The sequence below is a fragment of the Paenibacillus sp. MAH-35 genome, from assembly GCF_058135425.1.
In genome coordinates this window covers 1-57,197 of record NZ_JBYUPU010000021.1, presented here as the reverse complement: position 1 = coordinate 57,197, position 57,197 = coordinate 1, and the positions used below count along the sequence as shown (strand labels likewise).

The 57,197-nt window shown below is 57.0% G+C and carries 50 protein-coding genes and 1 rRNA gene (1 of these 51 running past the window's edge); 29 read left to right on the top strand and 22 right to left on the bottom strand.

Features of this window, described 5'->3' with window-relative positions:
* Positions 1-1,238: the 3' portion of a response regulator gene (locus tag AC3Y2E_RS20950; RefSeq protein WP_379213782.1), read on the top strand. The gene continues 400 nt to the left of window position 1, outside the view; 1,238 of the gene's 1,638 nt are visible here — the last part of the coding sequence; its start codon lies beyond the left edge, outside the window; it ends in the stop codon at positions 1,236-1,238.
* A gap of 76 nt (positions 1,239-1,314) precedes the next feature.
* Here the strand turns inward: AC3Y2E_RS20950 and AC3Y2E_RS20945 are convergent, their stop codons facing one another.
* Positions 1,315-2,205 (bottom strand): helix-turn-helix transcriptional regulator, encoded by an 891-nt coding sequence (locus AC3Y2E_RS20945; RefSeq protein WP_379213780.1) that lies wholly within the window; start codon positions 2,203-2,205, stop codon positions 1,315-1,317.
* Positions 2,206-2,301: 96 nt separating this feature from the next.
* Between AC3Y2E_RS20945 and AC3Y2E_RS20940 the strand changes: the two genes are divergently transcribed.
* The 6 genes from AC3Y2E_RS20940 (at position 2,302) to AC3Y2E_RS20915 (ending at position 10,770) form a co-directional block, all read left to right on the top strand.
* Complete coding sequence (locus tag AC3Y2E_RS20940; RefSeq protein ID WP_379213778.1) at positions 2,302-3,627, top strand: DUF455 family protein; 1,326 nt, start codon at positions 2,302-2,304, stop codon at positions 3,625-3,627.
* A gap of 101 nt (positions 3,628-3,728) precedes the next feature.
* Complete coding sequence (locus AC3Y2E_RS20935; protein ID WP_379213776.1) at positions 3,729-4,691, top strand: ABC transporter permease; 963 nt, start codon at positions 3,729-3,731, stop codon at positions 4,689-4,691.
* A 45-nt stretch (positions 4,692-4,736) separates the two neighbouring features.
* Positions 4,737-5,651 carry a carbohydrate ABC transporter permease gene (locus tag AC3Y2E_RS20930; RefSeq protein ID WP_379213774.1) on the top strand — a complete coding sequence of 305 codons (915 nt, stop codon included), beginning with the start codon at positions 4,737-4,739 and terminating at the stop codon, positions 5,649-5,651.
* A 50-nt stretch (positions 5,652-5,701) separates the two neighbouring features.
* On the top strand, positions 5,702-7,306 hold the full coding sequence (locus AC3Y2E_RS20925) for an extracellular solute-binding protein (protein ID WP_379213772.1): 1,605 nt from the start codon (positions 5,702-5,704) through the stop codon (positions 7,304-7,306).
* A 217-nt stretch (positions 7,307-7,523) separates the two neighbouring features.
* Positions 7,524-9,740 (top strand): hypothetical protein, encoded by a 2,217-nt coding sequence (locus AC3Y2E_RS20920; RefSeq protein ID WP_379213770.1) that lies wholly within the window; start codon positions 7,524-7,526, stop codon positions 9,738-9,740.
* Positions 9,741-9,762: 22 nt separating this feature from the next.
* Positions 9,763-10,770, top strand: a complete 1,008-nt coding sequence (locus AC3Y2E_RS20915) for an aldo/keto reductase (RefSeq protein WP_379213768.1) — start codon at positions 9,763-9,765, stop codon at positions 10,768-10,770.
* A 56-nt stretch (positions 10,771-10,826) separates the two neighbouring features.
* Here AC3Y2E_RS20915 and AC3Y2E_RS20910 read toward each other — a convergent pair whose 3' ends face one another.
* The 6 genes from AC3Y2E_RS20910 to AC3Y2E_RS20885 all read right to left on the bottom strand — a co-directional run bounded on the left by AC3Y2E_RS20910 (position 10,827) and on the right by AC3Y2E_RS20885 (position 14,503).
* Positions 10,827-11,171: a YrdB family protein gene (locus AC3Y2E_RS20910; RefSeq protein ID WP_379213766.1), complete on the bottom strand. Its 345-nt coding sequence runs from the start codon at positions 11,169-11,171 to the stop codon at positions 10,827-10,829.
* Between the two features lie 9 nt (positions 11,172-11,180).
* Positions 11,181-11,762, bottom strand: coding sequence for a TetR-like C-terminal domain-containing protein (locus tag AC3Y2E_RS20905; protein WP_379213763.1), 582 nt, complete (start codon positions 11,760-11,762; stop codon positions 11,181-11,183).
* A gap of 5 nt (positions 11,763-11,767) precedes the next feature.
* Positions 11,768-12,499: an MBL fold metallo-hydrolase gene (locus AC3Y2E_RS20900; protein WP_379213761.1), complete on the bottom strand. Its 732-nt coding sequence runs from the start codon at positions 12,497-12,499 to the stop codon at positions 11,768-11,770.
* A gap of 273 nt (positions 12,500-12,772) precedes the next feature.
* On the bottom strand, positions 12,773-13,285 hold the full coding sequence (locus AC3Y2E_RS20895; RefSeq protein WP_379213870.1) for an S-layer homology domain-containing protein: 513 nt from the start codon (positions 13,283-13,285) through the stop codon (positions 12,773-12,775).
* Entirely contained in the window at positions 13,260-13,547 is a 288-nt protein-coding gene (locus AC3Y2E_RS20890; protein WP_379213759.1) for a hypothetical protein, read from the bottom strand. Before AC3Y2E_RS20890 ends, AC3Y2E_RS20895 begins: the two co-directional genes overlap by 26 nt.
* Positions 13,548-14,116: 569 nt before the next feature.
* Positions 14,117-14,503 (bottom strand): DUF2188 domain-containing protein, encoded by a 387-nt coding sequence (locus AC3Y2E_RS20885; RefSeq protein ID WP_379213757.1) that lies wholly within the window; start codon positions 14,501-14,503, stop codon positions 14,117-14,119.
* Between the two features lie 270 nt (positions 14,504-14,773).
* On the opposite strand from AC3Y2E_RS20885, the gene AC3Y2E_RS20880 reads away from it, so the two are divergent.
* Genes AC3Y2E_RS20880 through AC3Y2E_RS20870 form a run of 3 tightly spaced genes read left to right on the top strand, consistent with a single transcriptional unit; the run spans position 14,774 to position 18,530 of the window.
* On the top strand, positions 14,774-15,859 hold the full coding sequence (locus AC3Y2E_RS20880; RefSeq protein ID WP_379213755.1) for an endospore germination permease: 1,086 nt from the start codon (positions 14,774-14,776) through the stop codon (positions 15,857-15,859).
* Positions 15,856-17,397: a spore germination protein gene (locus tag AC3Y2E_RS20875; RefSeq protein ID WP_379213752.1), complete on the top strand. Its 1,542-nt coding sequence runs from the start codon at positions 15,856-15,858 to the stop codon at positions 17,395-17,397. Before AC3Y2E_RS20880 ends, AC3Y2E_RS20875 begins: the two co-directional genes overlap by 4 nt.
* A complete protein-coding gene (locus AC3Y2E_RS20870; protein ID WP_379213750.1) occupies positions 17,394-18,530 on the top strand; it encodes a Ger(x)C family spore germination protein in 1,137 nt (378 codons plus the stop codon). Before AC3Y2E_RS20875 ends, AC3Y2E_RS20870 begins: the two co-directional genes overlap by 4 nt.
* Here AC3Y2E_RS20870 and AC3Y2E_RS20865 read toward each other — a convergent pair.
* Positions 18,517-19,080, bottom strand: coding sequence for a biotin transporter BioY (locus tag AC3Y2E_RS20865; protein ID WP_379213748.1), 564 nt, complete (start codon positions 19,078-19,080; stop codon positions 18,517-18,519). The two genes, AC3Y2E_RS20870 and AC3Y2E_RS20865, sit on opposite strands and share 14 nt — an antisense overlap.
* Before the next feature lie 108 nt (positions 19,081-19,188).
* Here AC3Y2E_RS20865 and AC3Y2E_RS20860 point away from each other — a divergent pair, with 108 nt between their 5' ends.
* Complete coding sequence (locus tag AC3Y2E_RS20860; protein WP_379213746.1) at positions 19,189-20,028, top strand: energy-coupling factor ABC transporter ATP-binding protein; 840 nt, start codon at positions 19,189-19,191, stop codon at positions 20,026-20,028.
* Positions 20,019-21,818: an ATP-binding cassette domain-containing protein gene (locus AC3Y2E_RS20855; RefSeq protein WP_379213744.1), complete on the top strand. Its 1,800-nt coding sequence runs from the start codon at positions 20,019-20,021 to the stop codon at positions 21,816-21,818. The genes AC3Y2E_RS20860 and AC3Y2E_RS20855 overlap by 10 nt, the downstream gene beginning before the upstream one ends.
* Before the next feature lie 31 nt (positions 21,819-21,849).
* On the opposite strand, the gene AC3Y2E_RS20850 is transcribed toward AC3Y2E_RS20855, so the two are convergent.
* From AC3Y2E_RS20850 to AC3Y2E_RS20840, 3 genes are all read right to left on the bottom strand, one after another.
* A complete protein-coding gene (locus AC3Y2E_RS20850; protein WP_379213742.1) occupies positions 21,850-23,295 on the bottom strand; it encodes a hypothetical protein in 1,446 nt (481 codons plus the stop codon).
* On the bottom strand, positions 23,292-23,870 hold the full coding sequence (locus tag AC3Y2E_RS20845; protein WP_379213740.1) for a sigma-70 family RNA polymerase sigma factor: 579 nt from the start codon (positions 23,868-23,870) through the stop codon (positions 23,292-23,294). The genes AC3Y2E_RS20850 and AC3Y2E_RS20845 overlap by 4 nt, the downstream gene beginning before the upstream one ends.
* A 321-nt stretch (positions 23,871-24,191) precedes the next feature.
* Positions 24,192-24,974, bottom strand: a complete 783-nt coding sequence (locus tag AC3Y2E_RS20840) for an ABC transporter ATP-binding protein (protein WP_379213738.1) — start codon at positions 24,972-24,974, stop codon at positions 24,192-24,194.
* Between the two features lie 229 nt (positions 24,975-25,203).
* Here AC3Y2E_RS20840 and AC3Y2E_RS20835 point away from each other — a divergent pair, with 229 nt between their 5' ends.
* Together AC3Y2E_RS20835 and AC3Y2E_RS20830 are read left to right on the top strand one after the other, a co-directional pair.
* Positions 25,204-25,854: a TetR/AcrR family transcriptional regulator gene (locus AC3Y2E_RS20835; protein ID WP_379213868.1), complete on the top strand. Its 651-nt coding sequence runs from the start codon at positions 25,204-25,206 to the stop codon at positions 25,852-25,854.
* Positions 25,855-25,942: 88 nt separating this feature from the next.
* The gene (locus tag AC3Y2E_RS20830; RefSeq protein WP_379213736.1) at positions 25,943-27,127 is read left to right on the top strand and encodes a hypothetical protein; all 1,185 of its coding nucleotides are present in this window, start codon (positions 25,943-25,945) and stop codon (positions 27,125-27,127) included.
* 174 nt (positions 27,128-27,301) lie between these two features.
* Here AC3Y2E_RS20830 and AC3Y2E_RS20825 read toward each other — a convergent pair whose 3' ends face one another.
* Together AC3Y2E_RS20825 and AC3Y2E_RS20820 are read right to left on the bottom strand one after the other, a co-directional pair.
* Positions 27,302-27,562, bottom strand: coding sequence for a YqkE family protein (locus AC3Y2E_RS20825; protein ID WP_379213866.1), 261 nt, complete (start codon positions 27,560-27,562; stop codon positions 27,302-27,304).
* Positions 27,563-27,627: 65 nt separating this feature from the next.
* Positions 27,628-28,065, bottom strand: coding sequence for a GNAT family N-acetyltransferase (locus AC3Y2E_RS20820; protein WP_190932036.1), 438 nt, complete (start codon positions 28,063-28,065; stop codon positions 27,628-27,630).
* Between the two features lie 252 nt (positions 28,066-28,317).
* On the opposite strand from AC3Y2E_RS20820, the gene AC3Y2E_RS20815 reads away from it, so the two are divergent.
* The 3 genes from AC3Y2E_RS20815 (at position 28,318) to AC3Y2E_RS20805 (ending at position 33,333) form a co-directional block, all read left to right on the top strand.
* The gene (locus AC3Y2E_RS20815) at positions 28,318-29,844 is read left to right on the top strand and encodes an extracellular solute-binding protein (RefSeq protein ID WP_379213733.1); all 1,527 of its coding nucleotides are present in this window, start codon (positions 28,318-28,320) and stop codon (positions 29,842-29,844) included.
* Between the two features lie 93 nt (positions 29,845-29,937).
* On the top strand, positions 29,938-31,716 hold the full coding sequence (locus AC3Y2E_RS20810) for a cache domain-containing sensor histidine kinase (RefSeq protein WP_379213731.1): 1,779 nt from the start codon (positions 29,938-29,940) through the stop codon (positions 31,714-31,716).
* 21 nt (positions 31,717-31,737) lie between these two features.
* Positions 31,738-33,333 (top strand): response regulator transcription factor, encoded by a 1,596-nt coding sequence (locus tag AC3Y2E_RS20805; protein ID WP_379213729.1) that lies wholly within the window; start codon positions 31,738-31,740, stop codon positions 33,331-33,333.
* A 119-nt stretch (positions 33,334-33,452) separates the two neighbouring features.
* On the opposite strand, the gene AC3Y2E_RS20800 is transcribed toward AC3Y2E_RS20805, so the two are convergent.
* Positions 33,453-34,622, bottom strand: a complete 1,170-nt coding sequence (locus AC3Y2E_RS20800) for an oxidoreductase family protein (RefSeq protein ID WP_379213727.1) — start codon at positions 34,620-34,622, stop codon at positions 33,453-33,455.
* A 378-nt stretch (positions 34,623-35,000) separates the two neighbouring features.
* Between AC3Y2E_RS20800 and AC3Y2E_RS20795 the strand changes: the two genes are divergently transcribed.
* The 4 genes from AC3Y2E_RS20795 to AC3Y2E_RS20780 all read left to right on the top strand — a co-directional run bounded on the left by AC3Y2E_RS20795 (position 35,001) and on the right by AC3Y2E_RS20780 (position 38,938).
* On the top strand, positions 35,001-35,957 hold the full coding sequence (locus AC3Y2E_RS20795; RefSeq protein WP_379213725.1) for an ABC transporter permease: 957 nt from the start codon (positions 35,001-35,003) through the stop codon (positions 35,955-35,957).
* A 23-nt stretch (positions 35,958-35,980) separates the two neighbouring features.
* Positions 35,981-36,919 carry a carbohydrate ABC transporter permease gene (locus AC3Y2E_RS20790; RefSeq protein WP_379213723.1) on the top strand — a complete coding sequence of 313 codons (939 nt, stop codon included), beginning with the start codon at positions 35,981-35,983 and terminating at the stop codon, positions 36,917-36,919.
* 124 nt (positions 36,920-37,043) lie between these two features.
* Positions 37,044-38,549: a type 2 periplasmic-binding domain-containing protein gene (locus tag AC3Y2E_RS20785; protein ID WP_379213721.1), complete on the top strand. Its 1,506-nt coding sequence runs from the start codon at positions 37,044-37,046 to the stop codon at positions 38,547-38,549.
* A 233-nt stretch (positions 38,550-38,782) separates the two neighbouring features.
* Positions 38,783-38,938 carry a DUF1540 domain-containing protein gene (locus tag AC3Y2E_RS20780; protein WP_110843519.1) on the top strand — a complete coding sequence of 52 codons (156 nt, stop codon included), beginning with the start codon at positions 38,783-38,785 and terminating at the stop codon, positions 38,936-38,938.
* Positions 38,939-39,073: 135 nt separating this feature from the next.
* Here AC3Y2E_RS20780 and AC3Y2E_RS20775 read toward each other — a convergent pair whose 3' ends face one another.
* Both AC3Y2E_RS20775 and AC3Y2E_RS20770 read right to left on the bottom strand, forming a co-directional pair.
* A complete protein-coding gene (locus tag AC3Y2E_RS20775) occupies positions 39,074-40,135 on the bottom strand; it encodes a Gfo/Idh/MocA family protein (RefSeq protein ID WP_379213719.1) in 1,062 nt (353 codons plus the stop codon).
* 51 nt (positions 40,136-40,186) lie between these two features.
* Positions 40,187-41,761: an FAD-dependent oxidoreductase gene (locus AC3Y2E_RS20770; protein WP_379213864.1), complete on the bottom strand. Its 1,575-nt coding sequence runs from the start codon at positions 41,759-41,761 to the stop codon at positions 40,187-40,189.
* Positions 41,762-42,007: 246 nt separating this feature from the next.
* Here AC3Y2E_RS20770 and AC3Y2E_RS20765 point away from each other — a divergent pair, with 246 nt between their 5' ends.
* Positions 42,008-42,625: a L,D-transpeptidase family protein gene (locus AC3Y2E_RS20765; protein ID WP_379213717.1), complete on the top strand. Its 618-nt coding sequence runs from the start codon at positions 42,008-42,010 to the stop codon at positions 42,623-42,625.
* A gap of 158 nt (positions 42,626-42,783) precedes the next feature.
* Here AC3Y2E_RS20765 and def read toward each other — a convergent pair whose 3' ends face one another.
* The 3 genes from def to AC3Y2E_RS20750 all read right to left on the bottom strand — a co-directional run bounded on the left by def (position 42,784) and on the right by AC3Y2E_RS20750 (position 45,310).
* A complete protein-coding gene (def, locus tag AC3Y2E_RS20760) occupies positions 42,784-43,311 on the bottom strand; it encodes a peptide deformylase (RefSeq protein WP_379213715.1) in 528 nt (175 codons plus the stop codon).
* A gap of 86 nt (positions 43,312-43,397) precedes the next feature.
* A complete protein-coding gene (locus AC3Y2E_RS20755; protein WP_379213713.1) occupies positions 43,398-44,654 on the bottom strand; it encodes an MFS transporter in 1,257 nt (418 codons plus the stop codon).
* A 65-nt stretch (positions 44,655-44,719) separates the two neighbouring features.
* Positions 44,720-45,310, bottom strand: a complete 591-nt coding sequence (locus tag AC3Y2E_RS20750; RefSeq protein ID WP_379213711.1) for a TetR family transcriptional regulator C-terminal domain-containing protein — start codon at positions 45,308-45,310, stop codon at positions 44,720-44,722.
* A 306-nt stretch (positions 45,311-45,616) separates the two neighbouring features.
* Here AC3Y2E_RS20750 and AC3Y2E_RS20745 point away from each other — a divergent pair, with 306 nt between their 5' ends.
* The 3 genes from AC3Y2E_RS20745 (at position 45,617) to hisJ (ending at position 51,404) form a co-directional block, all read left to right on the top strand.
* Complete coding sequence (locus AC3Y2E_RS20745) at positions 45,617-47,170, top strand: L,D-transpeptidase family protein (RefSeq protein ID WP_379213708.1); 1,554 nt, start codon at positions 45,617-45,619, stop codon at positions 47,168-47,170.
* A gap of 820 nt (positions 47,171-47,990) precedes the next feature.
* Positions 47,991-50,339: an RNA polymerase recycling motor HelD gene (helD, locus tag AC3Y2E_RS20740; RefSeq protein WP_379213706.1), complete on the top strand. Its 2,349-nt coding sequence runs from the start codon at positions 47,991-47,993 to the stop codon at positions 50,337-50,339.
* Between the two features lie 246 nt (positions 50,340-50,585).
* Positions 50,586-51,404 (top strand): histidinol-phosphatase HisJ, encoded by an 819-nt coding sequence (gene hisJ, locus AC3Y2E_RS20735; RefSeq protein WP_379213704.1) that lies wholly within the window; start codon positions 50,586-50,588, stop codon positions 51,402-51,404.
* 194 nt (positions 51,405-51,598) lie between these two features.
* Here the strand turns inward: hisJ and AC3Y2E_RS20730 are convergent, their stop codons facing one another.
* Positions 51,599-52,624, bottom strand: coding sequence for an NAD(P)H-dependent flavin oxidoreductase (locus tag AC3Y2E_RS20730; RefSeq protein WP_379213862.1), 1,026 nt, complete (start codon positions 52,622-52,624; stop codon positions 51,599-51,601).
* Here AC3Y2E_RS20730 and AC3Y2E_RS20725 point away from each other — a divergent pair.
* Together AC3Y2E_RS20725 and AC3Y2E_RS20720 are read left to right on the top strand one after the other, a co-directional pair.
* Positions 52,560-52,730 carry a hypothetical protein gene (locus AC3Y2E_RS20725; RefSeq protein ID WP_379213879.1) on the top strand — a complete coding sequence of 57 codons (171 nt, stop codon included), beginning with the start codon at positions 52,560-52,562 and terminating at the stop codon, positions 52,728-52,730. The genes AC3Y2E_RS20730 and AC3Y2E_RS20725 overlap by 65 nt on opposite strands.
* Before the next feature lie 127 nt (positions 52,731-52,857).
* A complete protein-coding gene (locus AC3Y2E_RS20720; RefSeq protein ID WP_379213860.1) occupies positions 52,858-53,718 on the top strand; it encodes an EcsC family protein in 861 nt (286 codons plus the stop codon).
* 58 nt (positions 53,719-53,776) lie between these two features.
* Here AC3Y2E_RS20720 and AC3Y2E_RS20715 read toward each other — a convergent pair whose 3' ends face one another.
* Together AC3Y2E_RS20715 and AC3Y2E_RS20710 are read right to left on the bottom strand one after the other, a co-directional pair.
* Positions 53,777-54,775, bottom strand: a complete 999-nt coding sequence (locus AC3Y2E_RS20715; RefSeq protein WP_379213702.1) for a hypothetical protein — start codon at positions 54,773-54,775, stop codon at positions 53,777-53,779.
* Complete coding sequence (locus AC3Y2E_RS20710) at positions 54,762-55,346, bottom strand: sigma-70 family RNA polymerase sigma factor (protein ID WP_379213700.1); 585 nt, start codon at positions 55,344-55,346, stop codon at positions 54,762-54,764. Before AC3Y2E_RS20710 ends, AC3Y2E_RS20715 begins: the two co-directional genes overlap by 14 nt.
* Before the next feature lie 282 nt (positions 55,347-55,628).
* Between AC3Y2E_RS20710 and AC3Y2E_RS20705 the strand changes: the two genes are divergently transcribed.
* Positions 55,629-56,480, top strand: coding sequence for a MurR/RpiR family transcriptional regulator (locus AC3Y2E_RS20705; protein WP_190932053.1), 852 nt, complete (start codon positions 55,629-55,631; stop codon positions 56,478-56,480).
* Between the two features lie 593 nt (positions 56,481-57,073).
* Positions 57,074-57,197: ribosomal RNA gene (locus tag AC3Y2E_RS20700) — 16S ribosomal RNA — on the top strand; the annotation flags it as partial.

The following is a 57,197-nucleotide window of genomic DNA, read 5'->3' as shown; positions in this document are numbered from 1 at the left end:
AGGAAAAACTCGCCACGATGTACCGGGAGCTGGAGCATCAGATCCATGACTCGATCCCGTTCCTCCGCAGCAAGCTGCTAGCGGATCTGCTGACGGGCGAAGTGGCCGGCGAGCAAGCCCGGGACGCGATGGCCCGGCTGGAGCTAAGGGATGGTCGTCTGCAACTGCTCGGCATGCGTCCCCGCCGGCTGGACCGGACTTTGCAGGCTGCTCAGCGAAGCAAGCTTCTCAATCACCTGTACGCCCAGGTCACCCAAAAGGCGCAGCAGTCGAAGGAGAAGTACGGGATCGATCTCGCGGAGGCCCGCTCGAAGGAGGATCTGATCATTGCCCTGCTGCTGCCGAAGGGCGCGTCGGAGCGGGAGATGCGGCGGATTGTCACAGCCTTTGCCGGCGGGCTGTGCGGACGGGATGAGTCGTGGCAAGCGTTCGATTTCGTAACCGCAGTCACCGCCCCGTACAGAGGGATCGGCGAAACGGCCGCCGCCTTCGAGCAATTGCAGGCGATGCTGGACGCCGGTTTTTTTGGCGCTGGAGGTAAGCTGCTGTTTCCGGAATCGATTCCGGGCGCCAAGGACAAGGCCGAACGGTTCTCGATCATCCGCGATCTGGAGCAGTTCCATCATATGCTGGGCCAGGCCGCCGTCCAGCCGCTGACCGAGCCGATCGACCGGTTCGTGGAACGGGTCCGAATGTACAGCGAAGGCAGCATCCGTGTCGCAAAAGGGCTGATCGCCGAAGCGTGTCTCGCCATCGCGCGCCATTATTACCGGGTGACGGGCAACGAATTCGGGCTGGATCGTAGCATCGACAAAATGCTCGACGATATCGAGCGGCTCCCGGATCTGGCCCAGGCGTCCTCCTACCTGCACAGGCTGATGGAAGAAATACGCATAAAGCTGAGCGGCAGGCGCAAAGAGTACAGCTTGCAGGTCCGGCACATCCTGGACTACATCAACAGTCATTTTTCCGGCAATCTCACTCTGACCTCGGTAGCGGATCATTGCGGACTGAATCCGAGCTATGTCAGCCGGCTCCTGCGGTCAGAGACGGGCGATACGTTCGTCGATCTGGTCGCCAAGGCGAGAATCGAAGTGGCCAAACGGCTGCTGCGCGACCCGAAGTACAAGGTGGGCGAAGTGGGTGAAATGGTCGGATACAAGGAGTACGCTTACTTCTATCAGGTGTTCAAAAAATTCGAAGGAACCTCGCCCCGGGCATTTCAAAACCGGACGTAAAAAAATCTAATAAAAGTGCGAAATCGCTCCATGCCTTCCATTGTCCGGCTCAGCTAAACTAAGGATGTCTGCCGGTTTAGGACCGTCTGATCTGCTGACGGTATTTGCCCGGAGAGATTCCTTCCAGCTGCTTGAACAGCTTGTTGAAGAAGCTCAGGTCGTCGAACCCGACCTCCTGGGCGATATGCAAAATTTTGCCGTCCGTGCCGGCGAGCAGCTCCTTGGCGATGCGGATGCGGATCTCGTTGCGGTATTCGATAAACGTCTTGCCGTTATATTGCTTGAACTTGGTGATGAACGCGGACTGGCTCATACCGCACATCTGGCTCACCTGGGCGAGCGACAGAGGGCTGGAATGATGCAGCTCGATAAATTCGCACACCCGCTCCATCACCTTGCTTTCCGATGCCATGGCCGTCATCGGACGGTGCAGCTGCAGCTCGTAGCAGCGGCTTAAGTAGACGAACAGCTCGATCAGCCGGGTTTTCACCAGAATCCGATAACCGAGCTTCTTGTCCTTATATTCGGCGGTCAGCCGGTCAAGCAGCAGCTTCATCTCGATCCGCTGATGCGTATCCAGCGTCAGGTGCGACTGGAATTGAACCGATTGCCGCAGAAACGGCTCTACGTAGAAAAAGTCGACAAACGGCGTCACGAGGGAAAGCGTTTGCAGCTCGTTTTCGAGAAAGGACGCATGGAACAGGATGTTGTACACGAGGAGACTGCCTCCGGAGGCGACCTGATAGGCGTGCTCCGCATCCGGCTCGATAATGAACACATCGCCTTCACGGAGCGGGTACCGGTCCCCGCGATATTCGTGGTAGCCGCTGCCTTCCGCAATGTAGACGAACTCGATAAACTCGTGGGAGTGTGGCTCCACGACCTGATTGGCCTTCAGCACATACGGCCCCGTATGAAACGGAAAGTCCGCGCTTTCCAAATAATCGGCGTTATGGAATCGAGTCATGCCAGCACCTCCCGGCCCGGTCGGGCCATTCTTTTTTTAAAATATATCACAGATCGGGAAGCTGTACAGACGTTATTCAATAAGGAGTGGATACCGATGAGTGCCAACCGTAAAGAGCTGCGCCGGATTCCGCAGGCGGCACATCTTCGCCGGATCGTATCGTTTCAGCGCGGAATGATCGGGACGATGGGCGCCTGGATCGCCCGGCTGCGCCATGCCGAGGTGAAGTATATGGCGGCCCGGCAGCTATGGGAGTGGGCGGAGCATGTGGATGTGATCCGTAAGAGGCTGGGGGAGATGCCCGGGGGCAAGCCGGATGCTCCGCTGGAGGACCATCTGGAGCAGGTGCTGGAGGAAGCGCTGTTCGCAACGGACGAATTGCCGTTCCTGAGCGCTTTGTATGAGGCGATCCTCCCTGCGGTGCGGGGCGCTTATCTGGAGTATATCAACCGGACGGCCGAGCTGCCGGACCGGCCTTCGGTACACATTTTGGAAGATGTCGTGCATGCGCTGGGCAAGCAAATCGAGACGGGTCGGGTGATGGTCCGGCAGCTCGCGGCGGAAGCCGATCTGTTCACCGCCGGGGAATGGACTGCGCATATATGCGGGCTGCTCGAGCATGCGGGAGGGTTAAGCGGCGAGGCGGCCGCTTCAGCCGTGGACGTCGCGGCGAAACGCAGGTTCGCCGGCTGCCGTTACGAATCGCCGGTTATGCAGCACCGGGCGAAGGGCGCTTCTTTCAGCTACGACCATCCGATCGAAGGATACGTCTGGTCGCATACGCTGAAGGGCGACCCGCTGCTCGAACGCGTCGCTTTGGCGGTATGGCTGTACAACGAGATGGATGCGGCTGAGTACATTTCCCCGATTTTGTATGAGGTGAAAGGGATGCCGTGGGAATTTTATTACGATGTGGCCCGCCATACGTGGGATGAAGCCCGCCATTCCGAGTTCGGCTGCAGGCTGCTGGGAGCGTTCGGTTTTACTCCGGTCGAATTCGAGGTATGGGTAGCCACCTATATGAGCTCGATTGCGATGAAGCCTCACGAGCGCTACGCGGCGGTGACGTGCTGGTACGAGCCGGGCAGCTTCCAGGTGAAGCCGGACTACATGGAGCGGCTGGCGCAGCAGGCCGGGCTTGACGACATGACGGTCGAGCTGCTGCGGTTCGATCTGGCCGATGAGACGCTTCACGTCAGCTTCGGACATAAGTGGGTGGAGAAGCTGATGCGCCACTACGGCGACGAGAGGCCGGTCGGCGAACTCGTGGACGAGGTGAAGAAGAAAGGAACGGCGCTCCGGGAAGCGCAAGGAGCGGTCTTCCGAAGGACGATGCCTCCGGAGAAGCGCCATACGATGGAGACGATCCGACAGCGGCTGGAAAGCCGATCGGCGCATCATCCGGAATTTCAAGATAACTAATAAAATGTAAAGATCGTATAATTTTAAGCGCTTACAAAAGGCGGTATACTCGAAGCAGATTGGATATCCAGCTGATCCCATAACGGAGAGAGGGTAGCGCCATGTCATCCGAACTTCTGGCGACAGAGATCAAGCCGACAACGGAGGGAAGGGCGCGCAAAAGCGGCTTCTCCAAAGAAATGCGCAAAAACTACGACATGTACCTGATGCTAGTGCCCGCGATCGTCTACTACTTTATTTTCTCCTACACCCCGATGTTCGGCCTCGTCATCGCCTTTAAAGATTACAACATCTTCAAGGGCGTCTGGGAAAGCGACTGGGTCGGGCTGAGCAACTTTAAAGAAATGCTGAACTTCCCCGGCTTCTACGACATGGTCCGCAATACGCTGGTGCTGAACGTCCTGTCGCTTATCTTCGGGTTTCCGGCCCCGATCATTTTGGCGCTCATGCTGAACGAAGTGCGGCAGAAGATGTTCAAACGCGTGACGCAGTCGCTGCTGTACTTGCCTCATTTCATGTCCTGGATTATTATGGGCGGCATTATCTACAACCTGCTGTCTCCCCAGTATGGCTTCGTCAACATGGTACTGGAGAAGCTGGGCCTGGAAAAAATTTTCTTCATGGTAAGCGAGAGCTGGTGGATCACCACCTACGTCGGTTCCGGGATCTGGGCCGGAGCGGGCTGGGGCACGATCATCTATCTGGCCGCGATGACGGCGATCGATCCTTCCTTGTACGAGGCTGCGGTAGTGGACGGCGCGGGAAGATGGCGGAAGATCGTGCATATTACGATCCCCGGCATTATGCCGACGGTTACCATTTTGCTCATCCTGAATTTGGGCCACCTGGTTTCGATCGGCTACGAGCATATTTTGGCGCTGCAAAATCCGATGGTTGGCCGCGTATCCGAGGTTATCAGCACGTTCATCTATAACGTCGGGATCAAGCAGGCGAACTTCTCGATGACGACGGCGGTCGGGCTGCTCCAATCGGTCATCAATCTGATTCTGATTCTCGGCGCCAACTATTTTGCGAGAGCGATGGGGAAGGAAGGGCTGTGGTAAATCCGCATCCATGCGCGCATAGACGCGAAGAAGGAGGGGAGGCCTTTGCCGGCCGCTGCAAAGACGACAACGAAAACGACGAAGATTCGGCGAACCCATTCCGATTTGGCGTTCCAGATCGTCAACTACACGCTGATCAGCGCGTTCACCTTCATATGCCTGTTTCCGTTCCTCAATACGTTCGCCAGCGCATTCAGCGACAATCATGCGATTCAGTCGGGCAAAGTCGTGTTTTTCCCGGTTGGCTTTACGCTTGATCCGATGAAGGCGGTCTTTATGGACCACAGCATTATCCGGGCGTTATACATCACCATATTCGTGACGATAGTCGGGACTGCCGCGCAGATGATCTTCACGATTCTGACCGCTTATCCGTTGTCGCGCCGGGACTTGAAATACCGCGCCCAGATGATGAACTACATCCTGATCACGATGCTGTTCAGCGGAGGGCTGATCCCCGGGTATTTGCTGATCAAAAACCTCGGCATGCTGAACTCGCTGTATGCGATTATCGTTCCCGGGCTGCTGAGCAGCTTCAACCTGATTGTGCTGCGGACGTTTTTCCAGGGGCTGCCCGACGAACTGCGCGAAGCGGCCGTCATGGACGGGTGCAGCAACATCCGGTATATCATCACCTGCGTGGTGCCGCTGTCCATTCCCGCTATCGCCACACTCAGTCTGTTCTATGCGGTAGGCCATTGGAACAGCTACTTCGGCCCGCTGCTGTTCATCGACAATCCCGACCTCCATACGCTGCAGGTTAAGCTGCGGGCGATTCTGCTGCTGTCCCAGCATACCGTCAATATCAATGAGCTGACTCAGCAAAATGCGCTTCATCTGATGGAGGAATCGCTGAAATCGGCTACTATCGTATTCGCCACCGTTCCGATCCTGCTTGTCTACCCGTTCCTGCAAAAGTATTTCGTGAAGGGCGTCATGATCGGCGCCGTCAAAGGATGACAGGATGGATGGTATTAATCCTGAATAAAAGCAATGAGGAGGCAGGCAACATGCGACATGCTAGGGCCAAAATCGCTGTAACCGGACTCGCGCTTGTGATGGCATTGGCAGGATGCTCGGGGGGAGACAACAAGCCGGCCGGAGAGGCGGGCGGTAAAACCGAAGAGAAGCCGCCGGCGGCGCCGGAGAAGCCTACCAAGCTGAGGGTGGAGCTGTGGGACCGGAGCAATGCGGCGGAAGGGACGACGATTACGAATAACTTCCTGACGAACTGGATTCGCGACGAAGTCGCCAAGATCGGAATCGACATCGAGTTCGTTCCGGTCCCGCGGGCGACCGAGGAAGAGAAGCTGAACGTCTGGATGGCGTCCGGCGAAGCGCCCGACATTATTTTCGTCTACAACCCGACGGTGATGATGCGGTACGCGGAGCAGGGCGGCCTGCACGAGCTGACCCCGATCCTCGACAAGTTTCCGAAGCTGAAGGAAGCCAATAAGGTGGCGCTGGAGACGGCCGGCCTATACAAAGGCAAGCGTTACGCGATCCCGGCGCGGGTCGAAGCGACGGCGGGGCCGAGCATGAAGATTCGCCAGGACTGGCTCGACAAGCTGAATCTGAAAATGCCGACCTCCAACGACGAGCTGTACGCGGTGCTGAAGGCGTTCAAGGAAAAAGATCCGGGGGGCGTCGGCAAAGACAATATCGTTCCGTGGGGGCTGTCCACGCCATCCCAAGGGACGAAGAGCTTCTGGTACGGACCGGCCTACGGCTTCGGCGTCAAAAACCACGGCCCCGGCGGCATTCTCTACATGCCCAGCGGCAATTTCAAAAACGGCACGTATATTTCCGGCTGGGTATCCCCGGAAGGGAAAAACTTGTTCAAGTATATGAACCAGGCGTACAAAGACGGCCTTATTCCTAAAGAATTCGTGACTGACGTTAACAATCAGAAGCTGACGCAGGGGATTGCGAACGGCACGATCGGCTTCCTCGATTCCAACGACCAGGCGCAGGGGCTTAATTCGATTACCCGTAAAGCGGTGCCGACCGCCAAATGGGTGCCGGTTCCTCCGTTCAAGCAGCCGGACGGCACGATCGAGACGTCGACCGGAGCGAAGAACGGGATGCTGATCATGATTCCGAAGAGCAGCAAAGTGCCGGAAGTAGCGATGAAATATTTGGACTGGATGGCCATAGAGAAAAATATCTCGACCATACTCGGCGGAATCGAAGGAACGCACTACAAGAAGGAGGACGGACTGAACTTCGCGATCAATCCGGATCAGAGGAAGAAGGATCTGTACGCAGCCGGAGACTTGGGCATCATCTACAACGGATCGAGGACGTACACGCTTGAGCAGTTCAAGAAGCTGCAGAATACGCCGGAAAATCCGGATGCCGGGGAGCTCGCCTTCCAGCACCAGGAAATCTTCCAGAAATACGGGGTTGTCGAAGCGAATCCGGACGTGCCGCGGCCGATCGCGACGAAGAATAACCCGACGTTCGCGAAGTTTCTGTGGGACAGCATCTCCAAAGTGATCATAGCAAGCGACTTCGACAAGGAGTTCAATGCCATGGTCGACGGCTGGAAGAAGCTCGGCGGGGACGATTACGACAAGGAAGTCACCGAGGCGCTGAAGGCGATGAAAAAGTAAGCGGATAGGCGCGCGAGTTGCACAACCAGGGGAGGGACGAATAGCCCGGCTATTCGTCTTTCCCGTTGTATGCGAGGGTGATCTGTACTATTGGTGTACGTCCCGGGCATAAGCTCCTGCTGGCGTCCGGAAGGGCGAATCTTCCTCTATTAGCCTCGCTAAATGTTAATGCGGATAAGGAGCATGTCCAAGTTACCCCCGGAAAGGATGAGTGACGATGAACAAACAGCTGTATCTGGACTATATAAAAGCCGCCGTAGCGGAAGGGCGCAAGACGTACGACGCTTCGATCGAGCATTGGAAGCGGGCGTTTAATCCGGAAGTGTTTCTGGGGATGTATACGCCTCCGGGCAACATTGCGCTTCTGGCGCAAACCGAAGGTTTCTTGTTCCATGTGACCGGGGAGCGGGAATACGGGGAGGAGGCCAAGCGGCATCTGCTGTCGATCGACGGTTTTCAGTCGATTGTGCCGCAGGAGGTGGCGGGGCGTCATCCGGAATATGCGAGAGGCATCCCGGCGTTTGATCCGCTGTTTCAAGGCACGCATTATTTGCATGGCTATCTGTATCTGAAAGGGACGGATCTGCTGAATGCGGAGGAAACGGAGCGCATCGAAGACTCGATCCGCAGCGCGATCCGCGCCATGCTGCATTATCCGGAGTGGGGGGCGCACAACCGCTCGATGCTGCGCGTCTTCGCCCTGTCGCTCTCGATAACGGCGCTTGGGGATACGGAGGAGACGCGCGAGTGGGCCAAGCTGCGCGATTATCTCGCCGAAGAGTCGTACGGCCGCTGGTCGATCGAGGATGCCGAGCTGTATCTTCCGCTCTGGCTGTATTCGTGCATTATCTATGCCAAACATACCGGCCGGGAGAGCGACTACTACTCGAAACCGCAGACGAAATATTATTTTGACTTTATTACGCGGGCGATTACGCCTTACGGCCAGATCCCCGACTTCGGGGACGCCCATTATAACTCGTATTGGTATTTGTGGCTGGCCTGCCTGGAGATGGGGGCGGCGAAGTACCGCTGTGGCCGAATGAAATACGCGGCGGGCAAAATCTACGAGTACGCCTCTTCCCGTCTGGAGGGACCGGCTTCCTTATACTTAGCTGCTTTCTATACGTACGCTTATACTTGGGGAGACGACGATGTGGAGCCGGTTCGCCCGGACGGACAAAGCGAGCTGCTGCTGGAGGATGTGATCGGCAAAAAGATATCGTTTCGCGACGGCTGGAGCGAGGATGACGCGTACCTGCTGTTCAACTACCGGGACGAGGGGGATTATGCCTACACGCCTCGGGAATACCTGCGTCTGACGATTAACGCTCCGGCCGAGAAAGCCCACCACGGTCATGCCGACGAAAATGCGGTGCTTATGCTAGTGAAAAGACAAAACGTGCTGCTTCATGATGGAGGATACCGCGATCAGGCGCCGAATGGTAAATACCGGGCTGATCTGTATCACAACAGGCTCGTGTTCAGGCAAGGACTGCCCGATCCGGCCGGCGGCGGCTCGATGTACGATTTCATTCACGACGACGGGACTTACAGACGCGTATCGACCGAGCTGCTGCACTATCAGTCGTTCGGTGAGATCGTATACAGCCGAACGAGGCTCCGCGATCCGTACAGGTCGGTGATGTGGGACCGGAACATGACGTATTTGCGAGACGAGGGCGTCTACATCGTCGTGGACTGGATCGTATCGCAGCGGGAGCAGCAGCTCAGCACGATCAATTTGTGGCATCCCGGCAGCGTGTTGGACGAAGGGCCGAACTATTACGTCGGACAGGTGCCTCATATTTACAAAGGGCCGGGCGATACATCCCCGCTCGTTAACCGCAGAGATTTGGCGCTATTGATCGAGTTTCCTGGGAGCGTTCGGCCAATCGGGAAGGAGACGATCAGACGCTGCTACGGAGACAGTACGATGGTATACGAGGCGGACAGCCGGGATGCGGCGGCGGGAGAGATGGCGTGTTTCGTCACCGTGCTGACTCCGGTGGAAGCGTCCGGCCGGGGGGCGGACCGGATCGGAAGGGTCAGCGTCAGCTATCGGCCTGATCAGAACGATCAGCTTGGACTCGTCTATAGGCGGCCGGGCAAAACGACCGAGCTTACTTACAAGCTCGACCTGGATAAAGGGGTCCGGCGCGAGCCGGAGGACAGGTTGTATCCGAAATACAGCTGGGAGCAAAGCGCTCTCGGGTACGGCCGGATCGGGACGGATGCGGACTTCTCGTTTGTGGAGGAGGACGGTTCGGGGCCGGCACGCTACGGCTTTGTGAACGGGTGCGGCTTGCGGCTGGACGGAGCGGACGTGCACCGGACGCCGGTGTTGTCTTATTATCAGTTCCCGCTCGGCACGTATACGACGGGAGACCACAGATGGCGAGCATGGTCAGGCCTTGTTCCGGAACAAACATAAAGGAAAACATGGAGGGGTACAGATGAATTATCGCAAATTTGGCTCGACAGGATGGAACGTATCGGAGATCGGATTCGGCGGATGGCAGATCGGCGGCGGAGGCGCTTTTGGCGCAGTCGACGACGACGAGTCGGTACGTACGCTGCTTGAAGCCTGGGAGCAGGGAATCAACCTGGTAGATACCGCTCAAATGTACGGAAAAGGCCATTCCGAGGAAGTGATCGGCAGGGCTCTGAAGGAGTGGAGCGGCAGTCATATTTACATCGCAACGAAAGTGCAGCCGGTGCAGTGGCCGCATCCGAGGGAGGACGATCCGGAAATGGCCGGACGGTACCCGGCCGAATATGTGCGCGAGCAGTGCGAGGCCAGCTTGCGCAGGCTCGGGGTGGAAGCGATCGACTTGTACCAGCTCCACGGCTGGTTCCCGAAGGGGCTGGAGCAGACGGAGTGGCTGGAGGCGCTGCGGCAGTTGAAGCGGGAAGGGAAAATTCGCGAGTTCGGCGTATCGATCCGGGATTACCGGCCTGAGGACGGGATCGCTCTGGCCCGTTCCGGACTGGCCGCTTCGCAGCAGGTCGTCTACAACCTGTTCGAGCAGCGTCCGGCGGATGAGCTGTTTCCGGCGTGTATGGACAGCGGAACGGCCGTGCTGGCCCGCGTACCGTTCGACGAAGGGTCGCTGATCGGCAACTGGACGGCGGATACGTACGACACGTTTGCGCCGGGCGATGTCAGAAGGGTTTATTTCAAAGGCGAGCGGTTCCCCAAGACGCTGGAGAAGGTTGCACAATTAAAAGCGGCGCTGGCCGAGGCGCTTCAAGTGCCAGAAATCAATATGGCGGAGATGGCGCTTCGCTTCTGCCTGTCGCATGAAGCGGTAAGCTGCGTCATACCGGGGATGAAAAACCGGAGTGAATTGTCGGCGAATCTGCGCGTCTCGGGCCGGGAACCGCTAAGTCCGGAGCTGCTGGAGCTGCTGCGATCGTTTAATTGGCCGAGAAATTTCCATAACCCGGATACGGTTGTGTAGCGGCCGCTGAACCTATAGGCATACCGGTGAGGGTCGACTTCCGGTATGCCTTACTTTTATAGTTTGAGGGAATATACGAGCGCAGTGTCCACGACCGCGACGATAACGAAGAGAAGCGCCAGTCGGGGATGGCCCGAGGCGTACAGGGCGGCGGCGGCCGAACCGAAGACGGCGGCTTCGAGCAGGATGCGGATCGGGACGGTTACGGGGAAGGAAGCCTTCGGTGCGATGAAGGCGCCCCAGAGTACCGCAGCGGCCAGAGGGACGCCGAGCCCGAGCAGCAGCTTCATGGGCAGCCCGCCGCCCGCTCCGGCGCGAAATCCCCAATACCCGAGGGCGGTCAGAGCGGCTAGTTCGAGCAGAAAACGGACGGCTAATATAAGCATGGAGACGATGGACATGGCGGCACCTCATTCATGGGATTGGGTCCGGATCGTTTGGAGTCCGGCAATAAACGTATCCACCAGCAGACGAAAGGTGACGTCCAGATCGAGAGGTAGGCCGAAGGCCCCCTTCTGCTCCAGAGAGGCAAAGCCGTGCAGCATGCTGCGCAGGCAACGAACCGCATGGAGGGCTGCGTCTTCCGTCATATTATAATCTTTAAAGAGAGCGACCAGCAGCCGGACGAGTTTGCCGCCGGCTTCGACGATCTCCGGGTGGCCGGGGTCCGGGGCGCGCAGCGTCAGCTCGTATACGCCGGGTCTCGCACGGGCGAAAGCCAGATAAGCGGCGCTCATCGCACGGATCGCGTCGTCACCGGTCATATCCGTTACGGCGCTATGGGCCGTGGCGTATAATTGTTCGAGTCCGTAGACGGACAGCTTCATGCGCAGTCCGGGCAAGCCGTCGATGTGGTTATATAGCGACGGGGTCCGAATATTCAGCTTCTTGGCCAGCGCGGCCAGCGACAGCTCGTCGATGCCTTGCGTATCCGCGATATCCGCAGCGGCCAGCAGGAGTGTCGTCAGATCGAGTCCGATTCGGGGTGACATGGCGGTTACACCGTCCTTTCCGGCGTGTTCGGGCGCAGCTTGGTTTCGGCTTCGGCGATTGCGCGGTTTATGTCGGCCAGCGGCTCGAGCAGCATCCTGCCATGGCCGACGGCCAGCAGAGCGGGGGAGAGCGCGGCCAGCTTCCTCGCGCTGTCCAGCGCCGCTTGCTTGTTCCAGGTGGCGAGGGCCGGGAACGGAAACAGCGGCTTCACCTGTCCGGAGACGGCGACTCCGCCTCTAGTCTGCATGGCGTCGCCGGCGATCAGGGAGCGGCTGCGGGTATCGAGGAACGCCATCGAGCCGGGCGTGTGCCCCGGAACCGATACCGCCAGCAGCGAGCCGATCCGGTCGCCGTCCCGCAGCACGATGTCGGCGCGTGTCTTCAGTTTCTTGGGAACGCCGCCGCGTATCGGCGAATTCGGCTCGTCCGGGTCGAGCGAGACGTCTCCGGCCAGCAGCCGGGCGTCTCTGGATGAGATATGGACCGGCACGCCGGGCAGCGCTTCCTTGAGCGCGTCCAGCGCGCCGACATGATCGTCGTGGGCGTGCGTCAGTACGATTCGCGTGATCGGCTTGCCGACCTTGGCGGCAGCCTGCAGGATAGCCGATGTGCTGTAAGGCAAAGCGGCGTCGATCAGCGTCAAGCCGTCTTCTTCCTCGACCAGATAACAGTTGACAGGGAACAAGCGCGGGATAAAGGTTAATTGATATAGGGTCCCAATTTGCGTAGTTTTCATCGTCCGGATCTCCTTTTTGAACAAAAACTAGTGTTGTTAGTTTTACTATAACTAATGACATTAGTTTTTGCAACTCTTTATTTTTTATGTAAGAACAGCTTTTTAACGAAGCCTTTTCCACGATGAATGACCCTACGTAAGAGGTGGCTTTCCTTCGTTCAGAATGTCTTGGTTCGCATTAACGCTTTAGCGAACTTTAAACATCCAGAATCGTTAAAAAAACCGGATTTTCAGACTGCTTGGAAGCAGCCCGAAATCCGATCAGGCAAGTTTTTATGGAGCGGATATAAATCCGGCGCGGACGAGCATGCGGTGGACGATCGCCGCCGCTTCCGCCCGAGTAATGGATTTGGACGGTTGAAGCTCCCCGGGTGCGCTGCCTGCGAGAAGTCCTTCCTTCACCGCGCTTGCGAGTACCTCTCTTGCCCACGGTACGTCATTCGCATCGGCGAACGGGCGAAGCCATACGTCCGCTTCGTCGCCCTTCAGGCTTGTCGGTATGCCGGCAAAACCGGCTGCCCGTACCGCCATGGCAGCCGCCTCCGTGCGGCTCATCATCCGGTTCGGCTGGAACGAGCCGTCCTCGTAGCCGTCGATGAGTCCGGCTCTGGCTGCGGAGCCGATCTCACCGGCGAACCAGTCGTTTGCCGTTACATCGCTGAAGCCGGCCGTCCGGGAGGTATCGGCGGTGGACAGGGCGAGTGCGCGATTCAGCATGGACGCGAATTCCGCCCTTGTCACGCCGCGCTCCGGCGCAAAATCATCGCTTGACGTGCCGGTAACGATGAAGCGTCCGGCCAGTTCCCTGATCGTCCGGTCCGCCCAATGGCCGGCCGGCCGTATCCTGGAAGGCCACTTCGTCCAGAGCCGTCTCGATTGTAAAGCGGATGTTCAGCTCGCTTGCCGGTACGCCCAGCTGTCCGGCCCAATCCGATATCGGCAGCCTGGAGGGCTCCAGAATGACGGTTGCCTGACCGCTGCGGATCGCGAGCGTCGACGAAGCTTTGGCTCCGACCAATGCCGCTGCGGGCAGCAGTGCTTCCCGCACGGTTTGAATCGTGACATCGCTGTCTGACGCGAGCGCTTCTTTCAGCGTGTCCGAGTCGATCGGTTGATTAGCGCTCTTCCTGCCGGAATAATAAAGTCGCCGCTGCTGCCATTTCCGTTATTGCCGTTATTTCCGCCGTTATCCGCCAGCTAGAGGCCAGTGAGCGGCTGGATTCGCTGCTTCGGTAAGGAAAAGAAGTCTCTGCATCCATCGTTCCGGTGGAGCGGAAACTTCTTTTTCGTTGCTTTAGGGACAGGATGATGTGCCGTCATGTGGCGGATAAGAGTGGTTTGCAGCTTTTATATTCTCCGGATCCCGTTTGGAAGGGGAAATAAGAGCGGTTTGAAGCGGCTATAATCCGCGAAAAGGGTACAGGCCCCATCAATTGGTTGAAATAAGGGGTGCAAACCGCCTCTATCCGCTTCGGTTTCTCGATTCCGTCGAAAATAGAGGGCACCAGAGACTCTTATGGAGTGACCGTCCGCAGTCCTGCCGTGGAACCCGCATAGGTGGAACCCCGCGTGCCGTTTCTCCCGCCCTGCAGGCCGGCGCATTCCGGACAGACGGGACTATCGGTAGTTGTACGACTTCTCCACCGTTCCATTTCTCCTGTGTACGATAACGCAGATGTTCTCGTCGGAGGCGATCTGCTTCGCTTTATTTTCCGCCGCCTCCTTGGTGGGGGCGACTGCCTCCGGCTGCCGGGAGCCTTGCCGCTTGATCGCCCAGCTTCCTTCATGCGGGACTACCCGGAGATTGATCGCGGCGTCGGAAGCGGCGTCCTGCTCCGGATGGTTCTCGTTCCACTCCTTGGCCTGGGACGTTGCGATCGCGATCGCTCGTCCCTCCTCATAACCCTCCTCCAGCAAAGCGTTGGCAATTTCGACCGCTTTTCCGCGGACGCGGGGTTCGAAATTTTTCAGCGACGGCGGATAATTGCGTTTCGTCCATGGCATAGCTGTACGCCTCCTTCAGCTTATCAAGTCCGGAAGCCCGGTATCGTACATCACTTACCCTGTGCGGGAGTGGTCCAAACAACGGGACGATCTTCGCTTTGCCGCAGCAAGCCCGGCGAATCCCGGCCGAGGAGAAAACCGAATGCCGGCAAGCGCTGCGCCCGGCGGGAGGGGAAAACACCTTCTTTTCGTGTCTAACGGGCCGGTCTTATGGCAACAATGGCTATCGTACGCCCCGGCAGATTGGAACTAAGGGAGGATGGGTGGGCCGTGCTTCGGACAGACAAGCTATCGCCATTGCAGATCTACTTCATGCTCATCCTGGTTGTCGGTCTAGTAAACCACGTAACGATTATACCGCTGCTGCTTCAAGCATCCGCCAAAGACGCCTGGATGGGCGTGCTCCTGTCGCTGGGGCCGCTGCTGCTCTGGGTGCTGCTGATCGCTTATATCGCCAAAGCGACGCATCAGCGGAACTTCATGGGCTGGCTGCGCGACCGTACCGGCGTGTGGCTGTCCAGTCTCATCGCTGCTCTGTTATCCCTGTATCTGTTTGCCAATGCCTATATTACGCTCAAAGAAACCATAATGTGGATTCAAGTCACGTTTTTACCGCAGACACCGATCACCGTCACAGGCAGCGTTCTGCTTACTTTATGCTACTACTCGTCCAGGAAAGGCATCAAATCGCTGGCGATCGCATCCGGTTTCTTGCTGCCGGCCGTTCTTGCGTTCGGCTATTTCGTTATGGGGAGCAACTTTCAGTTCAAACGGTACGAGCTGCTGTTCCCCCCTTTTATGAATGGCGTCATGCCTGCGGTGAAATCGGCTCAGTACGTCGCGGCAAGTATTATGGAGCTGATCGTCCTGCTGATTCTCCAGCATTATCTGATCTCTTCCTTGAAGCGGACTCACTTGTTCGTCCTGGTGCTCGTCATGGGCGGTCTGACGATCGGTCCGCTGATGGGAGCGATTGCGACGTTTGGGCTGGAATCGGTGCAACTGCGCTATCCGTCTTATGAGCAGTGGAGACTGGTTACGATCGGAAGCTACATTGCCCATGTCGATTTTTTGTCCATCTACCAATGGTTGTCCGGAGCGTTCGTGCGTATTTCGCTCATGGTACTGCTCATCTCCGAAGTATGGCGGATCAAGGCGCCGCGCCAAAAAAACGGATTCCAATTCGGACTATGCGGGCTGCTTCTCGTGCTCGTTGTCGCGCCGCTAAGCGATACCGGATTTCTTAAGCTGTTGACGGGGTACTATACCACGGTATTCTGGTATTTGCTCGCGTTGTCCCTGCTTCTCTTCCTGATCGTATACATCCAAGCACGCAAGAAGGGGGAATCCCAATGAAACCGCAGTGGAAAAAATGGTTAACCCGGCACCGGAGGCCCGTACCGGATATTCTACGTGATGTGGAGGAGGAACCGGGACTTGGCCGCCTTTCCGACTGGGATGAAGCGAGCTTGCGCGACTACTTCAAGCTGTCGGCGGATATTGTGGTTCAGTCGTACGTTTACGGTGAACGGGGCGACAAAAAAATCGTGCTGGTGTTTTGCGAGGGACTGGCGAGCCGTACGCAAATTACCGATTTTGTGCTGCCTGCCTTGGATGAGGTGATGAACCGCGAGGAGGAGCCTGCGCGGATAGCGGCCGAGCTGAAAAATAAGCTGCAGCTGAGCGAAGCTACCAGTGACCGGGAATGGATGAGACGTCTGTTAAGCGGAGAACTGATCGTACGGCTGAGCGGAGCGGATCTGATGTATACGCTCCATATTTGCGACGTGCCGCAGCGCGCTCCCGAAGAATCGACAACGGAAATCTCGATCAAAGGTCCCCGCGACGGCTTCACGGAGGAGCTTGCCACCAACGTCGCGTTGGTCCGCAAAAGGCTGAGAACGACCAAGCTGCACAACGAGGTATTCGTGATCGGAACGGAGAGCCAGACGGCGGTATCGCTGCTGTACCTGCAAGGAGTTACCAAACCCGATCTGGTGGAGGAGGCGCGCAGACGGCTGAATCATTTCGAGATTGACGCCTTGCTCAGCAGCGCACAGCTGGAGGAAGGGATCTCGGACTCCTCCTATTCGCTTTTCCCGCTTCTCGATTATATAGGCAGGCCCGATTTTATCGCACAAGTTCTGCTCAAGGGCAGGCTCGCCATCTTGGTGGACGGCTCCCCGATGGCGCTCATCGCTCCCACCAATATGACGGCTCAGTTGAAATCGCCGGAGGATCTGCATTTTCCGTTTTATTTTGTTACGTTTGAGGTTTTCCTGCGCGTGACGGGACTGCTTGTATCGATACTGACGCCGGGATTTTTGATCGCCTTGATCTCCTACAATATCGACCAGCTTCCGTTTCCGTTAATGGCGACGATCTCCAACTCGCGGTCCGGTCTGCCGTTGTCCGCTCCCATGGAGATTATTCTCATGCTTATGCTGTTTGAGATTTTCCGGGAGGCCGGGCTGCGGCTCGCCAAAGGACTGGGACAAACAGTCGCGGTTGTAGGCGGGCTGATCATCGGCGACGCCGCGATCCGCGCCGGACTGACATCGCCGACGATGCTGTTCGTGGCGGCCGCTACGGGAGTGTCCACGTTTATTCTGGTCAATCAATCGCTCAGCGGCACCGTCAGCCTGATGCGCCTGTTTACCTTGCTGTGCTCGTCTCTGCTGGGTATGTTCGGTTTTTTTATAAGCATGTTTACGATCGTTATTTATTTATCGGGCCTGAGGTCGTTCGGAGTCGGTTATCTGGAGCCGTTATCCCCGGTCTCTTTCCGAGATCTCATCCCGGCCCTGATGAAGCCGCCTCTGAAGAAACAGCGGGAAATTCCGAATATGCTGAGCAAGGACCCTCATCCCGATCAGGAGGGGAACAGATCGTGAAGAGAACCTTGGTGAGGCTGATGCTTGTGCCTCTTCTGCTGCTGACCGGAGGCTGCTGGGATATGCATGAGATTCAGAATATCAGCTACGTGACCGCTCTGGGGGTCGATTACGAGAAGGGGGAGTTTACCGCATACGCCCAATTGATCGATTTCGCTTCGATCGCCAAGCAGGAGGGAGGGCGGAAGCCCGGACCGACGCTTGTATGGGTAGGGAAGGGGAGGGGCAAAACTTTAAATTTGGCGATGAACGATTTGTACAAGACGGCTCAGGGGCGGATCATGTGGAGCCAGCTTACGCTGATCGTACTGGGGGAAAACGTGCTGAAGCAAGGGGTGTCCACGTTTAAGGATGCGATTAGCCGTTACCGGGAAATCCGCTTTACTCCGTGGATGTTCGGGACGAAGATGCCGATCGAGGAGTTGTTCGTCGTTCCGGCTTTTTTCGATCTGACTCCGCTCTCCACGTTATCCCATAACCCTAAAGAGACGTACGGTCAGCATTCCCGTGTCCTTCCCGTCCGGTATGTGACGATGCTGTCGGACCTCCGGGAGCCGAGTAAGACGATGATTCTGCCGAGTCTCGGAATTTTGACCGACCAATGGGCAAAGAACGGAAAACCCGACACCAAAATGTATATAGACGGAGTATTCGCGATTCACCGGGAGAAGCCGCTGGGCTGGCTCGATAACGAGCGGTTGTCCGGGCTGCGCTGGATGACCTCTCAAACCTCGCGGGCTCCGCTGCTCATCGAGGAGGAGGGGGAGCTGCTCGCCGTGCTGTCTATGGAAGACCCGCGCATTCATGTGAGCGATTATAAAGAGAACGGGCGCTATTTCTACAAGATCAAGCTGTCCATCGAAGCCAACCTGGTCGAACAAGTAGCATCATCGGACGAGGAGAAGCTGAAGGAGACTGCAGAGAAGCTGATCCGGGAAGAGATCGAACGTACGTTCCGAAGCGGAATCGCGATGAAGGCCGATTTGTACCAGCTCGAATACCACACTTACAAGAGCCGCTACAAGGATTGGAAGAGGATGGGGGCAAAGGGATTTCCGCTGCGGAAGGACTCGATCACCGATGTTGAAGTGTCGGTCCGGATCCGCCATGCGGGAATGATCAGAGCAACTTAGGAAACACCCGTCTAAGCTGCATGACGATAAAGGCAACGGCAGCCGCCTTGAGCGCGTCGAACGGCAAGTACGGATAGCAGCCGAGCAGCATCGCCTTGCCCAGCGGCACGTTCAGCTTGTACATCAGCCAGGGGACGCCCGTTACATACAGGAGCAGGGAGCCGAACAGCTCGATTACGAGGAACATCGCGGCATAAGCGGCCCAGCCTGTTCCTTTAATCCGGTTGACGAACCAGCCGATCAGCATGGCGCTGACCGGAAACATCCAGATAAAACCTCCGGTCGGACCGAGCAGCAGTCCCAGACCCCCTTGTCCGTGAAGCAGCGGGAGTCCGAGCGCCAGCAGCAGTACGACGGTAAACATGCTGAAGAAGCCGTAATAAGCCCCAAGCAAAGCTCCGGCCAGCATGACGGCCATATTTTCCAGTGTGATCTGCACCGGAGAGAAAGAAAAACGGATCTGGATATAACTCATGGCGACCAGTAGGGCGCCGAACAGGGCGCTGAATACGATGCCTTTCACAGTTAGCGGCGTGCGGCCCGATTTCATCGTGGTTAACTCCTCTCTTTCTCGAAAGCGACCGGTTATGGTACCATATTCGAAGTTACAGGATAGGCATAAGCCTGTCAATGCGGATTCGGAAAGGGGCCTATGCCGGTGCGGCCATTGTGGAGGTTGGATAACGCGGAAGTGACGGTTCAGGCTGCAAGCGGACCGAGAAAGGTGCTGCAGGGGCTGAACCTAGCTGTCGGAGAGGGCGAATATATCGCGGTCGTCGGATGTAACGGAAGCGGGAAAAGCACGCTTCTGCGGGTACTCGGAGGATTATGCCCGTTGTCCGGAGGCTCCTTGACGGCGGATGGGGAGGCGAGTCGGCAGCCCGGGTATGTCTTTCAAAATCCGGACGCTCAAATCGTAGGTGAAACGGTGTACGAGGAAGTATGCTTCGGCATGGAAAATCGGGGCGTTCCGCCGGAGGAGATGGCCGAAAGGTTCCGCCGGGCGATGGTGGCCGCGGGTATGGACGTTCATCCGGACACGCCGGTAGAACGTCTGTCCGGCGGCCAGAAGCAGCTGCTGTGCATCGCGGGGGCTATGGTTACCGGAGCGCAGTCGCTGCTGCTCGACGAGCCGGCGGCCATGCTCGACCTGGACACCAGATCGGCCGTGCTCCGGATTGCACGCGAGCTGCAAGAACGCGGCGCCACGATCGTATGGGCGACGCAATCGATGGATGAACTCGTCCCTGCAACCCGGGTCATTGCGCTCGTGAACGGGGGCATCGCGTACGACGGCACGCCCGAGCGGTTCTTCTACGGATCGGCCGGGAACGGCAGGATGTTCGATCCGGCGGAGACGCCTTGCCTGTCGCTCGGGTTCCGGCCGCCTTATGCGATCCAGGTGGCGCACCGGCTGCTTCAGATCGGCATAGAGCTGGGCGAATGTCCGATGCTTGACGGGCAGCTGAGAAGAGCGGTGACGGAACTATGCCGATAAGGACGGAGAAGGCAACGGTCGTCGCCGAGGATGGCCGCCGGCTGCTGAGCGAGGTGAGCTGCACGTTCGGCAGCGGAGAGCTGACCCTGCTCGTCGGAGCGAATGGAGCCGGGAAATCGACGCTGCTCGATGTGTTGTCCGGACTAACCGCCTGCGAAGGAACGGTAGAGCTGGACGGGGTACCGATCCGGGACGGGCGTCGGCTAAACCAGGAGGCGGCTTACCGGATCGGCCGCCAGTTCCAGTATCCCGAGTCGCAGCTGTTCGCTGCGACGGTGCAGAAGGAATTCGACTATTCGCTCGGTTACATGAAGCTGCCGGACGACGAGAACCGAACCCGCACTGACCGTGCGATGAGCGAGATGGGGTTGGCGGATTCGCTCAAGGCGGAATCGCCGCTGGTGCTCAGCGGCGGGGAGAAACGGAGAGTCGCGATCGCCACCACGCTGGCCGCCGATCCGGACTGGCTGCTGCTTGACGAGCCGACGGCCGGGCTGGACCCGGAAGCGGCTTCGAGGCTCGTGAGCGCGCTGCTCAGCCGGAAGGGAAGGCCGTCCGGCGGCATCATCGCCGCCACGCACGATCTCGACCTGCTGCTGCCGGCGGCTGACCGTGTCGTCGTGCTGCGCGAAGGCGGCGTGATCGCGGACATGCCCGCGTCCGAGCTGGCCTTGCGCCCGGACGTATGGGACCGCGCCGGCATCGGCAGACCGGCATCCGCCGAGCTGGCCGGGCAGCTGCGTTTGCTGGGGCTGCCGGTTCCGGCGAAGTTTCTTGCGCCGGAGGAAGCGGCCGATCTGATTGCGGGCCGGCTGCGGGCCGCCGGGGGGCGTCCGTCCTTGGAGACAGACGCTTATGGGGAACCGCCCGGGGAAGGGGCGGCGGCGCAACCGGGAGCCGCGCTTGCGCGGGACCGGGTGCCGGAACAAGATCGGGAACGGGGCAGCGGGCGTATAGCGGGCTCGCCGAAACGATTCGTCGAATCGCTCGATCCGCGTGCCAAATGGCTGTTTATGATGACCTTCTCGATCGGCGTGCTGATCCAGCGCGATTGGCTCGGGTTCGGACTGGGCGCTATAGCGGCTGCGGCGCTTCTGCTGCTGTGCCGGGTGCCGGCGCGGCATATCGTGCCGCTGATGCGGCCGTTTCTATGGTTTGCCGCGGCCTCTGTCGCCGTATCCGGCCTCGGAATCGGGGAGGCGGGTTTGGCTGCAAGCTCTTCCGGCGGCGCATGGGAGTCGGGTGCGGGAGGCGGTGCAACCGAAGCTCCGATCCGCTTTGGCGTGTTTACGTTCTCGGCGGCTGCGGCCGGGGTTACGTCGTTCGAGCTGTTGAAGATCGGTTGCGTCATGGTCGCGGGCATCCTGCTGTCGGCTACGACGACACCTTTCGAGATGAAGCGGGCGATCGAGTATGTGCTGCTCCCGCTGCGCTATATCCGCTTTCCGGTCGAAGCGGTGGCGCTGACCGGCTCCTTGCTGCTCCGCTTCATCCCGGTGCTGCGGCGGGAAGCCGTCAAGTTCAACCGGATCGCCCGCTCGCGCGGCAAGCGGGTGAGGCGCAGCGGAGCGACCCGGCTGCGCGATCTGCCTGTGATGATCGTGCCGCTGCTGATGTCGCTGCTGCAGATGGCGACGGACCTGACCGTCTCGATGGAAGCGCGCGGCTATACCCGGACGGGGCAGCGCCGCACCTCCGCCGTGCAGCTCGTCATGAGCCGCCGGGACTGGGCCGTGGTGGCGACCGCGCTGGCCGTCGCCGTAATTTTTGCCGCTACCTCCATAGGGTGAGGCGGCGCTGGCCGCCCGCAGCGGAGGCAACTCAATTCCCGGGCGTTTTCAGTTCGAACTCCCACGGACCGCGCACGACCGTGCGGATTTCCGTCACGTAGATCGTAAGCTCCTGCTGGTCCGGCTCCGCCTCCAGCGTCATATCCTCCATGGCTCGAGTGACTTCGTTCAGCCGGGAGGAGGCTCCTCCGCTTTGGCCTTTTACCGAAAAGTCAGGAAAGAAATGGAGCAGCGATTCCATCTCCGTATCGTCGTGCTGGAGGTCGAATTCGATCCGGATCGATCCCGGTACGTAGGAATCGTAAGCGAGCCGCTCCACGCGTTTTACCTTGACCGGGAAACCTAGCAGGTTCCACTGCCGGTTCAGCTCCAGAACGCCCGACTGCGGGAGCGGGATCGTCATCTTTACCGGCTGCTCCGCACGCCGGACAAGCGCAAGCTCCGGAATATGCAGCTTGTAGCCGGAGAGCTCCCGCTCGTTGTGTGCGAACATCAATTCATTCGGATTCGGGAAGTTCTCATCCCGAATATAAGGGATCGGCTCTCCTGACGGCCCGGTAAGCGTCGGCGCCGCTATATTCTCATAAGAACCGAGGCCGAACGATTCGATTCGGCTCGCGGGCGGAAGCTGCGGCACGAGTGTGACTCTCATCTGCCCGTTCTGTTGAGCGGTCGCCACCGCCGTCAAAGTAATCCCGCTTCGAACGTCGGTTACGCCCAGATCCTCGACGCGGTCCACCTTTTCCGGAGGGGTTAGGCGGATCTTCATATCGGAAGGCGTGCCGTCAAACGATACGGACATCTCCTCTGTCACCTTAATAGGCCCTGTGTAATAGAAGCCCCCGGTCCAATCTCCGGCGCTGGCGATCATGCTGGCTTTGAACTCGTACCGGTTGCCGTCTGCGTTAATCAGTTCCATCGTCTTGACAGGGGCAGCTGTCCCCGTTAAAGCTGCGGAAGAATGAGTGCTGCCGATCGAGACTCCGCGAATATCGATCCGGTCCGTTCCGTCGAGATGCGTAACCGGTGCGGGCAAAATGTAGAGGATCTCATGATCCTCGCTGGATTGGACGGTTCCGTAGCCGGGTATGAATTGCAGCATCTTGCGGACCTGTGCGCGGACATCCGGCGACGAATACAAGGCCAGCGCGCCTGCTATAAGGCATAATCCCGCTACGGCGGCGGCCAGCAGACGTCTGCGGAGGGGCGATCGGCGCTGTACCGCTTCCGCGGACAACAGGGCTTCTGCTGCTGCGGGCGTATCGGGGACGGCTGCCGTGTCGTTGCCGGGAGAGAGGGCCGGGTTCGCTGCCAGGCCGAGCTTGGCGAACGTTCTGGAGCGGATGCGGCTGAGCGTTTGGGCATCCAGACGGGCTTCCTCCCGGGAGGGCTCCACGTCGCCGAAGCGGTCCGCTGCGGCTTCCGGCTCGATGGAATCGGCCAGACGGAACAACATTTTTTCCTCGTTAGCGTTCATAAGCTCTCCTCCTCCATCCGGTCCGGCATCCGCTGCCGGAACAGGCTGCGAATCCTCGCCAGTCTGCGCTCCACCGCTTTGGGCGTTAATCCCGTGCTTCCCGCAATCGTGTCGACCGGTTCGTAGTACAAATACCGTTTGACAAAAAGAGTTCGGTTCAGCGGTTCGAGAGAATCGGCGATCCGCATCACCTCTTCCCATGTTTCCTTAGCCAGCACCCGTTCCTCCGTCCCTTGTCCGCGATCGGCCGGCTCCTTCGCTCCTGATTCCGCTTCTGCCCGGTCCCGCCATGAGGCGAGCTTCCGGCGATAGTCCAGCGACTTGTATTTGGTCAGCATGAACAGCCATACTTGCAGCGTTCCTTTTGCCGGATCGAATTGCCCGATTTTGTCCCATGCGGTCAGGAATACGTCGCTTATGCATTCCTCGACGTCTTCCTTCCTAGGATCGGGAGCCAGAATCCGTTCGGCCAGCCGGTACAGGCTGTCGGCATACGACTCGATGAGCTGTGCCAGCGCTTCGGTATCCTTCCGCTTGAGCCGCTCGGCCAGCCGGTCGTCGTTTCTAGGTTCCATAAGCGCTCGAAGCTCCCCTTTGTGAGATGAAATGATGACCTTTATAGAGTACTACGCAAGCTCCGGAGAAAATCCCCCGCCGCAATATCGCATTTAGGTTCGCCGCTGAAAAGAAGCGGCTGACGGAACGGACAGCGGAGCAGCAAGGCAGCGAGCGGCGGCGATCAGACCGTATGCCAGACGGCGAAAGCGAAGGACAGGGGAATGCCAAAAAGCGTCCCGCCCCGCCAATCGGCGGAGGAAGAACGCTGGAGCTGGCGCGGGAAGCTTAGTCGGGTTACCTATTAATAGGACGAACTATTGTAGAGCAGACGCTTTATATCAAGAAATCACTTTGAGCCAAGCGCGGTCGTACCGCCACTCCACCTCTACCGGAGCCTGGAAAAAGTCGGTCAAATAATCCGAGGTCAGTACATCTCGCGTAGGACCGGCCTGATAAACCTCGCCCGAGCGGATCAGCAGCGCCTTCGTGAACGCCGGTACGATTTCCTCGATATGATGCGTGACGTAAATGAGCGTCGGCGCGTCGGGACTGGAGACGAGCTCCTGTATGCTCGACAGCAGCTGTTCCCGCGAGAACACGTCGAGGCCGTTGCACGGCTCGTCCAGAATAAGCAGGCGCGGAGAGGCCATCAGCGCTCTGGCGATGAGCAGCTTCTGCTTCTCGCCTTGCGAGCAGGAGTGATAGTGCCGGTCGTACAGATGCCAGACGCCGAGCTGCTTCATCAGCTGTTCGGCCCGCCCGGCATCTTCTTCCGACGGTTTGTCATACAGACCGATGGTTGCGTACTTTCCGCTCAGCACGACATGCTGGGTCCGGTCGTTCATGTGCAGCTTCTCCTGGAGCGAGGAGCTGACCCAGCCGATCGATTTGCGCAGCTCGCGCAAGTCTACAGTTCCGTACAGATGTCCCAGCACTGAGACTTGACCCTCCGTTGGCCAAATATAACCGGTTATCATATTAAGCAGCGTTGTTTTGCCCGAGCCGTTTAACCCCAGAATTGCCCAATTCTCGCCGTTCGCTACCTGCCAATCGATATGGTTCAGTACGGTTTTATTATCGCGGTTCCACGTGATGTTGCGTACGTCTATAACCAGACTCATGCGGCGTCACTCCCCGAATGATTTTTAATAAACTTGATTGTACCACAAAGGCAGAAAGCCGGAATACAAAGCAAGGGAAAAGTTGACAGGGTAACGGGCGTTAGTTAGCATTATAAATAATACAGGTCGTTGCATAACGCGCGAGTGCGTGCCCGTCCTGACTGTTTGTGTCCTCCGCAGCGTATGAACACTTCTAAATCGACTTGCAAAGGAGTGCAGCCTAGTGGCGATGACAACCGATTCGATCTTCTACCAGGATATGGACGGGAAACCGATTGAAAGTCCGAATAAGATCAAAATTATGGATATCTCCATCGAGCTTTTTTCCCGCAAAGGGTTCACCGGCGTATCGATCCGCGATATTACGAAGGAAGTGGGCATTAAGGAGAGCTCGCTGTACAACCATTTCCGCAGCAAGGAGGAACTGCTCTCCACGATTTTCTTTAATTTCCGGCGTTCCATCTCCCGGATTTTGCCGCAGGAGGACCATCTTGGCGGTATGCTGCAGTCCGTTAGTCCGGAGCTTTTCCTGAAGCAAAGCTTGGCGGGCTTGATGAAACATATCGACGACCCGGTCATGGCCAAAGTGTGGCGCATGATGTATCTCGAACAATACCGGGACCGGGTGGTTCGGGATATTTATTTAAACGACATAGTCGGGAACATGTTGAAGTCGCTGGAGAAGGTATTTGCAATTTGGATCGCTCTAGGTCGCATCCAGCCGGCAGACGCGCGTATTTTGGCGGCGGAGTATCAATACCCGTTGTTTGCGATGATCGGCGTTTATGTTTTGCTGAGGGTGGACGGAAGCAGCACGTGGGATATCGAGACGGGGATGCGCGAGCACGTCGATTATTTCGTGAGCAAAATCATCGTCTAAGGCGAACGCGGCAAGAGGGCACCGCAACTAATGAACCGCGCACTCGTCTAAACGGATATATCCAAGAATGTTGGGAGGGACAGGCGGTATGACAAGAAAACGCAGGCTCGCTATCCTTGTTTCTGCGGCTATTCTGCTGGCTCCGGCCTGGGCGTGTGAGAAGGCGGAGGCCGGATCGACTCTTTCGACGTCGGTTACGATCTCGGAACAGACGGAACTGTTCGATCGTCCGGAAGAAGGCGGGACGCCGGTTGGGGCGCTTGCGGCTTTTCAGTCTCTGGAGGTGGATTGGACCGGCCGCGAAGATCCGGCTCAGCTCGGCAACTGGATTCGGGTGAAGACGTGGCTTGGCGCGAAATGGATTCGGGACGACGCCTCGGTGTTGTATGGGGGATATGCAGAAGAACGGAAGGAAGTGACTTTACTGAACACTGTGGCGCTGTATGACGGGCCGGACCCGGCCAGGGAAACCGGAGCATCCATCGGGCCGCAGCAGCTTCACGTGACGGGAACCGTCGCATACAGTCCCAAATATGCCGATACCGCCCGTCAGTTCAGTGCGGGCAGCGGCATGTGGTACCGGGTGAAGACGTGGCTCGGAGATAAATGGATCAAGGACCCGGCGATTTTGGAACATGTGCCGGTATGGAAGAAGTCGTATGCGATGAAGCTGACCGGTGACGAGACCGCCTATCCGGTTCCGTACGAAACGGAAGGTAAAGGCGAAAAGGTTGCCGCCGGAGTCGTCCAAGTGGTCGCCTTCGGATGGGAAGGCAAAGGACCGTGGTCGCCGTACTGGTATCAGATCGAATGGAAGGGCGGCACACGCTGGATCACGCCCAAACACGAGGCGCTTAAGTATTACCGGACGATGGATAAGGCGCTCGAGATCGGAACGGAAGTGTACTACTCCGACAAACCTTACTCGTATGCTACCGGGGAGGACCGTCTGCTGGCTCCCGGCACTTACCAGGCCGTGGAAGCGACCGGAGAATGGGTGCGGCTCCAATCGGACGACGGCCCAAAATGGATCAGTCTGAGAGTGCTGCTGGACGATCCGCAGCAGATCGTGCCTACGGAGGAAGAAGTAGAGGTCGATGCGGATACGGAAAGCTACTACTTCCCGATCGGCGGTGAACGGCTCCATGCCAAAGGGCATTATAGCGGGCAGAAGGTACGCGCTTATGAGACTTGGACGGCCGCCGACGGTACGGTCTGGTACAACCTGGCTTCGGGAGAAACGGAATGGGTCAAGGCGAAGCCCGCCGAGTAGGCGGAGCATGGCAGCTCCTGGTGCTCGCGGATTATGACCGGGCATAGGCGCATTTAGCTTTTGCGCGCCGAAATAAGTGCAAATCGGGCTCCGAGACGAAATAAGAGCACAACCAAAAGCCGACGCTCACAATCAGCGTCGGCTTTTCCACATCAACCCGGACCAATCGTCCGGTTATTTATACTTCCGCCAGTCCATCCCGCTTTGCTCGAGCAGGTGACCAAAGTCGTTCTCGAGCCGTTTCTGCTCCGCTTTGCGCGCATGCTCCGCTTGCTTGCGCAGATCTTCCCTGCGTTTCTCTTCCGTGGCTTTCAGTTCATCGCCTGCGGCCTTGAGCTTCTGGACGACGTCGGGATTCAGTAAATCTTTTAGGGTCGCCGGCTGGTCGCCTGCGGTAGGGGATGGAGCGGGAGCTGGTCTTTTTTTCTTGGACATCACGTTCACCTCGATTTCTTCCTTGTATCCGCCAGTTTGTCTTCATTATAGCAGGATCGGCCGCCTCACTCTACCGGCCGCAGCGGCTTCATGAAGTAGTAATGCCGGCTGCCTCGCGGCGCGTTGTCGATCTCGAACAGAAGCTGGAAGCCGTGCTTTTTGTAAAATTCGGGAGCCTGGAAGCCGAATGTATTCAGCTTCAGGAAGTCGGCGCCTTTGGAGCGGGCCGTGTCCTCGATCGCTTGCAGCAGCCGGGTGCCGTATCCTTGATGGCGATACGGCTCGTCTACCCACAAGATGTCGACTTCCACCCAATTCCAGCATAGGCAGCTAAGCAGTCCTGCGACGATGTCCCCTTGTTCGTTTTTGAGGATCAGATGGATCGGCTCGTAAACGGATTTCAGTTCATCGGCGACATGGCGGGCGTTATACTCAATCAGTTTTTGTCTGACATACTCGATTTGGCCTTGATCGGCGCGGACCAAGGAAAGATTATCGGTCATGAGGAGCCTCCATTTGGCCTTTTGGTATTAACCATACTTGCATCGTTTGCCAAAAGGCAAGGGAAAGATTGGATATAGCCGGAAAAGGCGGCTCATTTCGCCAAGAAACGCGCCGCTTCGCGGTCCACGAGTTTCTTTTTCCCCCCCGGAATGATAAAATATTTCTTGAAAGGAAGCTGAAAGCGGTTCCGTTTTCAGGGGGTATCGCGTAAGTTCGCATCCGCTAGCAAGCGGTCGGAAAGGAAGACGCGAATGGGAAACACGACAAAGAGACAAAGAGTGCTTCTTGCGGCGGCAGGAACGGCTGCGATAGCGGCGGGGTTGTCCGTATGGGCGGTATTGTCGTCCGCAGGCGAAAAGACGGGGATCGAAAAAAGCCAAAAGAAGGAAATCTCCATCGTAGTCACTTCTCTTGGAACATCTTTTCCTCCGGGGATGGATGAAAACCATAATCCGTATCTGGACTATATCGAGCGGAATACGAAGCTCAACATCAACGTGATTTTGCCGCCGAACGAAAGCTATCATGAGAAATTAAACATCGTCTTATCGTCCACTGCTTTGCCGGATATGCTATATGCGGTCGACGATGTATGGCTGTCCAACAAAGTGCAGGAGCACAAGCTGCAGCCGCTCGACGAGCTGATCGACCAGTACGGCCCCGATCTGAAGAGAAAAATTCCGAAGGAAGCTTGGGACCAGGTGACGTTTAACGGGATGATCTACGCGGTGCCGAGCATGAATGAGGTGAAGGGCGTCGAGCTGATGTACGCTCGCAAAGATTGGCTCGACCGGCTCGGGCTGAAGCCGCCGCGAACGCTGGACGAATATTATGAAGTAATCCGTGCGTTCACCTTCGGCGATCCGGACGGCAACGGGGTTCACGACACGATCGGATTGCTGCTGACGGAGAAGCTCGGGAGAAGCGCTCCGTTCTTTGGGGCGTTCGGCACGCAGCTCGATAGCTGGCTGGAGCGGGACGGGAAGCTGGTCTATTCCAATACGCTGCCTGAGACGAAGGAAGCGCTGGCTTTTTTGCGCCGATTGTATGCGGAGAGGCTGATCGATCCGGAATTTCCGCTGAACCGGACGAAAACGCTCGAAGAAAAAGTGGCGTCCGGCAAAGTCGGGATTTTCTCCGCCGCCTGGTACGATACCCGGGGGCCGATCGATCAGAACAAGCAGCGCGATCCGAAAGCGGAATGGATTCCGCTCGATTATCCGACAGGGCCGCGAGGCGAGAAGGGGACCTACTCCACATCGCTCGTTCGGGGATACAGCATCGTGCCCGCCGGCAGCCCGAACGGGGCGGACGTCATCCGGCTGCTTAATTTCATCGCAGGTGAAGGCCACAGGAACCTGAAGCTCGGTTTCGAGAACGAGATCTGGTCAATGAAGGACGGCAAGATGGTGACCAACTTCCCGGAGCACGACAAGCACAAGTACCGGGGCATCTATTCCGCGCTTGTTGAAGTTATCGAGCCTGAGCTGGATAAGCAGCGTCTCGATTCGCTTGGGGAGCATTTCCAGTTATACGAAAACCAGAAAAGAGTCGAAAACAACCTGATCCCTAACCGGTTCACCGGCCTTCCGACTCCGGCCATGGGCAAATATATGGTAAAGCTGTCTTCGATGCAGGAGCAGTTTATAAAAATCGTATTGGGCGTAGCTCCTCTGGACGATTTCGATCAATACGTTAGCCGGTGGAGGCTGGAGGGCGGAGACGAAATTACGCGCGAGGTCAATGAATGGTACCGGGCGTCGGTTTCTCATCCGTAACGTCCGGACACGCCTTTCATCCTATCAGAAACGGAGGTTTTCCGCATATATCCGCTCCGTTGGTTTAACCGGCTGTATCATCAAAATATTCAGATGAGGCTGACCGTATATTTTTTGTTTATTTTGCTTCCGCTTGTAGCAGTCAGCTTGTTCTCGAACTTTCAGTCGAGGCAGATGCTGCTCGACCAGACGACCGAGCGTACGAGAGCGGCGCTTACGTCCTCGATGGACTATATCGACGTAACGCTGCAGAACGTCGAGGAGATTTCGACCTTAATCGCAACCGATACGAATATGCTCCGGCTGCTCGATCAGTCCGGGGCGGATCTGTCGCCGCAGGACGTCGCCAACTTCACCGAGGTGCTGAAGCAGCTGTCCAATATTACGTCGATTAACCATATGATCTCGCAAATATCGGTGTACCATTCCTTGTCCAACGTAGCCGTGTCGACGACGACCGGCAGCCGTCATATTTCCAACCGGACTCAGCAGTCCTGGCTTCAGCTTCTGGCCCGATTCGGGGGAAGCGGCATCATGTATACGCTGCCCGACGAGCCGACGCCCGACGGCAAGACGTTCGGCCAAATTATCGGAGCGGACGGAATCTCGCTGGTGCGCGCGATGGATCTGAACAATCCGGGCCGGCAGCCGAATCTGCTCGTCGTGACGCTGAACCAGACGAAGCTGCTCGACCTGATCCGCTCGCTGCTCCCGTCCGAGAATGCGCAAATCGTTCTGCTGACGGACGAGCGCAAGCCGATTACGGGGACGGGCGACATTACCGAGGCGAGCTTGGAGAAGCGGATGGCCGACAAGGATACGTTTCAAGTCGAGATCGGCTCCAAATATTACAAATGGTCACTGCTGCTCATGCAGCCGCAAAGCGAAGTGTTCGCCAAGACGAAGCAGATTCAGGCGTATACGTATATCATTATCGCGATCAGTGTCCTGCTCGCGCTCTGGATCTCCTGGGCGGTATACAGCAGCATCGCTTCTCCGATTCAGAAGCTGATGCAGGGCATGAAGCGGGCCGGCAGCGGCAACTTCAACGTCAAGCTGGACAATCACCGGCAGGACGAGCTCGGTTATTTGACCCAGGCGTTTAACCAGATGATCTACGACCAGAAACATCTGATCCAGCACGGCTATGAACAGCAATTGCGCCTGGCGCTCACCGAACTGAAATTTTTGCAGACCCAGATCAATCCGCACTTTTTGTACAATACACTGGATTCGATCTATTGGGCGGCCAAAAACTATGAGGCGGACGAAATCAGCGAGATGGTGCTGAACTTGTCGCGGTTTTTCCGGCTCAGCCTGAGCAAAGGAACGGACACGTTTACGGTGGAGGAGACGATTTCTCATCTGCACTACTACGTCCGGGTTCAGCAGCTGCGTTTCTTGGACAAGTTCTCGGTCGCCTACGACGTCGACGAAGCGAGCAAGCCGGTTCCGGTGATGAAACTGCTGCTGCAGCCGCTTGTGGAAAATGCGATTCTTCACGGTCTGGAACAGCGGGAGCGCGGAGGACAGCTGACGGTACGAACGTATACGGAGGGTGGCTTCCTATATATGATCGTTGCGGACAACGGGGTAGGGATGATGCCGGAGAGGCTCGATTATATCCGCGGGGAACTGGAGCACATCTTCGGACCGGACAAGTCCGGATTGTCGCTGCCGCCGTGGGAATCGAACAAAGATTTGTACGGGCTCCGCAACGTGGCTTCCCGAATCCGCATGGTATACGGCAAACAGGCGGCGATGGAAGTGGAGAGCCGGCAAGGGGAGGGGACGGCGGTGACGGTTCGTCTGCCGCTTGACCGATGCAAGGAGACGTTCCAGCTTTCTCCCGAACAGACAGAACCAGATTAAGCGAAAGGAGCGAATATCGGGATGAATTTGCTGATCGTGGAAGACGAGATTCGATTATGCAACAGTTTGGCTAACAACATTCCTTGGGAGCAGCACGGGATCGAGATCGTCGGGATGGCTCATAACGGAACGGATGCCCTTGAACTGATCGAGAGGAAAAAACCGGACCTGATGCTGCTCGACATTCAGATTCCCGGCGTGGACGGGCTGACGGTGGCGCGCAAAGTAGCGGAGCAGGGGCTGATGACCAAGACGATCATCTTGAGCGGACACGACAATTTTACCTATGCCCAGAAGGCGCTGGAGTTCGGGGTGTCCAAATATTTGCTGAAGCCGGCAGGCGATTCGGAAATCCTCGATGCGGTGCTCGGGGCCGCCCAGCAGTTGCGCAGGGAGCTGGAGCTGAAGCATAGCCAGGACGCGCTGCAGGAGAAGTGGCGTCATAACTTGCCGCATCTGCAGAATAATTTTTTCGTGAACTGGCTGAACGGCAAATTTGTGGAGTGGGAAATTACGAGGCGCAGCCAGGATGTGCAGCTGGAGCTGGAGCATGATGCCAGGTACGTCGTCGCCGCGCTGGATATGGACCCCGTGTCGGAGGAGGAAACCCGGTTTACGCAGCAGGATATGCCGGTTCTGCAGTTTGCTTTAAGCGGGATTGCCAAGGAACTGCTGCCCGAGTATTGGGTATGCTCCGACCCGGGAGGGGCTACGGCGCTTATATGGAAGGCGCCGGCGGACAAAGACGACGGCGTCGTGATGCTGCAGGTCAATACCGACATTACCCGGCTGCTGTCTACCGTAAAAGAGTGTCTGAAGCTGACCGCAAGCGCGGGAATCTGCCGGACGACCGGGGGGCGGGACGAGGTGCCGGAGCTGTACCGGCAGTCGATGCGGGCGCTGCAGAACCGGATCATCTACGGAGGCAATATCGCCATCCCGTTCCGCGAGGAGTCGGGGGACAAGCCGGTGCTTCCGTCGGACCCGAATCTGGAGAAGGCGCTGGAGATCGCCCTTCAGACGGGCGACGAGGAGAAGGCGGCAGATACGCTCGACAGGCTCTGGTCGGTGAGCGGCATCGTAACGGCCGAATCGATGGACGACGTGCAGGAGAACGTGATGTTTTTCGGCGCGCTGCTGATCCGGATTATGCAGAAGCAGGGATGGCCGTTCAAAGATTTTGCCGGGGACGACTATGTCCACTTCTTTAATCCGCAGGCGTTGGGCCATAAGGAGCAAATCCATGCGATGCTGCTGCGGATCGTGCGCCGCGCGGCCGTATATGTGCAGAAGCAGCGAATGTCGGTCAGCCATCAGATCGTGAAGCAGCTGCTCAGCATCGTCGAGGAGGAGATGGATCAGGAAATATCGCTCCATCAGGTGGCGGACCGGCTGTTCGTCAATTCCTCGTACTTGAGCCGTCTGTTCAAGCAGGAGACGGGCAAATCGTTCTCCGCTTATGTGATCGAGCGCAAGATGGAGCGCGCCAAGGCGGCGCTTCTCGACGGGGCCAAAATCAGCGAAGCGGCCAGTCTCGTCGGCTATCACGACGGCAGCTACTTTACCCGCGTATTCCGCAAGTACTGGGGCGTAACGCCGGGGGAAGTACGGCCCTAAGCAGCGCTTCCCGATCCCAGCCCCAGCCCTTGCCTGTCTGTCTCCGGGCATAGGGGATGGAGGGAGCGCCGCCCGACGTACAGCTATAGATGGCACTACTAGCCGGGGGCGTTCCGCGGCTAGTTTGGCATGCCTCCAAACTCCTTGTGGAGCCGCTTGGCTTCCTCCAGCAGCTGCATGTGGACCTCCGTAATCGACAGCAAGAGCCGGGCTCTCTCCTCCTGCGCTTCCCGCTCAGTGCCTTCCGAACCGCGGCTGGCTGCCAGCAGTTCGATCATCTTGGGCACTTCCCAGATGCTGCGGGCGGCGACCGCCGTGCAGAAGCCGTATCGCGCCAGACGGACGTCCCCGCCCCATCCGGAGCCGCTCAGCCCGTCCGTATAGCGGCCGAACAGCAGTCGATCGTACGCTGCATACCGCTCGGGCCGGATATACCGCTTGCTCATCGTCAAGCCGTAAAACCGTCCCAGTTCCTCACCTACGCCGGATACGCTGGCAAACTGCCAATCGATAAGCACCAGACGCATATCCCGGTTCGGCTCCTGGCGGATATACATATTTTTGCGCCATAAATCCTGGTGGGCGAGCACGCGAGGCAGCCGCTCCACCCCATCGATCAGATGCGGCATATGGAGGAGCAAGTCCTCGTACCGGTCCAGAACGGACCGAATCCGCTGCTCGTCCGCGGAGGCGTGGTGCCAGTCCGCTTCCCGCACGTTGACCGTATATTTGCTGCACTCGGCTACCCAAGAGCGGAGCCAGGACCGGCATAACCAGTCTTCTTCCGGAATAGGCAGCCCGTTCAAATACGCCGCATGGAATCGTCCGATCTGCCACGCGGCGTATCCGTACTCGTCATCGGACCATACACTGTCCGTATTCCCCGGGATTTCCTCCAGCCACAGCCACAGCCGCCCGTCCGGTTTCTCCTCTACGGCATAACAGTCCGGAACGGCTATACCTTCCGGCAAGATTCCCCGAAGGTCCGAACGATAGGCGAACGCTTCGCGTTTCCAATAGTTGTAATGCGTCCCCGCTGCCCTGTCGGCATCGGGCTTTGTAATTTTGACGATCAAGGACCACGGGACGAAGCTTCGGTCAACCGTGGCCGTGCCATGCAGACGAAACAGTCCGCCGTTCACGAAATTCGGAGTCCGGTAGTCGATCGTCGCGCACGTCCAAGACTCGATCGCCGCATCGGACCTGCCGAGCAGCTTGTGTACGCATCCAAGCATCACCTGCTCGTCGAATTCCTCGTGTACGCTTCTTACGGCAATCGGCTGCGGCATCGGCGGTTTCCTCTCTTCTTCGGGCATAAAGATATCCGTTCTCCAAACCATGCTGTACCGCGATTATAACGCACATACGTTCGCCGGACAAGGGAAGACGACGCGCCTGCCGAGAAGTATTTTCAGACAAATTACGACATTCGGCTCCTCTTTTTGGAATCGCTTTCATAGATTGTGCTTTTTGTGTGAGGCGCGTGGTTAAGGCAACTTGGAGCTTGCATCCCGGGAGTTGTCACGAAAGTACCAAAAGACGTAAAAGTAGTCCGGTACAAACGGCCCCCCGGTTTGCTACACTTGGAACAACAACGGATTCGCCGGGCGAAAAAGAGCTCTCAGGCGCCGTTTCTCGACAGAATCAAGAAGGGGGACGACAACAAGATGGAGCCTGCAACGAATGGAGCAACCGCTTCTTCACCCCGGAAATCGTATGCTAAGACGTTATGGACCGACATTCGCAAAGATTGGGACTTATACGTAGCGCTTATTCCGGGACTCGCATTCATTTTGCTATTCAAGTACACGCCCATGTACGGGATCGTGATCGCGTTTAAGGATTTCAACATTTTCGAAGGGATGGCAGCCAGTCCTTGGGTAGGATTGAAGCACTTCGAGAAATTGCTAGTCAACGATAATTTTTGGCAGGTGTTTCAGAATACGCTCATTATTTCCGTCTATAAGATCGTATTCCTGTTCCCGCTTCCGATTATCGTCGCCATCCTGCTGAACGAGCTGAGACACATGGTGTTCAAGCGGAGTATTCAGACGATCATTTACTTGCCCCACTTCTTGTCCTGGGTAATCGTCAGCGGCTTGTTCATCGACATTTTGTCCACGAACGGCGGTATCGTCAACCGGATGATCGTCGCGCTTGGAGGAGAGCCGATCCGCTTCTTCCTCGACAGCGATATATTCCGTTCCGTCCTGATCTCATCGGCCGGTTGGAAAGAGGTCGGCTGGAGTACGATCGTATACTTGGCGGCATTAACCAGCATCGATCCGCAGCTGTATGAGGCTGCGAAAATCGACGGAGCGAGCAAATGGCAGCAAGTGCTGCACATTACGCTTCCGGGACTTATTCCTATTATTTTGCTCATGTTTATTCTTCGCCTCGGAAACATTCTGGAGGCCGGCACCGAGCAAATTCTCGTTATGTACAATCCGAGCGTCTACAACGTCTCTGACGTTATCGGCACCTACGTGTACCGGATCGGGTTAGGCGATCAGGATTACAGCTTCTCCACCGCTGTAGGCTTGTTCGATTCGGTTATCGCCTTCGTCCTGATTATCTCGGGTAACGCGCTCAGCCGAAAATATTTGCAGCGTGGGATCTGGTGACGGATTATGAAGGGGGATCAGCTATGACTACTAGCGAAGCGTCTAACGTCGCGAAGGCACCCAAAAAGTCCGGCGGCGGCATCAAATCATCATTTGGCGAGAAAGTGTTTTCCGTATTCAACCATACCTTTTTTGTACTGCTTGCGATTACGACGATCTTTCCGTTTCTTAATCTGATCGCGAAATCATTCAGCAGCGAGGCGGCTGTCGTCTCGGGTATCGTATCGTTGTGGCCGGTCGACTTCCAGATCGGAACGTATAAGTACGTCGTTCAAAATTCTTTGTTCATGAACGCTTTTAAAGTGTCGATAACCGTAACGGTTGTCGGTACGGCGCTCGGTCTGTTTATGACGACGCTGGTCGCTTATCCGCTGTCTAAGCCGAGGCTCCGCGGGCGCAAATGGTTCATCCTGATGTTTATCTTCACGATGTTGTTCAGCGGCGGTCTCATTCCGACCTACCTGCTCATGCAGAAGCTGAACTTGATCAACACGCTGTGGGTATTGTTCCTTCCGTCGATGGTCAGCGTTTATAACATGCTTATTATCAAAAACTACTTTGAGAGTCTGCCGGACAGCCTGGAGGAATCGGCCAAGCTGGACGGAGCGAGCAACCTGACGATTTTGTTCCGGATTATGCTTCCACTGTCCATGCCGGTTCTGGCTACGATCGCACTGTTCTATGCGGTAGCGTTCTGGAACGATTACTTCGCGTCACTCATCTATATCAACTCGGCGAATCTGAAGCCGCTGCAGCTGTACTTGAAAGAGCTGTTCGTGTCTTCCAGCGACACCTTCCTTCGTTCGGGTCAAGATATTAATATCGACGCCGCGATGAACGCATCGCCTCAAGCGATCCAGGCCGCTTCGATCATACTGGCTACGCTGCCGATCCTAATCGTATACCCGTTCCTGCAAAAGTATTTCGTGAAGGGCGTTCTTGTCGGCTCCGTCAAGGGATAACAAGCAGGTGCTCTGTATATGAAGGGGGGTGGTTGGGGAAAACGGAAATGGGCTCTGAAGGCATTATCATGAGGTATTGCATGAATCGATAACGGATTTGCACAGCTAAAAGGGAGGTTCATCCATGTTCAAAAAAACATTGTCCGTTGTATCCATCGCCACTTTGGCGGTCTCGCTGGCGGCTTGCGGCGGCGGAGATCCAAAAACGTCCGGGGGCAGCACGCCGGCTCCGGCAGAAGGAAATAAAGTTGATGCTAACAAACCGAAGCCGGAATTCAAAGCGCTGATCCAGTACGGCCGCTTCGATCCGAATGCTGAGCCGGTTGCCAAATATTTGAACGAAAAAACCGGTTACAAGGTAACGTACGAAATGCTTCCGGTTGAGAACGCCGACGAGAAGCTGAACCTGCTTATGGCTAACAAAGAGCCGTACTCGTTCCTCATTCTGAATGCGACTCAATATGCGAAGCTTGCCGCTTCCGGCGCATTGGAACCGATCGACGAGATGGTTGCCAAAAACGGAACGAACCTGAAAAGCGTCATCAGCCAAGCTTCCTGGAATGGTGCGAAGCTGAACGGAAAAACGTTCGGTATCCCGCAAACAGGCTCCGGCGTCATCGCCAACCTCGGTCTGTTCGTGCGTCAGGACTGGGTTGACGAGCTCGGCTTGAAAGCTCCGACGAACCGTGAAGAGCTGTATACGTTCTTGAAGACGATCAGAGAGAAAAAGAACGTCATCCCGCTCACTGGCGGAAAAGCTCCGATGGTTGAGCAAATCGCTACAACGTTCGGCATTACGACGACCTGGAACGAAGCAAACGGCAAAGTCACGCATATGGCCGAGCATCCGAATATGAAGGCTTATGTAGAGTTTATGAAAAAGCTCTATGACGAGAAGCTGATCGATACCGAATGGTCCATCAACCAATCGAACAAAGTCATCGAGAACTTCACGAGCGGTAAAGCGGCTATGATGCCGAACGGATACTACAATGCGCCATCGATCCAAAACGCGCTGCTCAAAAACTTCCCGAACGCCAAGATGGATATCTTGCCGCTGGTTAAAGGCGACAACGGTAAAGCCGCAGCAGTAGGCTCCGCTTCCATTGCTTATTATGCAGCGATTCCGAAGTGGGCGGAGAACAAGGAAGAAGTGCTGAAGTACCTGGATCTGAAGCTGGAGAAAGACATTTTCAAAGGTGCGGCTATCGGTGAAGAAGGCGTTCACCACAAATTGGAAAACGGCAACTATATTCCGATTCTGCCTAAATTCAACGACGAGTGGAACAATGCAAGCTCCTTCCTGACTGGCGTTGATGAGAAAAACTATCCGATCTACTGGCAAGCCCGCGTTCGTAAGGACCCTATCCTGACCAACGCCTTCACCAAGCTTCAAGAGAATGCCAAAGGCAGCATGGTAACCGATCCGCTGGCGTTCGCACCGCCGATCGATGCTATCGCCAAAAACGCTCAAAAGCTGAACAAGCTGATGGAAGATACGCTTATCAAGTACATTACTGGTGCCGAGCCGGTTGCCAACTTCGACAAATTCGTCACTCAATGGAAAGCAGAAGGTGGCGACGATATGACGAAAGCGGCTAACGAGTGGTACGCAGCTAACAAGAAATAAGAAACAGCTTTAACAAGGGTAGCAGGAGAAGGAGAATCGAAGAAAACCGCTGTTCGCGTATGCGACGGCGGTTTTTTCGTGCCCGGAATCGGGTGCTGTCCGAGGACAAATGAAGGATCAGGCTGTTTTTGTTTTGTGCGGTATAGTTGCGGGGCGCACAAGAAAAAACGCCGGAACGAGTATAAAACCATACTCGTTAAGCCGACCCTTAGGAGGAAGGGGGTGAGATGAGCATGGCAAAGGACGTATTGTGCGAGGTTAATTCGTGCAAATATTGGGCTAACGGCAACAAGTGCAGCGCTTCTTCGATTTATGTGGTCAGCCACCGCGGCAATCACGCGAGAAATTCCGAAGAGACCGACTGCAAGACGTTTGAACCGAAAATTTAAGTTCGTTCGCGGAGGGGAGCTGCAATCTCCCCTCTTCGTATGTCTTCCTTCTTTATTCTTGCCAATAATGATAATTATTATCAATCATTATGCAAAAAAAAGAGGTTGCCCGGAATTCGGACAACCTTTCCCCGACTAGAAGCGAATTTCTTCGCCCTTCTCCGCGGATTCGTAAATGCCGCAAAGAATTTTCATCATCTCTACGCCGTCTTCGACCGGGCTCAGCGTCTCGCGCTCGCCGAGGCAGACGCCTACGAAATGGTCGATCTCGTCCTGGAACCCTTTGACGAAGTCGAACGACAGGTTGTTGATTTGCGGAGTCACATTCAAGATCGTGTCATACTTCTCGGTAATGATCGACAGCTCGGGTTCTACCTCGATGCCGCCTTTTTCGCCGAACAGCTTGACCGTAAGCTCTTCCTTCTTGGCATGCAGGGTGAAGCTCGCATCGACGACCAGGGAGGCTCCGTTCTCGAAACGAATGACCGCATTGGCCATATCCTCTACGTCGTTATGGTTGGCGTCGTAGTCGGCCGCCCGGTAGAAGGCGAAGTTTTTGACGTTGGAACGATTGCCGAGCTTGCGGTACGTATTGCCGCTGACGCTTTTTACTTTCGGGCGTCCCATCAAGTACCAGCACAGATCGATGACGTGTACGCCTACGTCGATCAGCGGACCGCCGCCCGAGCGCTCGATATCGGAGAACCAGCCGCCCGGATTGCCTACACGGCGAATGCAGGAAGCCTTCGCGTAGTAGATTTCGCCGAAGTCACCGTTGTCGATAAACTGCTTGACGATGCGGGTGTTCGACGCATAACGGCGGACGAAGCCGACCTGCAAAGTTTTCCCGCTTTTGCGGACCGCTTCTTCGACGGCCAGCGCTTCCTCAACCGTTTTGCACAAAGGCTTCTCGCAAAGCACGTTTTTGCCGGCGTTCAGCGCCGCAATGCTGATCGGAGCGTGCGTATTGTTCCAGGTGCAGACGCTAACGGCATCGATAGCCGCATCCTTCAGCATTTCGTTGTAGTCGGTATAGATGTGCGGAATCCCGTACTTTTCCGCTTTCGCGCGTGCCCGCTCCTCGTTCAGATCGCAGATCGCGTACAGCTCGGCCTGGCTGTTTTCTTTATAGGAGCGCAGATGGCTTTCGGAAATGGACCCGGCGCCGACGACGCCGATTTTGATCGTTTTGCTCATCGATTACACCTCGTCTACTTGATTGATATGGGATGGAAGCCGGTCAAGCCTTTACACAGGGCGGGTAACCGGCCAGGAAAGCTCGATGCCTTCACGGACGAGCAGCTGCTGGAACTTCTCCAGCTCGGACTTCGTATTGCGGACGGCGCGCGGCGTGAGGCCGTGCTCGATGCAGTAGGCGGCCAAGTAACCGGCAGCTTCCCCGATGTTCCACTCGACCGGATGCAGTCTGTAGCAGCCGTTCGTAATGTGGGTGACGCCTAGATTTTTACATGCAGGAAGCAGGTTGTCCACACGTACCGGGATCAGCGCTCCGAGTGGAATTTGGAACGGCAGCGACGAAATATCGATATAATGGCGGTTGCTTGTGCTCGGATGCAGGTCGATCCGGTAGCAGCCGATCCCGACGGAATCCTCGAACGTTTCCGCTTTGCCGTCCGGACGGCATGCGGTAGCCACGTGCTGCTCCAGTACGGTGAATTCCGCCTGAATGCGGCGCGATTCGCGGATGTACGGATACATAGCGAGGCCGTCCTCGGTGCCGACAATATCTTTGCGCAGCTTCAGTCCCGGATAGCCTGTGCCGCCGTCCGGACGAGGCGCTTCCGTCTGGAGCCAATACAGCAGCGACAAGCTGAGCTGTCTGGCGCCTTCCAGATGCTTCTCGCGCTCTTCGTCGCTTACCCCGAATATAGGCCCGAGCCAGTAGTCATTTTGCGGCCAGTTGACGAGCGTTACATCGCCTCGGAACGTGCCCGGCTCGAAGTGCGATTTGTCGACGATTTGCCGGTAATGGAACAGCGAATAACGGTCCGTTCCCGGGAACATTTCATACTGGACGGTCTCCAGCGTATGCGGGCGAACCCCGAACCAGCTGAGCATTTTGTCCGGCCAGAAGTCGGCTTTATAGTTGCGCCAGAAGTCGTATTGCTCCGGACGTTCGATAGTATGGTCTTCGCCTTCCAGATACTCCATTGCGAAGCAATACGTGATTCCTTGCATGTCGAGCGGATCGGCTTCGCCGTCCAGCGCGTTAGGCTCGCCTGTCTGCGCTTTGGATTCGGCGCCCGTTACGTACTCGACTCCCGCAAGCGGAAGCACGTCGCCGCACTCGGTAGCGTCCAGGAAGTAAGGAGCCGTCAACGTTACGCGTGATCCGTTGTCGCGGTTTTGAACAACGGCGGACACGATCCGGTCGCCCTCGGTTTCCGTCGATTCGACGGCATGACGGTTCAGTATCGTCAGCAGGCCGCTGTGCACGTACGGGGCCAGCATCTGGTTCAGCACGGCCAGCGCGGTGCGAGGCTCATGGCAGAGCCGGCTTACTCCGCCGCTTCCCGGGTTCAGCCGCTCATTGGCCCTGGCGGCCGGCGTCATCGGGAAATGATCGCGATAGTAGGCGCGTACGCCATTGCGGAACTGGCGATAACTGCGGGTGCAGCCAAACTGCTCGATCCACGGATGCTCGTCCGGAGGAACGGCCTGGCTCGTTAACTGACCGCCGATCCAATCGGTTTCCTCGGTCATAATGACGGTGCGGCCCATCTTGGCGGCGGCCAGCGCGGCGGCGGTACCGCCGGTTCCTCCCCCGATAATAACAATATCCGCATGAAGATGACGGTCCATCGGTTCGACTCCTTTGTTGATAAATGTGTCTGCCATGTTGTCCCTCCACAAAATCTATTATATCTATATGCGATAGGCATAGATAGGTCTATTGTAAAGAATGTAGAGCTTGAATCCTATGTAACTCGATGACCTTTTTTGGTACTTTGAACGTCTTTTGAGCGATAGGACTTCTTCCTTGGTACAAAAATGCGTATAATGGATGGATTATGCAATTCGGCAAACGCGGAGAAGGAGAGATGGGAATTGGAAGCTTGCACAATCGACCGTACCCGGCAGATGCTGGTCCTCGAGGCGGCAGACTACTCTTCCGTACGCGCGGTTCTCACTTTATGGGAAGCGGAGCAGGATGGCTGGAGACGATTGGAAGCGTTTCCTACGGCGATCGGACGCGCCGGTTTATCCGTGCTGAAGCGGGAAGGGGACGGGAAGACGCCGGCGGGCCGATTCCGGATGGGGACCGGCTTCGGTCAATCTCCCGCGCCGACAGGTTCGTGGCCGTACCGGATCGCGGACGGGTACGATTATTGGGTCGATGATGCGGAATCGCCCGAGTACAACTTGTGGGTCCGGTATACGGGAGATCCGGCGGGACGGTGGAGGTCGTACGAGCGGCTTGACATCCCGCTGTATCGGAAAGCCGCCGTGATCCGGTACAACGAGGAACCGGTGGTCAAAGGGCGGGGCAGCGCGATTTTTTTTCATATATGGAGTGGTCCGGGAATCGGTTCGGCAGGCTGCGTAACGGTGGCGGAGGAACAAGTAGTCCGCGTGCTGGAATGGCTGAAGCCGGAGGCGGAGCCCGTTATCGCGATCGGGACTCGGTATGAGCTGACCCGGCTGGCTCCGTTTGCTGTACAGTAAAAAGGTAGTGTCGCTTAGGACGCTAGGCGGATCGAACTGCTCCTCGTTAAGAAAAGCCGGCGCGGCGGCCTTCGGGGCAGCTAACGCCGGCTTTGACATTACAGGCAGCGGATGGGGCTTTAGAGCTGGAAGTTGGATCAGCTGGCGAAGCATTCCGTTTAACGGCCGCTTCCGGAGCGGGACAGACGGATCATCTGGAAGACGTCCATCGACTTTCCATCGTGTTCGCTGAACAGCTCTCCCGGCTTCACATGGTCGATATACAGCACGCCGTCGAGATGGTCGATCTCATGCTGCAGGCAGATGGCGAGATCGCCCCGGCCCTCGACGAATGTTTCTTTGCCTTCGCGGTCCCACGTCATTACCTTCACATATTGGGACCGTTTTACGAGCCCATAAGCGCCCGGTATCGATAAGCACGACTCGTGGCCGCTTTGTTTGCCGCTGCGTTCCACGATGACCGGGTTGATCAGCTCGATCAGACCGGAGCCGTCATAATCGAGCACCGCTACCCGCTTCGCGATCCCGACCTGCGGCGCGGCCAGTCCGGCCCGGTTGTCGCCGCCATAGATCGTTGCGGCCAAGTCGTCCAGCAGCCTTGCGATGTTCGGCGTTACTTCGCGAACCGGCTGGCATTTCTCCCTCAGGACCGGGTCGCCTATTTTTCGTATCAAACGCTCTGCCATTCGTTACCCTCCCAAGTTCATCTTGAAGTAATCGGTATAAAATCAATATATCACTTGGATGCCGGAAGTTGAACCATCGGCGCAGATTAGGCGAGCGTGTCCCCGGAGGCGGACGGCGTAGGCAGGCGCGGACCCTCCTCGGGCGTTGCGGGCGAGCCGGCGGAACGAAGCCGCGAACCGATCAGGGCGGCGGCCATGACGATACATGCGGCCAGGAAGTAGGCGGTCAGCAGCGAGGTCGATTTCATAAGCGGTCCGGCCATTCCGGTGCCGATCAGCAGTGTGCCGGTCATAATCGGCATGATCGTCCCGTTAATCCGGCCGATATAATTTTCGTCGACCATCCGGATCATCATCGCGGACAGCGCCGCTTGCATGAATGCCATGGCAATGCCGACGAGAAACCGGAACAGCAGCGTCACCGGCACCCAGACGGACCAGGCTTCTACGACCAGCGATACGGCGAGAAAGGCGAGACCTCCGGCAATCACCCAGTTCGTTCGCTCCTTTGTCTTTGATACGACGGTTGCCGCCAGCACGCCGCCTCCCAGCATCCCGACGCCGGAGGCAAGCAGAAACCATTGCGTATGCTCCTTCTCCAGCTGCAATCGTTCCGTCACGATAAAAATATCCAGCGGCTGCGTAATGCCGATTCCGATGCCCAGCAAGGCGAACAGGAGCAGCAGCGTCTTCAGGCGCGCATCGCGGAAGACGAAGCGGATGCCTTCACCCATCTCGCTCCATAAGCCGCGGTGCGGCGTATCCCGCTGACGCTGCACCTTCGGCAGGAAGGCGACGAGCAGTGTGGATAGCGAGAACAAGGCGGTTATCACGAACAGCGACGTTGCCATCCCGAGTCTGGAGTAAACGAACGTACCGAGAACCGGTCCCCCGATCAGGAACAGGGCGGCGATGCTTTGGGCGAGGCCGGTTGCGGCGGCGACTTCATCATCTTTCAGATGCCGCTTGATGATGACGAAGGAGGAGGGCTGCGAGAATTGACTGACTACGGCCGATACGACGGTAGCGAAGAAGACGGCTTCCCACGCCCCGAGCATAATCGCAAACCCGATTACGGCAACGGAGGCCGCGCTCAGCACGCCGCCCAGCAGCATCGTTCTCCGCGGTTCCCAGCGGTCGGCCAGCGTGCCTCCGATCATCGAGAAGAGGAAGATCGGGACGTATTCCGCTACCGTAATCAGCGAGACGGCAATCGGATCACCGTTTGTCTGCTCCATCACATAAAACAAAATCGCCATATTGCGGACCCAGATCGCCATATTGTCCAGCATGTCGTTGCCGATCAGCAGCCAGATGACGCGATTGCGAAATAAACTTTTCATAAGCGCTCCTCCTGATCCTTTTTCTATTAAACCGACCGGCCGGTTTAATTAATGAGTAAAAAAAATTAACGGGTCTGAAGCCCTTCCAGCAGCAGCTGCACCGCTTTCCGGTACAATTCGAACAGCTTCTCCATCTCCACCTCGTAATAGGAAATACCCAGACCGCCCAGCAGACCGGCTACAATAAGCGTCATCTCCTGAACGTCGCCTTTTCGAAACTCTCCGCTGTCCATTCCTTCCTGCAGCACCCCTTCGAAGATCGGATAGTGCATCCGGGTAAGCTCCAGCAGCTTCTCCAGCATCTCGGGCGCGCTCGTCTGGCTGCCGGCAAATTCCTCGCTTACTTTCGTAAGCGGGCTTTGGAAGTCGGAAGCATAATGTTCGGCCAGCTTATACAGCTTCTCGGTGGCGCTGCCGCACTCAAGAGAGAGGACCTCCCAGCGTTCGATCCATTCGTGCATTTGAGTTTCCAGGATATAAACGAACAACGCTTCTTTATTTTTGAAATGGTAATACAAACTTCCTTTACTCGCCTCGGCCGCCCTGCATATATCGTCCATCGAAGTTGCGGCGTACCCTTTCAGGCAAAATAAATCTTTGGCCTGCCCGGCGATCTGCTTTTTCGTCTGCTCCGCTTCTCCGCGACGGCGATTCATACGGACACCCCTTTTCTAATCCGACTAATCGGTCTAATTAAATCCACTATACTTGATTCCGGTGCGGACTGCAATAGCGGCGGGCAGCGTCCTTCCCGCGTAAAGCCAAGCTTGAAAAAACGGGCATAATCCTGTAGTATAAATGATACAAATAGTATCATTTTGTTGATTAGGTTCTCCAACAGTGGCGATAAGTCAAATGAATGCTTAAAGAAAAAGCTGTAGAATACATACAGCAGGGGAGAGGTTCGAGGTTATTGATACAAAATGGATCAAAAAAGGTCCATGCGAAGGGAGAATTTCGTAATGAATTCGGACAAGCCGGGCCGGTATCCCCATCATTTGCACCGTCATCTCGTGAAAGTGGACAAAAATCTGTACGTCAGCTCCAGTGATCCGAGCGCCTATGAGAAAATGCTCCGATACGGCGACAGCGCCTCGCCGGCGGTCCATCTGAAGCTGGGCCAGAAGTTCGAGGAGCTCGGCGAACAGGAGAAGGCGCTCGATCATTACCGCCAAGCGGCGCGAATCTATCCGTCTCCCCAATACTCGAAAGCGCAAGCCGGAATTCGGCGATTGGAGCCGGGGAAGCCCGGGATCAGAGGGGCCGCCGGCGCGGGAGGACGAGGGGGGAGACCGGGTGCCGCAGCAGCGGCGGGGGAAGCGGGCACAACGTCAGGCGGCGGAAGCGGACAGGATGTCCTCCGCAACCGGATGATGCTCTGGACGCTCGCTATGCTGCTGGCTGCCGCCGTTCTGCTCGGCATGGCCGCCGCCGAGCCGGTCCAAACGCTCGTAGCCAAACTCGGAAACGGCTCCGTAGGCAAGCAAGTCGTGTACGAGACGACCGGCCGCTCGTACCTCCTCTATCTCCCTTATGACGCCAGCAATCCGGTAATCGAAGAGATGCTGCGCAAAAAGGCTGTCGAGACGGGCGGCGACGGCCGGCAAACGGTGACGCTGCTCGGAATCTCCACGGCGGACCCGGCTTCGTACGGCAAGCTCGTTCCGCTTTCCGCCGAAGCGGAAGAGGAGAAAAAGAAGCTGTCATTTGTTTCAGCCGAATACAATCCGTCCACGGACACCGCGGTGCGCATCCGCTTTTTTCGGACGGACAGCGAGAAGGCTCCCACTGCGGGGGCCTTTTCGCTCACCTATGCTGCGGCGAACGTGGTGCGTACCGCGCTTGGCGCTTATATCGCCGAGAAGGGAACAGCGCCGGAACGGCTGTCGGATTTGCTCGGGAACTATCCCGCCAACTATATCAGCTTTGTGCCGAATGAAGCTTATACCGGCTCCAACGGGGTGGCGCAGTCGTTTGACGGCAAGGGCGGGTGGGTGTACGACGCGGCGGCTTCTACGGCGGAACGGATGTTTTATCCCAATGTGCCGGCGGTAGATGTCGACTTCGAGCCGGTAGCGGTGCGTATTTCCAAGCAAGACCGTATGCTTGAGCTGGTTAGCGGTCCGGTCGTCCTGGCGTCGAAGGCAGTAGGACTGGGCAAAAACGGACGGACGCCGGAAGGCGAGTTCGTCGTATCGGACCGGGTGCTCGATCCGAAAGGAGCGGCCCCCCGGGCCTACGGGGACGGCGCCCTCGGACTGGGGGAGATCGCGATCCACGGTACCGACGATACGGCCTCCATCGGTGCGGACCGGTCGCTTGGCTGCATCCGCATGGACAACGGGGATGTGCTCGAGCTGTTTCCGTTCGTTCCGAAAGGCGCGAGCGTTCGGATCTCGGCAGATGCCGCCGGCGCCGAAGGAGCGGCGGAACCGGTTCAGTTGGACAGGCTGGTGCCCGCCTTCAAGCCGGGAATCGGGGAAACGGCGGAGCGTACCTTTGCCTGGCTGGGGTGAGCACCAGCGTCGCACCGGGCCCGAAATGGCGGCGAAGAGCGCACATAAGAGCTGCCGGGAACTCTTATTCCGCCAAAAGTAGCCCGTTTCGTCGAAATAGATGATTGCTAGCCCTTATTTGGGCCGGTCGAGCGTGAAACGGCTGGGAATCGTGCAAAAAGAGCCGCCAGCAAACTGCCAGCAACCCTTATTCCGCGAAAGGCAGGCCCATTTCGTTCAGAATCGAGGCGGTTGACGGGAGTGGAGTTTCCTACTTACTGCAGATGAGAACGCCGAAACCCTTGTGCCCCAAGGGGTTCCGGTGTTTGAAATGTATTACCTACGACTGCATGATTACCCGGCCTCAAGCGCAAGCGCTTTTGACCAACCGGGGCCACCAGAAGGCTAGCCTCGGAAAGATCTGACAATAGCCTCCATCAGAAATATTTCGGAGCATCCGCCAATCTCATCAGTCCGAACCAACTCAAACCCCAAACCCAAAAATTTGAAGCTTTAGCTCCGGAGGAATGAGGAATCGAAATCGCCTTATCAGGGGTTCAACTTAAGTTAGAAAACAAAAAAAACACCAAGCAGGCTTCAAAAGCCATACTTCGCGTTACCGGTTGAATCCTATAAGAATCCATGCTAAAATAAAGAGTGATTTTCATCGCCCGAAAAAAGTGATCTTAATATTAAACTTTTCCTGAAATAATAATATCACAAGGGCGAGACGTTTGTCAACTCGTATTCATCCAACTTCCGATCGGCTGCAGAACGAGGAGGGAATACGCCAAAGTCGATCGGATCATCGAAACCAAACGGACCCAAAAGGAGCGGTGGCATGAGCGTGGAACAAAGATGGCCGGAAGAGCAGCGTAGGGTAGATGAGGTAATCTCTATAGTCGAGGAGCGGCTTGAGGTTGTAGAGAGCCAGGTCGGGACTCTGAGGTCGGAGATCGTAAGCATCCGTAATACGTTCTGGGACGACGTGACCGTTAACTTGGAGGATGCCGACGAACTGATCGAGACCTATGCCAGCATGAAGCAGCAGGCGGAGGTCATGTCGGAGCGGGAGCGTAACCACCGCCATGCGTTGCGTCAGCTCAAGTCTCTGCTGCGCTTGAAGCAGACGCCGTATTTCGGACGGATCGACTTCCTGGAAGACGGGGAGCGGGATCACTCCCGCATCTACATCGGCACCAGTTCCCTGATGGACAACAGCGGTTTCGACTTTCTCGTATACGACTGGCGGGCTCCCGTGTCCAGCCTGTACTACGATTACGGCCCCGGGCCGGCCCGGTACACGACGCCCGGGGGAGAGATATCCGGCACGATGGAGCTGAAACGCCAGTTCATCATCCGGGACGGACGCATCCGCAGCCTGTTCGATACCGGCGTGACGATCGGAGACGAGCTGCTGCAGGAAGTGCTCGGCAAACAGTCCGATGCGCAGATGCGAAGCATCGTGGCGACGATCCAGCGCGAGCAGAACCGGATTATCCGCAACGAAAAAGCGAGGCTGCTTGTCGTCCAGGGGGCCGCGGGCAGCGGCAAAACGTCGGCTGCGCTGCAGCGCGTCGCTTATTTGCTGTACCGGTACCGCGAGACGCTTAAAGCCGAGCAAATCGTCTTATTTTCCCCGAACCCGATGTTTAACAGCTATGTATCCACCGTGCTTCCCGAGCTTGGGGAAGAAAACATGCAGCAGACGACGTTCCAGCAGTATCTCGATCACCGGCTCGGTCGGGAATTTGCGGTGGAAGATCCGTACGGGCAGATGGAATATACGTTATCGGCGATGAGTGAACCGGGCTACGAGGCGAGAGTGGCGGGAATTCAATACAAGGCGTCCGCCGTATTTCTCCGTTTATTGGACCGGTATGCCGGCTATTTAAGCGAACGGGGAATGGTATTCCGGAATGTGGTATTCCGCGACCGGGTTCTGGTTTCTGGAGAACAGCTGAAGGAACAGTTTTATACGCTGAGCGGCTTGATGACAATCCCGAACCGGATGATGGCTCTATCGGAATGGCTGCTCAAGGAACTGCGGCGGCTCGCCAAAAAGGAAATGAACGAGGCGTGGGTGCTGGACGAAATCGAGCTGCTGGACAAGGAAACGTATCAAGAGGCGCTGGAGCAGTTGTACAAGAAAAAAACCTTTTCCGCGGATACGTTCGACGATTTCGACCGGGAACGGGAGCAGCTGTCAATGATGGTCGTTCAGGAGAAATTCAAGGTGCTGCGAAAAAGGGCCAAAAAACTCACCTTTATAGACGCCCCGGCTGTGTACCGGCAGCTGTTCTCAAACCCGGAATTGGCGTCCTTGCTGGCCGGGGAAGAGCCGCTTCCCGAGCGATGGGACGATATTTGCTCGGATACCGCCGAGCGGCTGGACCGGAAGGAGCTTTCTTACGAGGACGCTACCCCTTATCTGTACTTGGTCGAGCGGCTGGAAGGGTTCCAGACCAATAACTCGGTACGGCATGTGTTTATCGACGAGGCTCAGGACTATTCGCCGTTTCAGTTTGCCGTCTTGAAGCGGCTGTTCCCGCGGGCCAGGATGACGGTGCTTGGCGACCTGAACCAGGCGATCTATGCGCATGCAGCCTCCGAGAACGGATTCGCCGCGCTGCAGCAGCTGTTTGAGGCGGAGGAGACGGAGACGATCATGCTGACGCGAAGCTACCGGTCTACGCGGGAAATCGTCGAATTTACGCGAAGTCTGGTGGAAAGCGGAGAAGCGATCGAGCTGTTTAACCGGGGCGGCAGCAAGCCGACCTTGACCCAAGCGGAGGATACCGGTGCGCTTCATCGGCAAATTACGGTACGGATCGGGCAGCTTCAGAAGGAAGGGCACCGGTCGATTGCGGTTATTTGCAAGACGGCTGGAGAGAGCCGCGAAGCTTTCGCAGCGCTGCAGGAAGAAATTCCGTCTCTGCACCTGATCAGCACCGGGACCGGCACATTCGAGAAAGGCGTTGTCGTCATTCCTTCCTACCTGGCGAAGGGGGTGGAGTTCGACGCGGTGCTGTTGTACGACGTTTCCCGGGAGCGGTACGGGCACGAAAGCGATAGAAGACTGTTCTACACCGCCTGCACGCGGGCGATGCATGAACTTCACCTGCTCTATACCGGGGAGTTGACGCCGCTTATGAAAAACGCCGACCCGCAGACGTATGAGGTGCGCTAAATGCGGCTGAGCGTGTGATGAACGTGCTGCTGGCGTGCGGGCTGTCCCGCCAGAGGTATGGCTGAGGGCTACGTACGGAAGGAAGGGATAAGTGCAGCGCTAAAGCATCTTTCCCGTTCCTGCCGACGCCTCTATTCCGGTCAAGCCGAGGAACTGCTACAATGGTCTTAACTGTCGGATCAGAAGACGGCCGTCTTGACCAATCAGGAGGCGGCGATGGGACCAATAGAGGAGGAACATCGGGCGATGATCAAATGGGATGGGCATTCGCATACGAAATTTTGCAAGCACGGCAATCCGGACGAATTGGAACGTTACTTGGACCGGGCGGTCGAACTCGGGTTCGAGCGGTATTCGGTGACGGAACATCCTCCGCTGCCGAAAGGGCTGATCGACGATCCGAAGCTGATGGCCGAGCTGGCTATGGGGTTTGAGGAGATGCCGGCCTACTTCGACTATGTGCGCGAATATAAGAACAAATATGAAGGTCGTTTGGACGTGGCAATCGGGCTGGAGTTTGACTATTTGCATGAAAACTTCGCGTTTACCGAACGGATCGCGGAACCTTGGGCGGATGTGCTGGAGGATTGCGTCTTTTCCGTTCATTATTTACCGGGGCGGGGCGGGATGCGCTGCATCGACTACAAGCCGGATGATTTCCAGGCTCATTTGCTGAACTACTACGGCACGATGGAAAAAGTAGTAAACGAATATTTCGATCACGTCGAGCTGGCGATCGAAACGGCCGTCCGGCTGCCCGGGCGGAAGCGGATCGGCCATCTGGAACTGATCGAGAAGTTCCGTCAGGCGCTGCCGCCGGTCGAAGAGGGGTTAATCCGCGAGCGGCTGGAGCGCGTGCTGCCGCTGTTGGTCAAGTCGGGCGTAGGCGTGGACGTGAACACGGCCGGCCTGCGGGTTCCTACATGCGGCAAGGCATACGTGCCGGAATGGTTTATCCGCAAGTGTACGGAAGCAGGCGTCGAGTGCGTATACGGCTCCGATTCGCACAAGCCGGACCATGTCGGCTTCGGCTGGGATTACTTCGAGCGGGCGGTGCAAGGGTAGCGGGATAACCAAAAGGCTGGCTGACGGCGAAGATACATTCGCCGCCGGCCAGCCTTTTGGTTATATACAGGCAGCAAAGCGTGCCCAAAGCTGTTTGCCCGTGTTTCTTGCGCGCAGCACGGCCGCAGCCCAAACCGGGGACGCAGCTTTTAACTTGGCGGGCATCCTGCTGCCGGTCCGTATTCGCAGCGCGTCTACTCCCGGTAAACCGGTCCGGCCGCAAGCAGCCCGCGGGCCTGCTCGGCCACGCCGCGGACGATATCCGCAGCCGGCGTATCCCGCGTAAGCAGGCGGAGCGCCTGCCCGGCCCACAGCGACATGTAGCGGGCGTCGTGCTGCTTCGCCGCCGCTTGCCGGATCGGTCCCGTTGCCGTGTTATGGCTCGGGAACGGCATCGGCTTCACGCCGGAGCGCTCCGCCTCTTCGATGAAGCGATTGCGGAGCCCCCTGGCGGGGCGTCCGGAGAACCAGCGGGTGACGACGGTGTCGTCCTCCGTGCCCGCGAGCAGCGCCTCCTTGTAGGCGGCATGGGCGCCGGATTCGGACGCGGTCAGAAACCGCGTCCCGAGCTGCACGCCTTGCGCCCCGAGGAGCAGCGCGGCGGCCAGTCCGCGGCCGTCCATGACGCCCCCGGCAGCGACGACAGGCACTCTCGCCCGGTCCGCCACCTGCGGAACGAGCGAGAACGTGCCTACCAGGGAGCCGTCCCGGTGCCGTTCGCTGTCGAACGTGCCCCGGTGGCCCCCTGCGTCGCTGCCTTGGGCGACGAGGACGTCGCAGCCTGCCGCTTCGGCGGCCAGCGCCTCCTCCACCGTCGTCACCATCGTCGTCACCAGCCGGCCCGCTTCGCGCGCCGCAAGCCCGAGCGGCTCGGGGAGCGGCCCGAACGCCGTGCTGATGATCGGGACCTGCTCCTCCATCAGCACGGCGAACTGCCGCTCCAGCCTGTCGGGCGTCGGCACAGGCTCCGCTCCGGAGGCGACGCCGAGCTCTGCGCCAAGCCGGTCGAGCACTGGCTGCACCTCGGCGAGCCGCGAATAGTCGTCGCGCATCGGCGCGACGAACAGATTGACGCTGAACGGCTTCGCCGTCAGGCGCCGGATCGAGCGCACCGCTTCGCGAATCGCCTCCGGCTCCATGTAGGCGGCGCCCAGCGTGCCCAGCCCTCCGGCTTCGGAGACGGCCGCAACCAGCTCCGGCGTCGTCGGCCCTCCGGCCATCCCGGCCTGGATCATGGGCAGATCGATGCCGAGCAGCCGGCATAGCGGGGTGTACAGCGGATCTTTGTATCGGTTCAAACAAATCCCTCCTTTTCCGATTCATTAGCTTGATGTCTCCATTATACTCGATACTCGGAGCCGGTCTCCAATAAAAAGGACAAACCGGGTGTTTCAACGCTCTTGCATCCGAATGCTTTTCGCTCCGTATAACATACTATTGAGATACGGGAGTGATGAGCATGAGCGATTCCCATAGCCCCGGGTTTCCGGGAGAGACGAAGGAACAGCTGGAGAAGGAGCTTGGCGCGATCGTCCGCTGGGAGAAGGACCAGAAAGATTTATGGTTCTGGGAGAAACTCGGGCGGCTGCCGTTTATGCTGCTCGACAAACTGACGCCGAAAGGGATTCGGAACAAAATCGGACAAGCGATCGATGAGCTCGGCAGTTACTTGCAGACCGGCGGACGTTATCTCGTGTCGCAGAAGTCCGTGCTGGATACACTGGGACGAACAGCCCGCGAAGCCGGCTGGCAGGGCGAAGGACCCGGGAACGTTCAGCAGGCGGGGCTGCTGCCTTTGGCGGTCATGGATTCGGCGGCGGCCGGACTGACGGACAGCCGCAAGAAGCTTGCTGCGGTACAAGGTGCGACGACAGGATTCGGAGGTTTGTTTACACTCGCGGTAGACATTCCGGCGTTGCTGGGGTTATCCCTTAAGGTTCTTCAGGAGATGGCTCTGTGCTACGGCTTCGATCCGGACGATCCCCGGGAGCGGGTATTTATCGTCAAGTGCTTGCAGTTCAGCTCGTCGGATATCGTTGGCAAGCGGGCGGTGCTGGAGGAACTGGCGGAATATGACGGCTCGTCCGGCGATCGTCAACTAGCCTCGCAGCTCCAAGGCTGGCGCGAAGTAGTGGCGACTTACCGGGATAATTTCGGTTGGAAGAAGCTGTTCCAACTCGTGCCGGTCGCAGGCATGCTGTTCGGCGCGTTGCTTAACAAAGGCACCGTGGGCGATGTGGCGGAAACCGGGAGGATGCTGTACCGGAAACGCCGGATTCAACATCGGCTGCAAGAGCTGGAGAACTCGCCTTAAACAGAAGAACCGCACTGCGCTCTGATGCGCGGCACGGTTCTTCTGAAGTTTTGTCGTCTTATTTCATATGATTGGCGATATACAGCAGATCTTCCTTCGATACGTCGGCAGATTCGGAAGACAACTGGTACAGGATCGACTTGCCGTTTACTTCATCGGCCCATGACAAATGCTGGACGTAGCCCGTCCGGCTGAGGAAGTTGTCTGAGCTGTACATATACGCAGCCTCTTTACCGGATACGGTCACCTTCTCGGACATCGTCCCGTTCCCCGACTTGCCGTGGATCTCGACGTTTGTTCCTTCCGGGATGACTTGCCAGCTAGCGGTAATTTCCGCTCCGCCTTCCTTGGTTACCAGCATATTCGGAACGTACACGCCTGTGGAGCCGGCATTGTCGGAAGCCTCGATTTTGGTCCAGGCCGCAGGCTGTCCGTTTCGCTTGGCCTCTTCCTTCAGGGTGCGCTCATATCTCTTCATCCACTCCAGCGTGCCCCCCTCGACCGGCAACTGCGTCCGTCCTCCGGCTATCGAATACCCGTCCGGCAACTGCCCCGGCAAGCTCCAGTCGGCATGGTATCCAACCACTTGTTTCCATTGCGCCAAATCCGTGTAGATCCGGGGGTTCGAGACGCTTGCGAATGCCGGCAGCTTCTCCCGGTCGAGCAAGCTGACGAATACGAGCGCCTTCTCGTCTTCCCCGAGCGATGAGCGGACCCCGTCGAATACGTTGCGGATCTGCTCCGCTGTCGAGGAGGGGAGCGCGATATTAGGGTCGATCGTCATTTCGTATTTGAGGTTGCTTGTGTTTACTTTATAGAGCGCGTTAGATGCATAAGCGATGCCGGAGAACAGACAGAAGCATAGTGCGATGATCGCGGTCCGGCGTCCGGCGGCGCTTCTTAGACGGCTCAAGGTGCCTGGCCGTGAAGGATGCCTCGACTGGGTTTGGACGAAATTTTCATAGATACCGGCAATTTGCCGATCCAGACCGGCAGGGGGCAGAATGGTTTGCGCCCGTTTGCGGAAAGCTGCTTTTAACTCCTTATCCGTTTGCATGTACGGATTCCTCCTTCGCGAATTCAGGCAGCTCGCGCAGTGCGAGCCTCAGTTTTTTTAACGCCAGATGATGCCTGCTCTTGACGGTGCCTGTTGGGATACCCAAAATATCGGCAATCTCCTCGAGCGGACAATCCTGGTAGTACCGCAGGACGATAACGGCTTTCAACTTGAAAGGCAGCTGCTCGATGCGAGTCCATAGTTCGTTGCGGCTTTCGCTGCGCAGCACTTCGTGGGCGGCGTCTACCTCCGGCAGACGGATCTCCAGAGTTTTGTTGCGCTCAGACAGCCGGAACTTGCGCCACAGCCTCCGGTTCCAATTGCGCGCCTGCCGGACGGTTAAGCCGTTCAGCCACGACCGGAACGGTTTGTCTTCCTTATAGTCCTTTAGGCAGCGAAGCAATTCCATATACACTTCGCTCACTACGTCAGGAGTGTCTTGTTTGTCATTCAGCAGGAAATAGACAGTCCGGTATACATCGAGACGGGTTAAGGCGTATAACTGTCCGAACGACTCGGTGTCTCCGTCGCATACCATTTTAAGCAGCTCGTATGTGGGTTGTTGGTTCATCAGGGGCCGGCCTCCTTCACGCTATATTGGTTCCGAATCTGCAAAAGGTTCACTAACGCGCCCAATTAGGATGGGTTGCCGTATCTACATATGGATTTGAAGGAGAAGCGAGCGAAAAGCATCATTCGCGAGGCTGGAATTTTATTTACAGCGGCAGTCGGGATCGGTTAAGCTAGACGTAGGGAAAAGTTCCGGAATCCGGAAAAATCGGCTCTAGCGGGCTTTTTACCCGTTTAACCTGTTCAGTAGTCCTGTGGAGACGCTGGGAAACGAGTGAGTGACATGATGAACGGCGGACTTGTAGCCTTAAAGGCGATATTGGATCAATTGAAACCGTCCGAGCGCAAAGTGGCGGACTATATATTGAAACATCCGAAGGAAGTAGTCAAGCTATCCGTGCAGAAACTGGCGGAATTCAGCGGCGTTTCGGAGGCGACGATCATCCGCTTATCCAAAACGATGAATATGAAGGGGTTCCAGGAGCTGAAGCTGCGCATCGCCGGTGATCTAAGCTCCAGCCTGCCTGCCGGTACTTATGAAGAAATCAAGATGGGCGCTTCGGTCGAGGCGATCATTCAGGCGGTCAGCAATAACAATAAGCAGTCGATCCAGGATACGACAGCCGTTCTCTCCTCAGAAGAGGTGGGCAAGGCGGCGGAGGTGTTGTCCAAAGCCCGGAAGATTGACGTGTACGGCATGGGTGCGTCTGCGGTCATTGCTCAGGACGTCTATCAGAAGCTTAGCCGGATTAATTGGTGGTGTCAGGCGTATTCGGATTTCCATGCCCAACTGACATCAGCCGTTACGCTGACGAACAAAGACGTCGCTTTCGGGATTTCCTATTCCGGTCAGACTGACGAGATCATCCAGTCGCTCACGGAGGCGAAGAAGCAAGGGGCTACGATTATTACACTGACCAAATTCGGGTCTTCGCCTGTCGCCGATCTGGGCGATATTCGCCTGTTTACGAGCTCGGTGGAGCAGAGCATCCGAAGCGGCGCGATGGCGTCCAGGATCGCTCAGCTGAATGTAGTCGATATATTGTTCATTACGATCGCGAGCCGTCAGCAGAACAAAGTCATTCCGATGCTGGAAAAAACGCGGCTGGCCGTAGGGCGCACGAAGCGGACGTAGGGGTCGTGGCGGACGCAGGGCGGGCCTCTGTCCGGCCTTCGATGAATGGCAGTAAATATTAGCTTCATTAAAGCGTTGGTTTGGAGGGACATTCCGGCTATAAGAGCAGAGTGCGGTTTAGGGCCGAATAGCATAGACGATTCAGAAGGCTTCGATCCGAAGCTTTCTTTTTTTTGAAAAACATTTGCATCCTTCGAATGGATATGGTATATTACATTTCGTTGTCTTACCGGAACAAAAATGAATAAGCGGTTCTGTGCCTTTGGTATTGCACCTTGGCTTGGAAAAACTTGAGGTTGCGTTTTGGAACTGGACATGTTAAGATGAGATTCCTGTCGCACGAGGCTGATAAGCCGATCGCGACAAGGAGAACCAACTTCTTGGATCTTCAAAAAAAGAGGTTGCAAAGTGATAACGAGATGTGGTATAGTAAATATCGCTGTCGCAACAAAATGAATTGCTCTTTGAAAACTGCAAAACGAGTGAGAAGCAAACACTTCGAGATTATGTCGATGCAAATCGCGTGATTTTGAAACAAGTCAGTACAGATTGAGCAATCAGCTCTAACAATAGCCGGTCTTCGGACTAGCACCTTATTGGAGAGTTTGATCCTGGCTCAGGACGAACGCTGGCGGCGTGCCTAATACATGCAAGTCGAGCGAGTCCTTCGGGGCTAGCGGCGGACGGGTGAGTAACACGTAGGCAACCTGCCTGTAA

Excerpts from the sequence above, each read along its gene's own strand:
- hisJ (WP_379213704.1), top strand. The coding sequence starts at position 50,586 with ATGATCAAATGGGATGGGCATTCGCATACGAAATTTTGCAAGCACGGC.
- AC3Y2E_RS20755 (WP_379213713.1), bottom strand. The coding sequence starts at position 44,654 with ATGAAAAGTTTATTTCGCAATCGCGTCATCTGGCTGCTGATCGGCAAC.
- AC3Y2E_RS20885 (WP_379213757.1), bottom strand. The coding sequence starts at position 14,503 with ATGCCATGGACGAAACGCAATTATCCGCCGTCGCTGAAAAATTTCGAA.
- AC3Y2E_RS20845 (WP_379213740.1), bottom strand. The coding sequence starts at position 23,870 with ATGGAACCTAGAAACGACGACCGGCTGGCCGAGCGGCTCAAGCGGAAG.
- AC3Y2E_RS20720 (WP_379213860.1), top strand. The coding sequence starts at position 52,858 with ATGAGCATGAGCGATTCCCATAGCCCCGGGTTTCCGGGAGAGACGAAG.
- AC3Y2E_RS20920 (WP_379213770.1), top strand. The coding sequence starts at position 7,524 with ATGAACAAACAGCTGTATCTGGACTATATAAAAGCCGCCGTAGCGGAA.
- AC3Y2E_RS20905 (WP_379213763.1), bottom strand. The coding sequence starts at position 11,762 with ATGTCACCCCGAATCGGACTCGATCTGACGACACTCCTGCTGGCCGCT.
- AC3Y2E_RS20795 (WP_379213725.1), top strand. The coding sequence starts at position 35,001 with ATGGAGCCTGCAACGAATGGAGCAACCGCTTCTTCACCCCGGAAATCG.
- AC3Y2E_RS20815 (WP_379213733.1), top strand. The coding sequence starts at position 28,318 with ATGGGAAACACGACAAAGAGACAAAGAGTGCTTCTTGCGGCGGCAGGA.
- AC3Y2E_RS20730 (WP_379213862.1), bottom strand. The coding sequence starts at position 52,624 with ATGGCCGGAGGGCCGACGACGCCGGAGCTGGTTGCGGCCGTCTCCGAA.
- AC3Y2E_RS20910 (WP_379213766.1), bottom strand. The coding sequence starts at position 11,171 with ATGTCCATCGTCTCCATGCTTATATTAGCCGTCCGTTTTCTGCTCGAA.
- helD (WP_379213706.1), top strand. The coding sequence starts at position 47,991 with ATGAGCGTGGAACAAAGATGGCCGGAAGAGCAGCGTAGGGTAGATGAG.
- AC3Y2E_RS20945 (WP_379213780.1), bottom strand. The coding sequence starts at position 2,205 with ATGACTCGATTCCATAACGCCGATTATTTGGAAAGCGCGGACTTTCCG.
- def (WP_379213715.1), bottom strand. The coding sequence starts at position 43,311 with ATGGCAGAGCGTTTGATACGAAAAATAGGCGACCCGGTCCTGAGGGAG.
- AC3Y2E_RS20775 (WP_379213719.1), bottom strand. The coding sequence starts at position 40,135 with ATGAGCAAAACGATCAAAATCGGCGTCGTCGGCGCCGGGTCCATTTCC.
- AC3Y2E_RS20790 (WP_379213723.1), top strand. The coding sequence starts at position 35,981 with ATGACTACTAGCGAAGCGTCTAACGTCGCGAAGGCACCCAAAAAGTCC.
- AC3Y2E_RS20715 (WP_379213702.1), bottom strand. The coding sequence starts at position 54,775 with ATGCAAACGGATAAGGAGTTAAAAGCAGCTTTCCGCAAACGGGCGCAA.
- AC3Y2E_RS20705 (WP_190932053.1), top strand. The coding sequence starts at position 55,629 with ATGATGAACGGCGGACTTGTAGCCTTAAAGGCGATATTGGATCAATTG.
- AC3Y2E_RS20915 (WP_379213768.1), top strand. The coding sequence starts at position 9,763 with ATGAATTATCGCAAATTTGGCTCGACAGGATGGAACGTATCGGAGATC.
- AC3Y2E_RS20800 (WP_379213727.1), bottom strand. The coding sequence starts at position 34,622 with ATGCCGCAGCCGATTGCCGTAAGAAGCGTACACGAGGAATTCGACGAG.
- AC3Y2E_RS20805 (WP_379213729.1), top strand. The coding sequence starts at position 31,738 with ATGAATTTGCTGATCGTGGAAGACGAGATTCGATTATGCAACAGTTTG.
- AC3Y2E_RS20855 (WP_379213744.1), top strand. The coding sequence starts at position 20,019 with ATGCCGATAAGGACGGAGAAGGCAACGGTCGTCGCCGAGGATGGCCGC.
- AC3Y2E_RS20750 (WP_379213711.1), bottom strand. The coding sequence starts at position 45,310 with ATGAATCGCCGTCGCGGAGAAGCGGAGCAGACGAAAAAGCAGATCGCC.
- AC3Y2E_RS20820 (WP_190932036.1), bottom strand. The coding sequence starts at position 28,065 with ATGACCGATAATCTTTCCTTGGTCCGCGCCGATCAAGGCCAAATCGAG.
- AC3Y2E_RS20875 (WP_379213752.1), top strand. The coding sequence starts at position 15,856 with ATGAAACCGCAGTGGAAAAAATGGTTAACCCGGCACCGGAGGCCCGTA.
- AC3Y2E_RS20850 (WP_379213742.1), bottom strand. The coding sequence starts at position 23,295 with ATGAACGCTAACGAGGAAAAAATGTTGTTCCGTCTGGCCGATTCCATC.
- AC3Y2E_RS20770 (WP_379213864.1), bottom strand. The coding sequence starts at position 41,761 with ATGGACCGTCATCTTCATGCGGATATTGTTATTATCGGGGGAGGAACC.
- AC3Y2E_RS20745 (WP_379213708.1), top strand. The coding sequence starts at position 45,617 with ATGAATTCGGACAAGCCGGGCCGGTATCCCCATCATTTGCACCGTCAT.
- AC3Y2E_RS20940 (WP_379213778.1), top strand. The coding sequence starts at position 2,302 with ATGAGTGCCAACCGTAAAGAGCTGCGCCGGATTCCGCAGGCGGCACAT.
- AC3Y2E_RS20710 (WP_379213700.1), bottom strand. The coding sequence starts at position 55,346 with ATGAACCAACAACCCACATACGAGCTGCTTAAAATGGTATGCGACGGA.
- AC3Y2E_RS20830 (WP_379213736.1), top strand. The coding sequence starts at position 25,943 with ATGACAAGAAAACGCAGGCTCGCTATCCTTGTTTCTGCGGCTATTCTG.
- AC3Y2E_RS20935 (WP_379213776.1), top strand. The coding sequence starts at position 3,729 with ATGTCATCCGAACTTCTGGCGACAGAGATCAAGCCGACAACGGAGGGA.
- AC3Y2E_RS20785 (WP_379213721.1), top strand. The coding sequence starts at position 37,044 with ATGTTCAAAAAAACATTGTCCGTTGTATCCATCGCCACTTTGGCGGTC.
- AC3Y2E_RS20925 (WP_379213772.1), top strand. The coding sequence starts at position 5,702 with ATGCGACATGCTAGGGCCAAAATCGCTGTAACCGGACTCGCGCTTGTG.
- AC3Y2E_RS20865 (WP_379213748.1), bottom strand. The coding sequence starts at position 19,080 with ATGAAATCGGGCCGCACGCCGCTAACTGTGAAAGGCATCGTATTCAGC.
- AC3Y2E_RS20835 (WP_379213868.1), top strand. The coding sequence starts at position 25,204 with ATGACAACCGATTCGATCTTCTACCAGGATATGGACGGGAAACCGATT.
- AC3Y2E_RS20780 (WP_110843519.1), top strand. The coding sequence starts at position 38,783 with ATGGCAAAGGACGTATTGTGCGAGGTTAATTCGTGCAAATATTGGGCT.
- AC3Y2E_RS20840 (WP_379213738.1), bottom strand. The coding sequence starts at position 24,974 with ATGAGTCTGGTTATAGACGTACGCAACATCACGTGGAACCGCGATAAT.
- AC3Y2E_RS20825 (WP_379213866.1), bottom strand. The coding sequence starts at position 27,562 with ATGTCCAAGAAAAAAAGACCAGCTCCCGCTCCATCCCCTACCGCAGGC.
- AC3Y2E_RS20900 (WP_379213761.1), bottom strand. The coding sequence starts at position 12,499 with ATGAAAACTACGCAAATTGGGACCCTATATCAATTAACCTTTATCCCG.
- AC3Y2E_RS20810 (WP_379213731.1), top strand. The coding sequence starts at position 29,938 with ATGAGGCTGACCGTATATTTTTTGTTTATTTTGCTTCCGCTTGTAGCA.